Consider the following 57671-nt stretch of genomic DNA (forward strand, 5'->3'; position numbering starts at 1 on the left):
CCGTCCGCTGTGGAGTTTCATCGCAAACAGCAGAGCCGGTTCCGGGATTTGCCCGTCGAGGTCGTCGGCGACGTCGAGTGAATCGATCGTACTGTGTTCGTGGAGATAGTGGTACAACCACTCTGCGTCCGTCTGTCGACACCGCATCCACGAGTGCCTCGAACTTGACTCTGCTCTCTCCAACTGGTTTCGTGTACTGGATCATCCGAATGTCGTACTCGTTTGAGACATCCTGCTCGAACTGTTTCCCGTATCCAAGGTCGCGAAGGAGAGTGTCGTAATCGTTGAGTGCAGTGTCCGAGATCACGGTGTCAATATCGGTCGTGAACCGTGTTTGGAACGCGGAAACTGCCCAGCCGCCAACGAGAACATACGGTCGTTCGGCGTCCTGTACCGCACGGTGCGTGTCGATGAGTTCGGATTGTCGCTCGGGGAGGCTCATTCTATCGCCTCTGCTAGGTCGTGCCCATCGCGCTGTGGTGCGATGCATCGATGTCCCTGTCATACTCGTCGGCGATAATTTCCAAGGCGGGCTCGTACGCGGGGCGATTCTCCATCATCTGGTCGACGACATCGTCCAACGGGATGACGGGGTTGCCGTCGACCTACTCGGCATCGATACCGTTGGTCTGCGGGAACAACACGTAATGGACGTTCCCGCTGACGTCGCTGCCCCTTGTCTGTTGGAGGCCGGCATCTCACCGATTCCGTAGCACTTCCCAGTAGATTAGGCCACGACAAAAACCTTCGTCGGCCATCCAATTCGGCCACAGTACGGTGGTTTGCATCCCCCGAGTGTCCGCTCAACCCCGCCTGTTCGCTCCTCGGTTCCGACTGATGCCGGAACACTCGTCACTCACGGGAAAGCGGGGGTATGCGCTCGTATCTCTATCACGCCGTCGATTCGTGGGTCTGTCCCGTCCGCTCTTCGATAATCCGTTCTTGCATCTCCCCGATTTTGACGAAGTGACAGAGTGGGTTTCCCGGATAGACAACCGGATTTTCGAGCACCCCAACGAGTAACCCTGTAAACGGGGCTTCGACGACAATCGCATCGGATTTGAATGGATTCGTGATCCGGCAGATTGTCTCCCCTTCGTGGACGAGATCACCCCGATCGTGGCGCATCTCGACGATGCCGCCGGCGTCAGCCCGGAGCCACGTCTTCTCGCTCCACCCCTCGATGACGGTCCGCCACCCCGGCCAGCGGACGGTCTCTTGTTGATAGATCCCGTACTCGGCGAAGACGCTTCGCACGCCGTCGAGGGCCTGGTCGATGAGTTCCCGTTCGAAGCGGTGGGCCTCGCCCATCTCGAGGGTGATCGTGGGGATGCCGTCCTCGGTCGCCTCGCGCCGGAGCATCCCTGCGGAGCCCTCACCGGCCATAATGAGGCTCGTTCCGAACGCTCGAGCGAGCCTAGCAGCACCTTCATCGTCCATATCGGCACGGACGTGGAACATATTGGTCCGGCCGCGGGTCGAAGTATGGAAGTCGAGGCCGAAGTCACACGGGGCGATGAAATTGTGGTAGATGCTGTGGGCGATTCGGTTCGAACTCGTACTGTTTTGTTTCCCTGGGAACGCTCGATTGAGGTCGCGCTCGTAAATCGGTAAATAGCGTTCTTGCGCCGTGAACCCCTGAACATTCAGTACGGGAAGACAGACGATAGTCCCGCAGACGTCCGTGTGATTCCACTCCTGAGCGACCTCACGCACGACTTCGATCCCGTTCAGTTCGTCGCCGTGGATGGCTGCGGAGAGAAACGCTGTCGGGCCAGGACGTGGCCCGTTGATAATCGTCACGGGGATCCGAACTGGGTCACCGAGATACGTCTCGCTCACCGTGTAGCGCAACTGCTGGGTCTCCCCCGGCTCGACCCGCCCACCGTCGTACGTGAATGGTTCCGGCTGGTCGCTCATCGACCCAGAACTTGGACGGCTTACGAATTAAATGAGGCGAATGGGTGTAACTGTCTTGCACGCCCGCCGAACCGGTAATAGATGATACCGATGACCTAGACGGGAGGAAACTCCTATGACAAGCGCTTCTCCCGACCCATCACAGTCGGACGGGATGACGGGGACGACGCGGTCTGCGAGCGTCGATTGTGCTCAGACTGCAACGGGAGCGTGCCGTGTTGGTGTGTTGAGTCCACATAATAGCAAGGAGACCAAAGCGATCCTGAATGCTGTTCGCGTTTTAGGTCACGAACCGGTCTGGATTCGCGATGAGAACGTTAGTTCGTGGATCGAGAACGGCAGCGTCCAACTTTCGCCGCAGGTTGACGTGCTCGTCAACCGGTTGTTGCTCACAAAAAGCGACCAACAGCTCGAAGACCTCCAGCTGGCCGCACTCTATGCCGACACCACACCCGTTGTGAACCCACCGCAGGCAGTCGCAAACACGCTCCACAAGTATCGGGCGGGGACGAAACTCGCCGCTGCAGGGCTCCCGGTACCCGACGCCTACTTCGGCCGATCACCGCGAACGTTCGAGGAGTGGCCGGAGCATCTGCCCGACGAGGCCGCACACAAACACACGATCGGTACCAACGGACAGCGAATGTCCGTAGTCTCCCAGAACGAGCCTGTCGGTCCGACGATCGACGACGAGCAATCGTTCGTCCAAGAGTTCCTCGAGGAACGTGGCGTCCGTCCCTCCGATGTCCGGGTGTACGTCGTCGGTGACGATATCGTCGGTGCTATGCGACGCCACGCTCCGGACGGTGACTGGCGGACGAACGTGGCTCTGGGCGGTGAGGTCGAAGGCATAACGGATGAAATCGGGTCGGAACCCCGCCGACTCGCGCGTGAAGCGACACAGGTGCTCGGATTAGACATCGCCGGCGTCGACCTGATGTCAATCGATGGATCGTGGTATATTCTAGAAGTCAATGCCACGGCGGGTTTCAAAGGACTCTTTTCGGCAACTGGGGTCTCTGCGGCACCGCACATCGCCCGACTGGCGATCGAACGCCTCGGCGGGTCCGTCGAGGACTCCGCGATCAGCGACCTCGAATCAACCCTCGACGATTCTGTTCCGGACTGCAAGCCACCACTCGTCGAGGACCTGGGAGAAGAGGACGTACTCGGTTATACGACGCGTATCAGGATTCACGGCCGGGACGGAACAGAGAAAGTAGTCGCCAAGTCAGACACCGGTGCGAAGCGAACGAGCATCGATACCGACCTTGCCGGCCAAATCGGGGCCGGCCCGATGGTCGGAACGACACAGGTGCGTTCGGGGACCGTCAGTGGGACCGAAACACGCCCACTCGTCGACGTGGATCTGTGTCTGAACGGGAGTTGGCGGACCGTCACGGCCAGCATTATCGATCGGTCCGAGATGACCTATCCAGTCCTTCTCGGACGTGACGTACTCGAAGCCTACACGCTCGACATCAGCCAGACAGTCGAGGAATAACCCTATGCAGAGAAGCCGAACCGTCGATGGACTTCGGAGCGATGAACCGCCTCCGGAGCGAACTCTCGCTCCCAACCCGCCACTCCCGGTACAGCCGGGCGTATTTGCCCGTGCGGGACACAGTGACGTCCTTCAACTATGTCCGTAACGAGACGAGCCGTCCTGAAACAACTCGCCACAGCAAGCGATGCAGTCCAGCGAGAGACGACGACAAAGGCGGCGCTCGCAGCGACGCTCGATACCGACGAAGGGACGATTGAATCCCATCTAGATGGACTCACAGCGTGCGAACTGGTCCGAACGTACCCTGACGGTCGGGTCAGAATAACGATCACCGGCGAAGAGCTACTGGCTCTCGATACCGATGAGCTGGTGATCGTCGATTCGGAGTAAAGAGTTTTCAGCCGATTGAGAGGCCAGTATTTATCGGTTCCCCACATAACAGTCAGTATAAATGGAGGTACCCACTACCGATGTCTGATCGAAGTACAACCCAATCCGACGACGAGAGTGACGAGGTCCAGTACGATCCAAATTCCGGCCGGTATGATGTATACGAATGCTCCGACCCCGATTGTGATAACGTCGTTCTCGTTGTTGGACGCGACGACCCACCGATGTCCTGCCACGATCGACCAATGAAGCGGGTTACGGAGTTGGATATGAGCGTGAAACCCCCGGACGTGAGACAGGTTCTCCTCCAGGCGTTCGGTCTTCCAAAGGCCGGACTGGATATCTGTCTGTGCGTTATCGGTGAGGGACCCCTCTCGGCGAACGAAGTCGCCGAGCAGCTCGGGTATGACCGAAGTACGGTCACGCGGTATCTCAACAAACTCGTCGAACTGGGATTGCTCAGACGGTCCGAACTCAATCGCGAGGGTGGCGGCGTCGTCAATGTGTATCACTCGGTCGACCTCGAACGAATGCGCCGCGAGACGCTCATTGGGTTCTACGTCTGGGCTGGGGAGGCAGCCTCTCTCATTGAAGATGCGAACCTGACGAAACAAGACTACCTCAACGAGAATCCCGACCGAGAGCTGCCGGATGTCTTCTGGGAGTCATTCCTGGATGAGTAGCCCAGTAACAAGGCCAGTCGGTACCTCCCCGAGTTAACAGGTCGTCTGCCTCTACGCGAGCAATTCGCTCGCGAGCACGATCACTCCGACGATGGCGAAGATGACGCCCAGCGCCGGCTCCATAACTTCGCTAGGGACGTACTTTCCGACTCGGGTGCCGATCGTTCCGCCGATCAGGACCCCAGGAATCGACCAGGCCACGACGTACCAGACGGGCGTGGCGGCCAGCGCGTGGACGGCTGCGCCGGCAATCGCGGCCACCGCAAGGACGAACACGCTCGTCGCGATTGCCACCCGTGGGGGCAGGCGACACCGGACGATCAGCTGGGTTGTCGTGATTTCCGGGAGGCCGGCGCTGATCAGCCCTGTAATGAACCCGCCAGCGGTCGCCAGGCCGAGGCCGGGCGGACGCCAGCAGGTGTCGTAGGTGTACGTCTCGCCGTCAGTCGTCTCGATGGTCGTCGTTCCGCGTCCGGTGTTCTTCCGTTTCAAGAACTCACCTTCGCACTCGCCCGGGACGCACTCCTCGGGCGGATCGTAGTAGACGAGGAACGCGCCCAGGAGGAGGAGCCCGGCACCGAACGCTATCGTGAGGAGCGCCGTCGGCACGACGTGGGCGGCGAGCGCCCCGACCACGACGGCTGGGACCGCACCGAGTAAGAGCCACTTCGCCGTGGCGTAATCGACGACCCCTTGTCGGACGTAGTTCAGCAATCCGTTGCCCATCCCAAACACCTCCGTCAAGAGCCCCGCTCCGATTGCCTGCGAGGGGGACAGCCCGACGAGCAACATGAAGAGCGGACTGAAGAACAACGCACCGGAGACGCCCGAAGCGAGCGCGACCAGCGAGAAGAGGATCGAAGCCGGGAACACCCACCAGTGGGCGAGGAACTGGTCCACCGGAAAGCCAGCCGGAACTGGAAGCGATTGTAATGCGACCGTCCCAAGCTCGATGCCAGTCCCCAAGCCGAGCATCGGTAAGGTAAGCACTCCCGATAGTCCGATGACACCACTGAATGCGAGAACGGTAGACCGAGTCATACTCGAAGACTCCAGTGGGAACGTCGTTCCTTCAGAGACATAGTTGTCTCAGGTGGCTGGTGATTCTGGTTCCAGAGAAGTAGCCCACTGTCATTCTTATTGGGACCGCCGGGTTGTGCGCCCACGCCCGGAAGATATGGCGATTGCCGAGGTACTCGTCGGTGAACAGCGGGTGATACTCCTCTACGATGTCGTCTAACTCGAGTAACGGAAGTCGGGACATATGTCTCTGGATAGTATAATTGGTGGAATCGTGGGTCTTGCGAGTACGTTCGCGTAGGGTTGCGACTCGGTGTCCTCTTACGCGAGGATGCCAGCTCCGAGGAAAGCACCGAGAACGACGCCGTAGATGACGTGAACGGTGCCGAACATCATTATCATACTTCTATCGGGCTCCATACCGAGGACCATCCGCATCCAGAACATCATCCCCCCGATCATAAGGACGATGCCGTAGACGAGCCCGAGACCGATGGCGACGCCGATGGAGCCGAGACTAAGCCCGAGCAGCGGAACGCCGACCGCGAACACCGCGCCAGCGACGATGCCGTAGACGAAGTGCAACGCCATCCCCGGCATCGCGTAGTCCTCGGGTTCGCCGCCAGCGAACTTCGCGACGAGCGCTGCCGTCGGCGGCGGCCCGCCGTCGCCCATCATCATCGCGATAGTCATAACGATCGTTGCAACCACGCCGCCAGCGAGACCGGCAATAACTGATGCCATAAGTTCAGTTCTATCAGACGCAAGATGACTACTAAACCACGATGCGGCCGTTGAAGAGAGACGCACACCCGCGAAAGCGTCTGAAACTGTCGACACGGAGCGTCTGATAGATTCACATAGAAAGATAGAATGAAGCTGACAATATGTGTAATCGAGGACTGATCTGCCTGCACTCGCGTGGCCGGTCAGTGCCAGTATCTCGGTCAGAGTCGATTATTACAGCGGTAGCGAGTCGAAAGCCCACCGGCTTTAGCCGTGTGGAGGATGTCAGGGGCGAGCAATATGCGACGACCTACTGTTTCGAGAACTGCGCGTGCGGCCATCGATTGTGAGGGCACCTACGATTCCCGAGTGCGTCGGGCGACGCGGGACTTTTGCTATTCGACTGAGACATCTGACATATGGCGTCAGATTCCACAGAGCAGCACGAGTACGAAGTCGTCGTGGTCGGTGGCGGCCCCGCCGGAATGACAGCAGCCCTATACAGCACGCGACTCGGACACGATACGGCCGTCGTTTCCCGTGGTGGTGGACGGGCGGCGATGATGCAAGAGGTCCACAACCTCCTGGGTGTAAAAGAGGAGACGAGTGGTGCAGAGTTTCTCGGCATCGGGCAAGAGCAACTCGAAGCATACGGGTGTGATATCCACCGCGATATGGTCACGACCTGTGCGCGGCCCAACTCGGACGGCATCCGACTATCGGGTAACAGCGCGGAGTACGAAGCCGACCGTGTCGTTCTCGCGACCGGGTTCAACGACGTTCGGCCGGAGCCGCCACTTCCCCGGACCGGCCGGGGGCTCCACTACTGTCTGCACTGTGATGCCCATATGTTCGTCGACGAGCCGGTGTACGTGATGGGACACGCCGAGAGCGCCGCCCACGTCGCGGCCATCATGCTGAATTTCACCGACGAGGTCGACCTGCTCACCCGAGGTAACGACCCCGAGTGGAGCGAAAAGACTACCGAGATGCTCGAGAACCACCCGATCGACGTCGTACACGACGACGTCTCGGGGGTCCAGAACGGCGAGGACGGCTGGCTGAAAGCCCTCGAGTTTGCGGGCGGCACCGTTCGTGAGTACAAGGGCGGATTCGCGATGTACGGCGCCGAGTACAACAACGGGCTCGCTAGGGAGCTCGGGTGTGACATCAACGACGACGGCACGATCGAGGTGGACGACCACGGGCGGACGTCAGTCGACGACGTCTACGCCGTCGGCGATTGTACGCCGGGACACAATCAGATTCCAGTCGCACTCGGTCAGGGTGCAAAAGCCGGCATCGACGTTCATTTCCAGCTCCGAGACTTCCCACGGGACCCCGAGCTCCTCGAGGAGCAGGGGCCAGTGCGTTCTGAAGAGGTCCCGGGGATCCCCGACGAACTGCTTGAACAGGCCGTTGATTTCCACACGTACGGCGAGTGAGCTGCGTCCGTCGACCGCCTCCACCAATTGGTGCCCTAGTCGGTCGCAGTGAAAGCCGGCAGCTCTCCGATAGAACGCAGGGAGAACTCTTCCGGAGTCGTCATTTAGCTGGTCGTTGAACGCGGCCTGCGTGTGCGCGTTCGACTCTTGCGCCAACTCGACGCGCGCCAGAACATCCGATCCACCGACGGAACCGAGGGCAACCAGATGAATGCCGATTCGAGCTGGTCGAAGGACTATTCCGTCGGGGTCGACCCGTCGTCCCTCTATACATTTGAGCGATTACATAAAGTACCAATTGACGTGTGTGAGCGAGCCGCACGACCGCTCAAGCGTTAATCCTCTCTCGCCCGTTTTATTCACTAATGGGATTCACTCGACGACGCCTCTTGACGATAGTCGGTCTCAGTGCGCTCGCGGGGTGTACCAGCGGCGCAGACCCTAAATCAGAAGGAGCGCCGGCCACGACAGCAGAGTCGAGTGCTGCCGGATCAACGTTGGTCACCGATGGCGCCGTCCCGACTGCCAAAGAGACTCTGACACTGCCGATGGATCCCAGCGAACTCGAATCACTCGCGGTCTCGGGTGGTCCACCCAAAGACGGGATTCCATCTATCGACGATCCTTCGTTCGTCGGACCTGACGACGCCGATTTTCTCAGCCCCGGTGATCCCGTGTTCGGCGTCGCACTAAACGGTGACGTCAAGGCATACCCACAGAAGATTCTCGTTCAACACGAGATCGTCAACGACCGCCTCGGTGACCTCCCCGTCGCAGTGACGTACTGTCCACTCACCGGGACCGTCCAAGGGTTCGAGCGTGGGGAGACGACGTTCGGCGTCTCCGGCCGTCTGATCAACAACAATCTTGTTATGTACGATCGGGCCACTGAGGCCTGGTGGCCCCAGATCCTCGCTACGTCGATCCCCGGGCCGTGGAATTCGGCCCCTGGAACCAGATCGCTGCGGGAGTTCAGACTCGTATGGACGACTTGGGAGCAGTGGCAAGAACTCTATCCCGATACGCAGGTCCTCTCGACGGAGACAGGTTTCGCCAAAAACTACGGCAGAGACCCGTATGGGTCATATAATCCGACTAGAGGGTACTATTCCAACGAGAACACGCTCTTCGAAACGCTCGAAGAAGACGACCGGTTCAGCCGGAAACGCGTGTTTATGGGTGCCCGGACTGCAGACGGGGCCGTCGCGTTCGACAAATCGACGCTCCTCGAGGAACGGATTATGACGGGCGAACTGAGCGAGACGCCGGTCATCGCAGTCGCCGACCAGCGCCTGGATACCGGGTACGTCTACCTGAACCCCGACGAACGGACAGTTACCACTGACGGCAGTACGGTGTTGATTGGTGATTCCTCGTACGAACCGGACGCCCTGCCACTCGCTGGGATCCACACGTTCGATGCGATGTGGTTCGCCTGGCACGGATACTATCCCGACACCAATGTCTACGCGTAACAACTCCCCGCTCGGGTTGCTCTGGGCTGCCGCCTCACGAACTCTCGAGGCCGCGACAGAGGTATTTCGCCGCCCTGATGCGACGCTCGTCGTCGTCGGGACGGCAGTCGGATATCTCTTGATCTATCTCTACGCACTTGGGCACCTCGCACCGGGTATCGGCGGGTTTGACGTGACCGTCGTCTCTGGAGCTCTCAGGAAGTTCTTTCAGCCGGAGCTCGGTCCGTTTTCGTTCACTCCCGTCGCTCGCGTGTCGGTCGGCCCAGTGACCTACTTGTTTTCGCTCAATACGGTCTTAGGTCTCGGTATCGCAAGCTTGGTCGGTCTAAACCTCGGTCTTACGTATCTCGCGTGGCGTCAGCCCGCGGCCTGCGGAATTGGGTCCTCATCGTCCGGATTTCTCGCGAGTATTCCGGCGGTTCTGTCGGGAACCGCCTGCTGTGGACCTGTCGTCCTCATCGTCCTCGGAATCCAAGCCTCGGGCATCATCGTGACAGCATTCCAGTTCCTGTTGCCAATTGCCGTCGTGTTGTTGCTCGGGAGCCTCATTTTAGTCGGTCGACAGATCGACTCGGCAAGACTCTGAACAGCGTATTGTCCGCAATTCAGGAGCGTTATCGGGATCATCAGTCAACCTCCCGTCCTGACGTTCACAATATCCATAGACAATCCGAACGATGTTAGCTGTCTCGACCCCGTCAGACCGACTCTTCGGACTCGTCGTTACGGCAGTTCGTCGCCTGCCGCAACGCACCAAGATCAGGCTGTTCGGCAGGACTGCGAGCCGACCACGCGAACTGGATGACGCGATCGGCATCGACGACGAACGTAGCACGGCGCGGGACGTCGCGATGGTTCTCGAATTCCTCCGTTAGTGCTCCGTACGCTTGGCTCACCTGCTCATCGGTGTCCGATAGGAGAGGAAACTGGATGTTGTGTATGGCTGCGTACTCGCGGTCGGCGTAGGCAGCGTCTGATCCCACACCGAGGACAACGACACCGTCCAAGAGCGTGAGCCAGTCGGCGTCGCGTAAGGAACACCACTGGTCGGTACACGCCGGGTGGAAATCAAATGGATAAATAACGAGAACACCGTCCAGCCTCGGTCCGTGTACTCGGGAAGTCCGTGCGTTTCGATCGTCCCAGCGGCCGCTCCCGGGAGCGTGAAATCCGGTGCCCCCTGTCCTCTGCGCATCATATGAACTAGTATCGCGACAACAGACATCAAGAAGTGGAGAGTGTACAATGGAAGCACACAGAAGCGAACGGCGGCCTATTGTTCGAGTCGGACCCAGTCGTCGTCTTCGAACGGCGGTTCGTACTCGATATCGAGTCGGTCGTAGACGGTTCGGGGAATACTGATGTCCGCGAGATAAAGCTCCCCTGTGGGGGCATTGAGTCCCGTTTTCGGAAGGGCGAGGGTGACCGTCCGATCCGGCGCAACTGCCTCGCCCAGCGGTTTGCCGGCCGTGGCGTCGATACCGGACGGGACGTCGAGTGAGACAGTTGGACCAGATAGGTCATTCATCCGGTCGATATACGCATCCGCCGGCGGCCGGACGTCACTGCTGAGTCCGTAGCCGATCAGCGCGTCAACGATGGTCGTCTGTCGGTCGGCGTCAGCAAGTGATTCGACACCAGAGGTGACCGAGATACCCATCTGGTCGAGAATGTGGTACTGGTGAGCCGCCGCACCACTCAATTCCTCGGACGGTCTGTCCAAGATCACCCGAACGGGGATATCGCGATTGGCGAGGTGTCGTGCACAGGTGAGCCCACCACCGCCGTTCCCACCGTTCCCAGCGACGATTACCACGTCGACCTCTCGAACGTCACGTACGTGCCAGGCGAGTATACGACCCGCGTTCTCCATCATCTGGAGCAACTGTAACCCGACATCCTCGACGGTGACGCGGTCGACGTCTCGCATCTCGTCGGCGGTCACCGCGGTGACCGACTGCCCAGCCGCCGTGTGAAACGAATTCCGGGACATATCTCACCTATGGCGGAGCAGGGGCAAATATATCGCCAGTGGTGTCCGAAGCGTTCGAAACGCGTCTTGTCTCCGACGCGGCTGCTCACAGTTGTCAATGGCACGCCATTCCTCTTTTATAGCTGCACATTCAGAACGTGCTCTCCCGGGCGCAGTTCCAAGTATAGACGACCCGACCTTCGGCACGGAATTCCTCGGAGACGATGACGACAACGTAATCGTCGTCGAAACCACGTCTTCGCGGGCGTGTCCGGGACGGACCCTTAGCGATCACGATATCGTCTACCACCCTTCTGTGCTGTTGTGGAACGGGATTGCAGACCCGGCCAATGCTTATGCGCTTTTTCACCTGACTACTGAACGGGGCGTCTCGTCATACGCTCCCCCTCTCCCCTTGAATGATGAGCGACGATTCACGCCTCGGCGTGTGCCCGGACTGCGGTCACGATATCCGGTTAATAAAAGAGCTGATCGCATACGAGCGGTCGGACGATACTATCGGTGTCTTTGTCGAGTGTCCTCGTGTACACCGGTAATTGCTCCACGGTAGCGGAGCCATCTGTTCCGCGTTCTACTGGGACGAGTGTGAAAGCGAATCGAACACCAGCGCAGACGGTTATTACTCTCCAGGATGGATAACTAATGGATGAACGAAGTCGATTTTTTGGTCATCGGATCCGGTTCCGGCTTGGATGTCGCGAACGCCGCAGCCAACCGCGGCCAATCCGTTGCAGTCGTTGAAAAAGGCCCGCTCGGCGGGACGTGTCTCAACCGCGGGTGCATCCCGTCCAAGATGCTGCTCTACCACGCAGACGTATTCGAGACGGTCGAGAGTGCCGACGCATTCCATATTGACGCAGAAATAACTGATGTGAACTTCGCGGAGATGGTTCGCGAAGTCAACGAGGACGTGAGTGCCGACGCAGACTCTATCCGGAAAGGCCTCCGTTCCTCCCCACAACACGATCTCTACGAAGGTGAGGGACGATTCGTCGACGAACGAACGGTCGAAATTGTCAGTGGCGAGGACGAAGGGGCCCAAATTCGAGCCGAAACAGTGTTGATTGCTGCCGGGACGCGGCCGGCAATCCCCGGCATCGACGGAATCGACGACGTGGACTACCTCACCAGTACCGAAGCGTTGCAGTTGGAAACCCCACCGGACCACCTCGTAATCGTCGGAGGCGGCTACATCGCCGCCGAGCTCGGTCACTTTTTCGGGACGTTCGGGAGTGACGTGACGATTATCGGGCGACGACCGAATCTCCTCCCGGAAGCCGACGAGGAGGTCGCCGAGGCGTTCACTGACCGATACGCCGATCGATTCACCGTTCATACCGGATATGCGGCGACAGCTGCCTCGGAGAGCGGTGGTACTGTGACTGTCGAAGCCCACCCTTACGAGTACGGAGAAGACGGCGGGATACGCGAGGATGATTCGGTGACTGTGACGGGAGATACGCTACTCGTGGCCGCTGGCCGCACTCCGAACACCGATCTACTCAATCTCGATGCGACAGCAGTCCAAACAGACGAACGAGGCTTTATCGAGACCGACGAGTATCTTCGGACGTCCGCTGAGGGAGTCTGGGCACTTGGAGATATCGTCGGCGAGTATCTTCTGAAGCACAGTGCGAACCACGAGGCACAGGCCGTCGCTCGAAATCTCTTCGGCGACGACCTTCAGCCGGTCGACTACACTGCGATGCCCTTCGCTGTGTTCGCGTCACCAGAAGTCGCTGGGGTAGGTGCACACGAATCTGAGCTTCAGGAAGCCGGCACGGAGTATGCGACGCGGACCTATCGGTACGACCAAACAGCACGCGGAAGTGCTATGAAAGCCGACGGCTTCGTCAAAGTCATCATCGACTTGGAAGGAGAGATTCTGGGCTGTCATATCATCGGACCCGAAGCCTCCGACCTCATCCAAGAGGTTGTCGTCGCGATGAAAGCCGGGACGGGGGCAGTCACTGATATTCGTGAATCTATTCACATCCATCCTGCGCTCTCGGAGGTGATTCAGCGGGCGTTCTCGGGGCAGTTCTCCCGAGGCGGCCACTCGCACTGAGCCCACCGGGCTCCTTTATAGGCTGAACAGGCGCAATACCACGGCGTTGAGTGGTCTGCGCTAGTTGTGAATATCCAATAGGGGTGCCAGCAGACGGCGAGTGAAGCAGTGCAGTAATCCAGTTTCAAGGGCTTCCATATCCAGCAAGAACGGTGTTTGCTCGTATTCAGCAGTTACAGTGACCACTCCACGCCGTGGATACGCGCCGTCACTTGGGAGAGCATCAACGTTCGACAGCACTCTGAGTTTCAGAATACTGGCGTTTAAGTGACAGGCAACCCTATTAATGGATAGGAATCGGTCGGAACGGAGCGGATTCCGAACCGTCCTATGGAGGCGGCCTGTCCGCCCGCGTAACGAGGCAGTATCCGAAAGGGCAATCGGTGAACGCCACATCCTCGAAGGGTGTGCCAACGTGCCGACTGCCCAAAGCGAACCAGACGATACCCCTGACTCTGCTGACGCCTGCACAACGAGGCGGTCATCGAGTGCGATTCCGCACCGTTCTCGATAGCGGTCGCAGAGCCGAGGAGATCTTGCAGTTCATCGTCCTGATCAGCGTTGTCGGACGGTGCTTTGTAGGTCATATCCCCTCGATGCTCGCTGGGTCAACTCGACGAGTGCCCATTCGGGCTCTTCGTCGGCTTCCGAGGTCCCATCAGAGTTGACAATGCACTCGCCGTTTGCGAGGCAGTTAGCTCGCCCTTGGCCGGCTGCAGCGGCCGCTGCAGCTGGCTGAACTTGGTTTCGGGGGTGTTTGCACCAGTGTCGATCAGATCGAGTTCGTTGAGGTACGCCTCAGATTTCGTGCAGCGCGTCACTCGTCATCCGCGAAAAAGCGCTTTGTACGGGTCCACATCGTTTGTGTGGCTGATTCGCTCTCTTCGACGTCGTCACTGGCAGCGTCGCCGGTGTCGCCGATGTCTCCCTGATCACTGCGCTGCTCTTCGGATTCGCGCTCAGCAAGCGTTTCCTGAAGCTCACGAACTGTCGATTCCAACGTGTTGATGCGGTCGTTCTTCTGCGCAAGCAGCCCCTCAAGTTCGGTGACGCGCTTTTTGAGGAGTTGATTCTTCTCGCTCAGGTACGGCTGCGCTCGCTGTCCTCTCGATGGTGCACTGGCACTGTTATGGCCTTGGACGTCATCTTCCGTCTCTTGGCTCTGTGCGGCAGCGGGTTCATAGAACTCCGAGGTGCCGGCAATCGCCCGTTCGATGGTCTTCTCGCCGTAGGTCGAGCCCTCAGCGTAGTGGACGTCGTCCCATTTCTCGCGCATCAGCCCTGACTGCCGGAAGAAATGATCCATTTGTTTGGCATCGCCGCCGGTCCAGAAGGCAAGCAGAGCACAGAGCGCCATATCCGCCTCGGAGTGGCTCTCATAGCCCAGCGTATTCCCATTCCAGAGCCGCTCGAATTTCTCCCCGTTTCTCGCATTTTTCGCCTTCTCGAGGAGTTCCTGATCATCGAGCGCACTGTCTTGCGCTGACTCGCGGGCAGGGGCATCACCTCCAGTTTTGTGTGTTTGCTCAACGGGGTCTTCTTGGACGTACTCACGATGGAGTGCGTCGAGCGCATCCTGTCGCGTCGCGATCCTCGATGGTGTTTCGGTGACGTGCTCGCCGGTCACCGTGAAGAATCGCGCGGTATCGTACATCTCGATTGTCCCTTTCCGGTTTCGCCCATCAGGGAGTTCACCCCGTATGAGTACGTGAAACCCGGTTCCCGACGGCGAGCGTTCTGTGTAGGAGTCAAGCCGGTCGATGATATCTGCTGCTGTCTCCGCGACGGCGCCAGTGTCCCGATCGCGACAGTCATCCAGATCCACGCCGACGAAGGGATCATCCTCAGTGAAGACGAAGCCAATTCCATCAGCATCTCCTGACTCGGCGCCTGCAAGCGCGTCCTCGAAGGATGCCCACGTTTGCGCATCCGTTGCGGAGGCGAACTCGCCCCGCCCGGGCGTGATTGGAACTTTCGTCGGCTTTCCGTCGCGCTCCTGTTCGCGCCAGCAGATCCACTGGTCGTATTCGATGAGTGCCGTCGGAAGGACCGACGTCTCAAGTGTATATTGGGTAGTCATATTTCTAGAGTGTCCTCTTCAGCGACCTCGATCCCTTTCGGGGTCGAGGATAAACTCTCACCTGCTGTGGGCCATCGATTCAAAACCGCGGTTCCAACGGGGTACCCCCTGTCTATACTAGTTGGTTTTTGCCGTAACGGGGATGCCACTTCCGCGGAAGTCTGGATCGAGAACGTCCAAGGGGAGCGCACGGCAACGCTCCACCGCTTCATTCGCGTTACGGCAATCTCAGCGGATGGCGTAACACGACGCTGTCTGTCGATTTCGTAGATTTCGGAGCTAACGTTGCTGTCGATGCCGTAACACAGAGAGAATCCCCCGGTATACTGCCTGAGGTTGCTGTACACGCCAGAATGGCACGGATCCGTGAGCGCCACCATTACTCATCCACACTCCGGTGACTGTCGAGTGCGAGTCCCTCGTAGTATCGAACAGGGTCGCCATTGTCGCGACGGGTCGTTCGCTCGAATGTGATGTGATTACTGAGCCGGCGAGCAAACCAGGATTTGCTATCTGGATCGAGATCATTTTGTTCAGCCCAGTGGTCGTAGCGCTCGTAGACCGCTCTCGAAGTCACCGAGCTTTCAGCGTCCTCGATGAGGTAGAGGTCTACGAACCGCTCAACGACTGCATCCGGATCATCTGCGATCTCTTCGATCGGCACTAGATCTGATTGCTGGGTGACTTCACTCTGTGTGCCCGCAGAGTCCACATCTTCACCCGTTGTCTGTCTCGAATAGTGTTTCTACAGAGTGGGTTTCTCCGGCGTCGTAGACCACCGGTTCATCTCCGTTGGAGAGGATGACGATCGCGTAGGACTCGGGACCGTATTCAGGTGTCGGGAGTTCGACTTCAGGGACGAATGGTTTCTTAATACGCACCCAGTCGGACTCAAACACGTCTTTCGAGTCGTAGACATACTGCTCACCGTGTTCGTACACGACGTGCTCATCCGCTGCGTAATCGTAGCTATAGGTGGCTGGAACGCGGTCTTTCGATGCATCCGCAAGTGACGAGAGACGGACGTACTCAGACCCAGCGCTATCTGTGAGTACAAGCTCGCCATCTTCACGTTCCCAGACTGTGCGTCTTGTGTCAGTCTCACCGGCGGTGGGTCTGACAGCCGTTACGCCACCTTGTTCGGTCGCTCCACCGCCGACCGCGAGGTTCTCGTCGTGAGTATAGAACCGATTTTTGCCGCTAGAGAGTTGCTGAACCGGCGGCGACAGAATTCGCTCAACCCGTTCAGCCCAGTACGTTTCCGTCTTGCCGGGGCGGACCACGAACAGCGGAATGTGTTCACCGTCCTGGGCTTTTCTGAGGTTGGTGAGCACCTTCACTGGATTATCTGGCGTCGTAGTTTCGGCCTCAATAGCAAATGGTTCGTCAAGATCGGGATGTGTCGCCTTTGCGTCTGGCTGTTCGTTGCACAGAATCAGACAGTGGCCGAAATAGTGCAACGAGATAGGCAAGATCTACAGACATCAGGGCAGAGTCCCTCGGGATTTGATCTCGGAGTGGTTGACGTTCTAGCCCGTTTCGATATATTTTGAAACAGCGTCACGTGCTCACGCCCATAGTTATGTGAGGACTTCCGGTCATACTCCATTTTGGTTCCGAGAACGCCAGTTTCTAGGCTTCCATCTGGTGTCTCAACCTTTTCACCTTTGAACTTATAATCCTCGAGTATTGCCCGAGTGTGCGATCCGCCTCTGTAGGCATCCTTTCCAATCACGATTTTGTCATCTGATTTCTTTGTTGTCTTTAGCTCAGAGACGCTGGCCGTGATCTTCCTTGCCGCTTTTTTTTTTCGGTATTGTCAGATACACTGTATCTGATAACATCAAATGAATGCTACACGTACGCCAATGTGAAGTTTCCCCAGTATTAGGTTACTATAGAGTACTTGATACGATTTTTATTTCACGTTTCTCGAAAGCGAATCAGACGTAAATCGCCTCGGAGTCAAGCCCCGAGGCGTCCCGTTTCCACGACGCGCTTTGCAGATACCGAATGGGTATCCGCAGGGAGCGCTTCCCTCAACGAGCGAGCGGGTCCTTAGATCCTGAGCGAAGTAGGGGATGGTAGTTTACAACCATCCGCTGATACTGTCAGAGATGTCATCAACAGTGTCAGAAACACCATCAATAAGATCCTGGCCAGACTCAGCGAACCATTCGGAGGCGCCGTATTTGATGTCATTGCTGAGTCCTTGACCGCTAATACGGAGTGTGTCTTCTTCTAGTGCTGTTTGAGCGGCTTTACCTGGGTCTGAACTAGTGACAATTTCACGGAACTTCTGTTCAGTCGTGTAGATATTCGCATCGGTATCATCTCGCGGGAGAAGTGCATATTCTTCAATCTCTCCATCCGATCCAGTGGAGACGTACACAGCAAATTCGACATCCTCACGGTCACTTGATCCAGGCTGATGCATAAAGTAAAGATTCACTTGATCACCAAAGACAAGTCCGCGGATCGCCTCAGGTATTTGATCACGAACGAGTTCGATATTTGTCTCATAATTTTCCAAGAACTGTGGAAGCAGCAGCTGAGACCCACCTGATGTAATCGCAGTCTTGTGACCTTGCAGAATCTCTTGGAATCCAGAGATTGCTGCCACGTTTGATATCGCCACCTGCTTGACCGTCTTTGGCCCTTCGCCTGCTAACTGGTAATCATCTGGATCAATCGAACTCCAGTCCTGTATCGTATCCGTGTGTGATCGCAGCGCGTTGTACTCATCGGTGATTGCATTTAATACGCGCTGGCGGTTCGCTGTTGACGGCGACGAATAATAGGTGTCTGCAGCTGTGGCAACATTCAACGCACTCTCTGCTAGCTTTTGATTTTCTTCGGCCGCATCACTACTAGCCGACTTATTGCCGCCACGTGCTGAGGCGGGGCCATCGATAATCATCCCTTGATCATAGGTCCGAGCAATCTGTGATCTCGCCCGGGTATCTTCATACCATTTTAGAGTTAGTGCATCACCGACAATCCCTTTCGTGACGAGATCTGTTGTAAATAAGAATAAGTCACGTAGCTTGACATCAGCTAGGTTTTGCGGACCCCCGAGAGGAAGACTGTCTCGGAATTGCTCTAGAAGCATCTCGTCTGTTAACTGAAATCGATCAGCAAATCGAGTATATATCCCAATCCGGATGTTCGCGTGACGCCGGAGAAAGTCAGCTTCGTACCGCGTCAATTGTCTGTTTGATTGGGCAGTTGCCCGTGACGAAAACGTCAGTACACCCAGACCACCGACGCTCGTTTTGAGTAGTTGCCGCCGTGTTAGGGAATCACTCATATGTCAACTACCCAGCCTGTGAGTCCACTTGAATTATTCGTCACTAGACTAGAGTAGGGTCAGATCAACCAACAGACGAAACCGAACGGCAAGTGCTGTCCGATAGTTTTGACGAGCCGCGTTCCACGAACGATTCGCCACCAATCAGTCCACGATAGCGGTAAAAAGCCCCAGTCCAAGGAATATCAATATCCCGACCAGCACGAGCAGAATAGAAAGTGCGAGGAACAACCGGGTGCCCTGAATCAACATCAAAATTGGCGCTACGAGTCCTGCAAGTATCATCGTTAACTCAACACCGCCGTCTTCTATACCACCATCAGTCGTGTCAAGTATCATTATCGACAGGGTCCAAATTGACAAGAAGTTTATAAACCCATAGATGATGTTGAGACGGATGGTAAACAAGGGGCTCGGAAGACCCGGCATCAGAGGAGTTGTTTCTGGAGGGAGCGCCCCTTGGACAACTTGCAATGGTTTAGCTGGATAGGAGAGAAGGGCGCCCACAGTAGAAGACAATCCAGTGACCGCTTTCTCTTGGTGTGATTTTGGTGGCGGCTGCTGCACGACAGACATCTCAACTTCTTTCCCACCACCATTCGAACGGTCTGTGCCGAAATAATACACTGCCTTTGCTGTGATAGGGTACTCTCCAGCAGCTTCGGGATCGATAGATACTCTGACTCCCATCTCATCGCCAGGCGCGATGGTATCAGTCGTAACTAACTGATTCCCCCCTTCATCAACATCACTAACCCGTTACAGATACCCCACTAGGGGCCTGTATGATGAGCTGAACAGTCATTTGTTTCTTATTTGTCACAAAGTTTGTCGCACTGAACTGAAAATTTGCAGATTCCCCGTCTTCGACCGTTAACTGCTGTGAAGAGAGATATATCGATGCTTTCTCTGTCGAGATGTTGATAACCCGACTAGATTTTTCCCCCACCTGAGTTTCTACTTGGGTTTGGGAATCCAGGGTGTCTCCCAAGGATGTAGTTGCACCGACACCAGACGAGACTAAAACGGCCAAGAGGCCGATCAAAATACAAGAATATGCCACTTTCACCTCTGATACCATTATATCTCTATCTAGTCACATTCGTGAGGATGTCTTCAGCTTTTCTGACCAATGATTACGAAAATCTGATATCAGTTCTTTTACTGGAAGCACGAATTGAGCCGCCAGAACCGTCAATTGACTCGAAGAAACAGCCGACGAAATCGACGCTCGCTTGGACATCCTCGAAGCGGTCGAGGAAGGCTCAGTACGTCACACAGCCGGTTGGTTAGAACGTCTGCTTGTTGGGATGTGCACTCTAATGCAGACCGCTCACGCCGTCGACGCGCCGTTCATCACTGAACTATCGCAAGCCCGATCACATTACAGCAAATGATTTGGGATCGAGGCTAGCTACCGTCTCTCCGAGGCAAGACCTATCTCAAAAGCGACACAAGATCCGGCAAGACGGCTGTATTCGTAGTTCTCAGCTTGCTGGTTCAGAACGTCTGATCAGTATTTGCACTGGGGGTACGTAGCGACGCCCCGCCGAGGCGGGCATCGCCTCAGATGGTGGCCTTTCGAGGAGTTCATCGATATGTTACCGGGCAGTGTGGACGGCCCTCGCGGTACGTCAAGCCGTCCCCGCAAATAGACCATCTGACGATCGGTTCCACCAGTAATCACTGACCGAGTGAGTCCCTCTCGGAGTGGCAACGCTGTCGCGTCGACGGCTGACTGCCACCAACAGCGACACTTCTCCGCCGATTCGACCACGATTCCTTCGGTGAGGCTGTTAGTACAACCGATCTGACACCGAATTCAGATATCAGAAACAGTTAGCTGAGGGTGCTTTGTGAGGTACTGATATTCGTCTGTCCTGTGAGAACCCTACATCAGGTGTGAGGTTCCATTTATCACATCCTCAGTCTGCGACAGTAGAGAGAGCGTCAGACTTGCTTTAGGATGGAACGACATCTTTCCATCGTTCGGCTCAAACCGCGACGAGACTGGCCGTTAGCGGGATGCACGAAAGGCCCGCGTAGTGTCTCTGTCACCACGAACCGTATCAACTTCAACGAGCCCTAGCGAGGTGAAGATGCGACTCCAGTCCCGGTAGTATAGAGGGGTGTCGTCGTCGACATAATTCACGTCGGCGTCGGGTGACGAGGACTCGTGAATTGGTCCCTCAGTCTCCGTCGTGATGAGGATGTTGTCGGTGATTCGAGCCACTTCCTCGAAGACCCATTCGACATCGGGATGCAGGTGCTGGAGCGTTTCAACCGTATAGACCGCGTCGAACTCTCCGTCATCGAAGTCCTCAATAATATCCTCAATTGGACTGCAGTGAAATGTGCCGTCCGTAGCGAGTCGGGGGTAGTGCTCCTCCATCACGTCGAATGCCTCGGCATTGATGTCGACACCCGAGAGATTCTCGAAGCCGTGATCGGCGAGGTGTGCAAGATGCCGGCCCGAACCACATCCCAGCTCGAGGATGGCTGCGTCACGATCTAGGTAACCGCCAAGGAGATCGTGAATCAACGTACTCGTCTCATCCGGACCGTAATATGCGTAGTAGGAAGGGGAGTATTCTCCCGGCCGGTTTGTCCACGTGTCTCGGACGGTATCAGGGTCCACGTGTATTGACTCCGGTGAACGCATAAAACGTCGTGGGTAGCGTCGGATGCTCGCAATCGATTCGCCGACTGCGAGTGCGAATACGATGCGGACGGTCTCCTCGACCACCATCGCCTAGCCGGTGGGCGCTGGGATTGGCATAGACGTCCGGCTTCGTCGGACAAGGACGGCTCCGAGTTCGACGATGACCACACCGACGAAGAAGAGCACTTTCCCGAGGAGTTCTGAATCAAGAAGACTCGCTGGATCTGGACGGATGACGACGACGATTCCGACGAAGCCCAAGAGTACACCGACGGAGTCGCGGCCACCGAGCCGCTCGGCCGGAAGGAGCGGCTATGCGAGGGCCTCGGTGACGGTCTCCGATATCTGACGACCCCGCTACGGACCATCGTCGGATGTCCCAGCTCTCGTCGTGACTCCCACGGTAAGACACGACCCGATCTTACAGTTGTAGTAAGACGCGAAACCACGTCTTTGTAACCCGTCTAGACGGGAGAAAAAGACGGCCGTGCAACTAGCGAAACAGGCGTACACAAGCGCGTTGAGTGTGAATACAGCCTAATTTGCTTTCGGAGGTGGTTTTGCGCGTGGAACGGACGTGCTGACCGAGACGCACAGGAGTAACCTTACAGCCACTCTCTCGGACCGATCTTACGACGACTGTAAGATGTCTCAGGGTCATACTCGATCCCTACTCGAGTCCTGTGTACTACGTCCGAGGTAGAGCGCCTCTGAGCCACCCTCGTGCCGACGCGTTATTATCCGTGGGGTCGCCTCGACGAGCTGCTCGATCGCGTCGAAGACGTCCCCAGTCGTCTTACTGGTCAGTGTAATATCGACATCGTCGGTGGCGTTGAGAAGGCGCTGTACCTCCGGGCGCTCAAGGCGGTAACATCGCCCGGCCCGAATGTGTGTTTTCGTACTCCAATCGTCGACGTACTCCAATCGTCGATGTTCTGGAGCACGAGCTCCGCACGGCGCTGGCGCTTCGTCGGGCTGTTCTCGACGGCATCGATGCCGTCCGTGATGACGCGACTTACCTTGTCACCAGTCTTGACCTCGGTCAACTCAACGCCAGTCTCGTCTGCAAGCTCTCGAATCAAGGCGGTGTGTTTGCCTTGGAGTGTGCCGACCTTCCGATCAATGTACTCCCGTAGCTCGGATTTGAGGTCTGCATCGAGATCCGATAGCCGTGCGATGATGGCGTTGATCGACCCGTGATCCTTGAGGAACCCCTTCATCACGCTCGTAGGGCTTTCGTCGTGGCCCGCACCGATCAGTAATCGACGCATCGCCGGGATATGTGTAGTCGCATCAAGAATCGGAGCGTGCTCGATCACTAACTCCTCGAAATCAAGTCGGTCGCTGGTCGCTGGCTCCCCCGTCAGCAATTCCGTCAACTTACTCTGCCGCTCCCGAACGGTTTTGATCGTTCGACCGAGCGGGAACCCGTTAACAAACAGATCCGCGAGGGGATTCTCACCGCGAAGTTCGACAGTCGGGCGTTCGTCGAGGTCCGCTTCGAGCTCGCTGACCCGCCCCTGTAAGCGCTCCCGTTCTGTTTCAAGTTCGTCGATCTGTTCCTGTTGGCGGTCGACTGTTGCTTCCAGTTCGTCGACGCGATCGACTAGCTGTTCGAATCGCGTCGCGTCGATTTCGACCGTCTGGCCTGCGTGCTGTACGCCCGACATCTCAGTTCCGTCCGATTGGTGCGTGCTCATCGCGAGTGTCGTGGCTCAACGGCTCCAGCATCTTCTGGCTCGGGCAGCGTCGGCACTTGCCGTCCACCCGTGCGTGTGTTCGTTTTGAAGCACTCACCAGCGTCTCTCTCAGTGATGGTGTAGGTCGGATTTGCGACGCTGGGTGGCGCTGCAGAGACGAGTGAGAACTCGGTTGTGGCCTCGGGGCTCATACATTCGATACAGCAATACCGGTTATCGCAGGGCTTCCGGTGGCTGCTGGTCGCCGCATCGAGGTCCTTGAGCCACACACTCTGACGCCGGGGGTCGATGTCCTTAGAGCCAGCCGCAGGGATAGCGTGGACAATATCGGCGGTAGGTTGCTCGGGGAGGCCCCAATATCGCAGAGAGCAGGGCGAGCCGGGCAGTGTGTCATTGCCACTAGAACAGGAATACCTCAAAGAGGGTGTCTTCGAGGATGGGGAGACGGGGTTGAAAAACCGGGTGTGCCTCTGAGCTCCCCGCAGTGGCCGCAATACACGGAACATATGTAAACTTATTGTCAGCAGCTGGGATTTCTGTAATCGAAGCACGTCTCGCACACTCAGTTCAGTCATCACGCTCACCTCCAAGCCTCAGAAGGGGAACTTCGAGTCGTAGCGCTACGGTGTTGCCCGCATCCAGTCGGGTGACGAAAAAGAGGGTCACAGTTGACCAGCGGGCCGGCGAGTTCGGAGTCCAGTGAACCGGCCGTGATCAGTTGCGTACTCGTACGGGGTTTAGGGGACTCTCGCTTGACGTCGCGAGCAGCGAAACGATATCGTGGTTTCGGCGCGTCCGTGTCGCGTGCGCGCAGGTAGACGACGTTCTTTGAGCCGTCCCGTTCGACGTTTGGGCTTGTAACGATTACAGTATCGGTGGTGCTAGTTGGCTGTGCGGCTGGGTTCGTGACCGTCTGTTTTTTGACGATCCGCGATATTTTCGACATTGTCGTACTCGATGGACGACCCCACAAGCGTCGGCCGGTCCTACACCCCGGTTGGCGCGTTTTCGTGGGCGCGCCAAATCCGCTCGTAGCGTCGCATAACTCCTCATAATGTGGCCTGCAGTTTAGTTGTTTCGTAACATACAGTCTTGAAACAGAGATTCGTATTCCCCGTGTTACAAGCCCTCACCTGTGTGAGTATGGTGTAATGGCTGACGTCGATTACAAGCAGAGCGATGTCAAATACATCCGAGAAATGATTCTATCTCCAGATCCAGTTGTAACTGCTGTTGAACTCGCGGAGGAAGTCGGGGTTTCTCAGCAAGCAGCTCACTCTAAGCTCGAAGATTTGGAAGAGAGAGGTCTAGTAGAGAGCAAGGCTGTGGGTTCTCGAGCTGTCGTTTGGTGGCTCACAGTCGAGGGAAGGAGAGTTTACGCGGATTCTGAGTCCTGATCTGGCAACCACCATACGACCGCCCTTGATCCAACCTTTTTCCTTTCTATATCACCGCTTTCGTGCGCATTAGATAACCGCGAGTGTGCTGCTTGCTGGGATATTCCAAGTTCATCGCCCACCTCTACAGCGGTGAGCACAGGATCTGATGATTCTGAGAAAATATCGTATAGATCGATCTTGCTATCTCTCTTCTTGTTTCCTGCGATCATATCTCCAGATAAGTTGTTTTGAAACAAAATTCTTATGGTGCTCTGGTTGTTACGAAACAATAGAGAGTCCTAGCATTAGGTATCTTATAGAAGATGCCCACCTGGTGCAACAGGTGAGCTGGGATCCTCGTAGGTGGAATCCCAATGCAAACCGAGTACGCTGAACAGAAAGAACGTACCGATCACGAACGCATCACCGACATCCGCGACGTCAACGTCGGCGATGAGATTCTCGTCGGCGATCGCGTAAAACCGATCGTCGTCGACGACCGCGGCACCCGTCCAGTGAAGACATTCCAGGGAGAGCGCACGCAACACGCGGTTGAAGCGTCCGGTGAGTGGGCGGACGCCGTGTCGGTGCTGCTCGTGAATAGGATCGATATGGCCACTGGAGAGCGCCGCGGCGAGGTTTCGGTGGATCTAGGCGCGCCCGAGCCAGTCTGGAGGGTCTCGGAATGAGTAGCCGTTCCGACGCTGATCGGGCCGTCTACGAGTTCGAGGCCGACGTGACGACACTATGGCTCGTTGATCCGGTTCGGAACGCGCGCCGCGAGCGATTACTGGAGGGGCGACGATGAGCGCGCAGACACCTACGCGGATCTACGGTGGCAGTTGTGCTGGCTGCGGGCGATTGCTGGTGCGTGGACCGTCGGATCCCGAACTGTGTGTGCGGTGTCAGCGTGAGCTTGGAGAGGTGCAGCGATGAGCGAGTCTCCGAAGGCCCAGACTTTGATGCATCTCGCACAGGCTGCGACGCGAGCGGAGAATCCGGACGCGCAGGCGCATATCGAGGCCGCTCTGGCAGAGATCGAGGCTCTTCCGTGGCCCGAGCAGATCGAGTGCCCCAACTGTGGACGTCGAGGGTTGGTCGGGCAGATCGCTGTGCACGAGTGCGGCTAGCTGTAGTGTAGCTCGAATTTCAAGACTACCGAAAACCCTCTACATACTCTGGAGGGCGTCGTAGGTGCTTTATTGCCGGTACTCAGTCCACAATCTCACAACTGAATCACTCTAAGAATGGGATCGCGACTTGACTGGTCGGAGTTCTACCAATTCAGAGAGGTATTATGATTGTCGTGCTGAATGCAGAGCGCGTATCGGTTACAGTGATTCGGCCTGTCCCGACGTTGGTACCGTTCCTGAAATTCACGATGGCGTCCTACCGATAGTTCATCTGTACGGATTGCCCGTATTCACATACGTTCGAGGCGAAGTCGGCGTACTGTCGAGGGATAGGTTACCGTATGTATTTGCCGTAGACTGCCTAAAACGATGGTTACGGAGATGAAGACGCAATACTACACCGCAACGAGCATCGACGGCTATCTCGCTGACGAGGGTAACTCACTCGACTGGCTCTTCCAGTTCGGAGAAGTCGAAGGAATGGGGGATCTGTACACCCAGTTCATCAAGGGAGTCGGCGCTGTGGCTATGGGCTCGACGACGTACGAGTGGATCATTGAGCACGAGAACCTATCGGAAGAACCCGAAAAGTGGCCGTACGATGTTCCAGCGTGGGTGTTCAGTAGTCGGGAATTGCCGACGATCGATGGTGCTGACATCCGATTCGTGCAGGGCGAAGTCGAGCCGGTTCACGCAGAGATGGTCGAAACGGCGGGCGGCGAGAACGTCTGGCTCGTCGGGGGCGGTGAACTCGTCGGACAGTTCTACGATCGCGGTTTAGTTGACGAGATAATCCTCAGTATCGCTCCCGTCACGCTCGGATCGGGTGCGCCACTCCTGCCCCGCAACATCGCCAAATCGCCGCTGGAACTGGTCGGCGTGCAGAGATACGGCGACGTTTTTGCAGTGCTAACCTACGAGACGTAGTAGATCTTTTCCACATATTCGCGTGAAGGTTGCCGTTCGATACGCACAGCAACTAAACGGTCAACTTCGATTCCGAGGCTATGGAACAACTGCCATTCGCTTGCTACACACGGCCTCTACATTCAGCAGCCCATTTCTAACAGATTCTGAGCAGATGATAGCTCAATCATAGGGTATTCGTCTGCACTGAGTGAATCAGATTTTAGAGTGTGAGATCCCCCTGACACTCTGAACGTATGTATTAGAGACATCAGTATCGGTTACGGCTCGATTCAGGGGTCCGACGGGGAGTCACTAATCAACACACGGCTGTCATAGCTGACACGTGTTTGTTAGCGTCGGGCTGCGCTTCGTGGATGTACCCGAGGGCCTTGAGGAGTTGGTAGTCAGGCTCCGTAAACGGGAACGCAGGGACCGGAACCACCTCCTCTACTCCCTCACGGACAGCAGACGGCGGTGGCTCATAACCGTCTGACGCGGACGGACTAGGGCTCTACACCAGTGTGATCAGACACGCGATCATCCCCACGATCGCCGTCGTCCTGGCTGAGACGTTGACCTTGATCCGGCTGGTGGCTCCCGACGATACGGATGTCCTTCAGGCTGCAGCTACTCCTCAAGCCACCTCCGTAAGTAATTGATTCAGACCACTCCTGAACAGCCAAGCGTGCAGGCTTACTATCTACCGGGAGCCATAGCACAAGCGGTCTAGTTTACCTAACCAAGAGAGGTATCCCACCATTAACCTAATTCAGATAACACAAGGAGGGTGAAACAACATCATATTTTATCACTCAGTACGTTAGTTGGTGACTCAATGCGCCGACTTACGATTAGCCTCACAGACACCCAACACACGGATATCGAGCGTGCGGTAGAAGAGGAGCACGGTCCAAATAGTAAGTCGGAGTTCGTCAGAAACGCGATCGAGGACTATCTTCAAACGATGAGCGGTGGACAATCCTCACAGGAACGGTACGCGGAAGCTCAATCCCGAATTAGTCGTTTAGAGAAAAAGAATGTCGAGTTGCAGGATGAGCTCCACGAAGTTACTGACAGAATTGAGGAACTGAAGTCGCAGAACGAGTCATTGCGGGAATCACTGACTGAGAAACGGAAACAAAATAGCAAACTGGAGGAGGAACTAGAGATTGCCCACAGTCAGATACAATCCGTGAATAGAGAACAGATTACAGCGAAGGAATTAACGGAAATCATCAGCCGTCGAAAGAACCAGCACTAGAGGCCTCAGTAGGCGTCAAGTAGTCGCAGCACAACGTCTAGGTCGATATCGCCATTCCCTTCATATATTTGTTTGAATTCGTTGGGAGTGATACGCCCAGCGTCCAGAAGTGCCCAAGCCTCACCGCTCGTGATATCTTCCCCCCGTCGTAATTTCTCTATTGCAGCCTCAAGATCAACACTCTCCTTGATGTCGACCGTAATGTCTACTTCCACGTCGACCCATTCATCCTCGTACATCTGTGGAAATACTGATTCAACATTCCAAATTGCAGACGCGACTGGTCGCTTGGCATCTGCATCTTGCTCTTTGAGCCCGATGTATGCAAATTGGATCATGTCGACAATAGAGTAATACAGATCCACATCCCCGGAGGGACCATCTTCGCCAACGTTCAGATCTTCAAAAATCAGATTTCGATCCCGCGTCTGCATATGTCGGAGCAATGGGAAATCAAGGAGCGCATTGCGGACTCGCTTTCTAATTCGGTGACGTTTCTGTGTTTCAGTGTGTTCGTTGATGTCAGGTTGTTCTCCGAGAAGGTACTCTCGATCTTTTTTCGTCAACATCCCCCGATCCCGCTCAAGGTGGCGTTCTTTATCCATACCTCTTGCACACTTTCGTATTATAAATAAACCCTGTGCCAGTGTCTTAAATACCCGAATTTGGGGGATAGAGAGACCAAAGAAATACGAATCCGGTGCTTTTCTATCCTGATTGACTATGAAGTTATATTCGTATGCGGCTGATTTGGGTAGTGATATTTACAGTACCTGTATATATTTACGATTGTAGCGAACATACATTTAACAATTATACTATTGTGAACACTACCCGTGTTATGAATCGACGAACACTCCTCACGCGTGGGGCAGCAATCGGTACTGCTGGTGTCGTGTCTGGATGTCTGGGTACAGGGTCACAAAGCAACGCAGCACAAACAGGCTCAACGGCAACTTCTGGAAGCAACAGCGGAACTACTGGAGACAGTGGCGGTCAATCCAGTCTTGAATTCACGGTCGCAGGTACCCCAAACAAGAAAATCAACGACTGGGACTCCGTAGCACCCTTTTCAATGTGGGAGCTCAAACGGCGGTTAGAAGAGCGAAGTAGCTCTCTTGGTGTCTCTGTCGTTGGGGGCGGAGAGCTTTGCAGTGAATCAAACTGTGGTGCCAAAGTCTCCAGTGGGATTATCCCTGTCGGGTCGAACTCGATGGGGAACTCGACAAAATTCTTCCCGGAAAACGACATCTGGCTCCTTCCGTACACCTTCCCAAGTAAGGTCTCGCTCCCCTATACAATGTTTACCGAGGAAAGTTGGGAGCGCTACTGGGTTCCGTTCGCGAAAAAGTACGGTGTTGTCCCGATCGATATTGACCATCCTCCTCTCCATCGCCACCTCTACATCGGGAAAGGATACGACGCGTCGAAGCGGCTGAAAACGCCTAGTGATATTGAGGGGCTCAAACTCCGCCGAACGTATAGCCAGATCGCGTCGACAGCGCTCGATACATGGGGTGGGTCTCCTGTTACACTCCCGTGGGGTGATACGCTCCAGGGTATGAAATCCGGTGTCGTCGACGGAATGGAGACCTTCTCGTCAGTCGTTGTCGCGTTCAAAATGGCACCAGTTATTGATCAGGTGATCCTCAATAAGTGGTCCGCGTCGACAGCGCTCCTTTATGCTCGCGTGGACTGGCTGAAACAGCTCTCCACAGAGCAGCGAAGCACCCTCGCTTCTGTGACCAAATCGGTCTCTGAGGATGTGGTAAAGCTGTCCGATGAGGTCGCTAACAAGCGAGTGGGCGAGAGTTCGCCCCCACCAGAAGGCTCTGGCTTCGCAGAGAATGGGGTTCGAGTAAACACCTTGACCGACGCTGAACTGGAGCAATGGAAACAGCCTGTTTCAGCCAAGGAAAACAAGGATCTCTATAGCCGGACTATCGACAAAGTCTCGCTGTGGGACGAAGGATTCCACAACTATCTCTGGGACACCGCGCGGTCGAGTTCTGTTCCCGAGAAGCCAGCCGACTTCTCTATCGATGCGTGGTGGAACGATTACATCGACGAAATATAGGCCGAGGTTGCTTCATACAGATGTCCTACTTAAATTCGGATACCACTCTCTCGAAGACGACTAGTTTGCTCAACAAGCGATTTGAAGGATATGTCGGTGTGACAATGCTGATTGTCTATTCGGCAGTCATCCTTGTCAATATCCTCCTGCGGACATTCACGGAGCAAAGCCTCATTTGGAGCCAAGATGTCGTCCTTGGTCTTTTTATCTGGATGTCGTGGCTAGGCGTCGCGTATGTCATCCACCAAGGCAATCACATCAGATTCGGACTCGTTGTTGAGGACCTTTCGCCTCGTGCGACGTACGTCGTGTACTGGCTTGAATGGGTCTCCTGGCTCCTTCTCGCAGGGCTTGTTGTCGTTTTCTCTCTTGAGGTCACCCAGAACTATATGTCGGCCGGTGCGGTGATCTCTGGGACACCAATTCCACAGCATCTGCTGTATGCCTCTATCCCTGTTGGGTTTTCACTGATATTGCTCCGGGTCGTCCAGCAGATGGTGACTGTTACTCTTCGATATCGTGCTGGGGAAGAGATATCGATCGGCACCAACTTTGGAGGTGAAATGTAGATGCTCTCCAATATCGAAATCATCGTTCTGCTCACCCTCCTGAGTGTCATTCTCTTTGTGGTTGGCGTTCCTGTACTGCTCGTATTCAGTAACTGGGCGATCGGATTCAGTCTATTCGCATCACGGCTTCCCGTCCAAAATATCGCGATCGTCCCGTACGAGCAACTCAATAGCTTCCCGTTCGCCGCAATTCCGCTGTTCATCACGCTCGGCGCATTGATCAACGAATTTGGCATATCCAGGGACATAATCAATTTCACGCGGTCATTTGCTGGACGTCTCCCGGGAAGTACCGCAAACACCGCACTCTACACGTGTGCAGTGTTCTCTGCGATCACGGGATCCAACTCTGCGACCACGGCTTCTGTTGGGAAAGCTCTTCAACCAGAATTAGAAAAAGAAAATTACGATCCAGATTTCGCCGCCGCAACGATTGCCTCTGGCGGTACTCTGGGCATCATTATCCCACCGAGCGTGCTCTTTATTCTGTATGGCATTACGTTCAGTGTCTCCGTCACTGATCTCTTCCTTGCTGGGCTCGTCCCGGGGCTGTTTATGCTTGGGGGACTCTCAGTGGTCTCAAGCTATCTCTCGTATTCACGCGGCTACGGACGTGAGTCGGAAACAACCAGCTTAGTGAACGTTGTCCGGTCTGCTTGGGATGCTAACGTGGCTATCTTTGCCATCGTGATTCTCCTTGGTGGCATTTATGCTGGGTTCTTCACTCCAGCAGAATCAGCTAGCGTCGCTCTCGCGTACCTACTCGTTGCTGGTGCCGCTGGAAAGCAAATAAAAAGCGTAGGACAACTCTGGAATGTCCTCCTCAGTGCCGTCGTACTGACGGGAGTCATCATTCCTGTATTTATTACTTCAGCGATGGTCCAACAAGGCCTCTCGTATCTCGGTCTCCAGGATGTAATCGCCAATGCGGTGATCGGCCTACAGCATCCGATACTCATCGGCCTTGGGATGGTATTGATTATGCTCTTTACGGGTTCAGTACTTGCATCTGTCCCAAATATGATTATTACCGCTCCGCTTCTCGCTCCTGCTGCAGCACACCTTGGTCTTTCACCGATTATGTGGGGTGTAATATTTATGATAAGTGATGCTATCGGATTTATCACTCCTCCCTACGGACTCAATCTTTACATTATTAGTGGTATTACTGATCTCGATTATACGACAGTAGCGCGTGCAGCTCTGCCATATTTGGCGACACTGACCGCGGTTTGGATTTTCTTCTTCGCGTTCCCTGGCGCGAATCCGTTCCCCTGACATCCATAGATGCCCTCTAACTCTCATCCAGACTGGTGGCAAAAAAACGAGCAGCTGCGATCAGAATTGGGCCTCCCACCGTATGAACCGCCACGGTTCAGTGACGGAATCTACGTTCATAACGTGATTCCGGAACTCGAAGAGCAGTGCAACTGTGAGATCCGACTGATTGGCCGAGACACTCGCTATGGTGATGAGTGGCGCGTTGAAGCGGATGGTGAGTTGCTGTTTGAGATCGGGCGGTCCCGAACCAAATCTGGAAACACCGTTTATGAATGTTCCGCTGAAACTTTCCGTTCGATGGTAGCTGAATCGATGCCTGGTGTCTGACTAGAGTCCTTATCGATTCGTATGAATTCTTTATTTGTGTATACCCAAGGTGCCGACTAAATATACATATTCTGTATATCTAAACGGTTTCTGTAGAAAAAGTACTATATTAATCTAGCTATATCTTGTTTCTGTATGTCACGGCTTCAGTTACCACGTGCAGAAAACCAGTGCAAGCCTCTCAATGGCTGCAGCAACCGTATCTGGCACCGAGATCAGTTTGCTCCTTCCGTGACCCAGTCGAGTACAGTTTCTGAAAGCAATTGTCTGTAAAGTAAACAATGTCACAAAGTACCTCAGCGGATGATAAACCCGCCATCCTCGAACAAGAAACTCTCGTCGATACTGACGTCCACTTGGCGATCGCGCCAGACGAACTCCGGCCGTATATCGACGACCCGTATGCCAAGCGCTTAGAATCAACTCGAATTACAAGTCCACTTCCGCGTGACGGGTGGGACCGGACTCTGTTCGGCAAGATCGATCAAAAAGAAGAACTAGAGAATGTCTCTACAGCAGAACGGTTGCAAGAATCTCTCTGTGAGGAGTTCTATGTCGATTATCCAATAATAAACACCTTCGCTCTCATCACGAGACTGCCTGAATCTGACTTCGCTGTTGCCTTGATGGAGGCATACAACGACTTGTTATTGGATCAATTCCTAGATGAATACGACCATTTCTATGGGATGGCGACTCTGACGTCCCAGAAGCCACACCGAGCTGCAGAAGAAATCGAGCGGCTTGCAGATGAAGATCAAATTGTTGGTGCATATATCCATAGCACGGGTCCTAATCCGCCTCTGGGTGACTCCGCTTATGACGTTATTTATCGGGCTGCGGAGAAGAACGATCTCCCCATTGCGTATCACGCCAGTGTAAATGGGTTTATGTATGAGTTCCCGCGTCAGAATCAGTCTCTAGAGCGTTTCCTTTCTACGCACGTGCTGGCCCACGCGTGGAGCCAAATGCTGACTCTCACAAGTCTGCTGGTGAATGGAACACCGCAAAAATTCCCGGATTTGGACTTCCTCTTCCTAGAAGCAGGGCTTGGATGGGTTCCATATATGATGTATCGGCTTAATAAAGAGGTCTCCATCCGACGGAGCGAGGCCCCGCTCTTAGAGAAAAGCCCAGAAGAGTATATTCGTGATCAGTTTGCGTTTGCGAGTCAGCCGATCGGCGAGCCAAACAACCCCTCGGATATGTCTGATCTGATTGATATGATCGGAGCTGAATCACTGGTCTTTGCGAGTGACTATCCCCACTGGGACTTTGACCATCCGGAAGCACTAGACAAACACCTCCGACGGCATTTCGAGGCGGACGAGCGGAAACAGGTCCTTCATCAGAATGCTGCCGACCTACTGAACCTGAATATCTAATTGCTATGGGCGAACACGTAATCGGTACGACTGACGAGATCGAAGAAGGAGAGCGGGTTATCGTACAACTCGAAGGTCGAGAGGTTGCTGTCTTCAACCGGGAAGGATCATACTTCGCGTATCTCAATTGGTGTACCCATCAAGGAGGTCCGATCTGTGGTGGGCCACTGACAGGTACGAACGAGGCGTGCTTCGATAAGGACACCTTGGAAACGACATTCAACTGGACCCGAGAAGGGGAGATACTCAACTGTCCTTGGCACGGATGGGAATTTGATATTGAGTCGGGTGAGTGTCTTTCTCGTCAAGGGTCGGACCTCCTCTCGTTCCCTGTTACGGTAGATGATGACGAAATTATTGTTGAGCTGTAAGCTCTGTAATAATACTCCGAGTCATCATCTATGCTCGAAGCTCTGGACCCATTCTTTCACCGCTGAACTAAAGGAATGATGCACAGTTTGAGTTATTCGATACCAGAGCTGGTACGTGGGTTAGCGCTGCTCACAGCCTCAGCACTCGTCGCCAAACTTCTCACCGTCGTCGTTCCTCTTCCCGCACTGCTGGTGGCTGTATTCATTGGAATTCTTCTCACGAACCTCGTCGCGCTCGACCAACAGACACAGACCGGACTTCAGATCTATAAACCGTGTCTTAAAGCTGGAATTGTTTTGATGGGTGTTCAATTCACACTCTCAGATGTGGTTGCTGCTGGACCACGTATTGTCCTGCTTGTCCTTCTTGTTATTCTTCTTTCCCTCGGTGTCGTCGAACTGCTGTCTGCGCGTGGGTTTGGCTTACCAAGTAAATTCACCTCTCTCCTTGCTGCTGGTATCGCTATCTGCGGCACCTCAGCAATAGCCGCTGTCGCTGGTAGTATAGACCCTAAAGAAGATCATATAGCATACGCGATTGCTACTGTCCTAATTTTCGACACTGTAGCTATTCTAGTCTTTCCTCCGCTCGGCCGGTTCCTCAATCTTGCTCCAAATGTCTTCGGGGTGTGGGTTGGTTTGAGTATGTTCAGCACTGGCCCCGTCGCAGCGGCTGGGTTTGCGTATGCCGATAGCGCTGGTCAGTGGGCGACGCTCACCAAATTAACTCGAAATATGTTCATCGGGATTGTGACAACTGCATATGCATTCCGGTACATCGACTTCGGTGATGATATCGACATTCCATCCTTGCTTAGTGACGCCTGGAAGCAGTTCCCGAAGTTTGTACTCGGATTCCTCGGTATGATACTTCTGACAAATGTCGTACAACCACCAGCACCGCTCATCGATGTTCTGGCCCGCGCTTCTGAATGGCTCTTTCTGTTAGCGTTTGCCGGCTTTGGAATCCAAATCCATCCTCACAACCTTCGACAAACCGGCTTCGTCCCGCTGATCGTGGGCTTAATCAGTCTCCTTTTAATTTCTATTGCCTCACTTCTGCTTCTCAATACTGCCTTCTAAATTCCAGAACCAGACCATATTCACAGCCGCCTACATCATATGTATGGGCGGAACAGTCAAGCTAAGCAGAAATGGTGTAACCATATCTCCCAAAATGAATCCAACACCGAGGACTGGCAAGGCCCAGACGTAGCGCGCACGTAACCGGGGTAACTGGCCATTGTCGATTCGTAGGCCAATTCCGGAAGTTTCCAGAAACGATAGTCGTCCACAGACGAAAATCGCACGACAGGACCTACCTCGCACGAAAATCAGGAATCAGATAGGTCGATTTCCGGAAACAACCCACTCAATATTTTATAATTTGGCCGTAAACCAATCTGACAACAATAGATGATACGCGATGCTCGCGTCCTCCGCGCCGGATTCGTCCCCAGAGAAGTTGAGCATCGCGACGCCGAAGTCAACCACCTCTCAAGCGTCCTCAAACCCATCACGAACGGCGAACCCGCCGACACGGCCATCGTCACCGGACCCAGCGGCGCCGGCAAGACCTGTATCTCGAAGTTCGTCACCGAACGCCTTCGGGAGGAAGTCCTCGACGTCGAGACCACCTACGTGAACTGCTGGCGGAACTACACCCGATTCCGGACGCTCTATCAGATCCTTGATGACCTCGGCGCCACCATCGACATCCACCGACAGTCAACACCGCACGACGAACTCGTCGACCGCCTCCAGCAACACGACGGCCCCCGAACCGTCGTCATCCTCGACGAAGCCGACCAACTCGAAGATCCCAGCGTCATTTACGATCTGCACAGCCTCCCGCAGTTCGCGATCATCTGCATCGCGAACAAGGAAGAGGAACTGTTCAGCCGCGTCGACGAACGCCTCGTGAGCCGGCTGCGCTCCAGCGAACACGTCCGTATGGACAAATACCACGACGAGCAGCTGTTCGACATCCTGCGTGCTCGGGCGAAATGGGGCCTCGACGCGGACGTCATCACTGACGACCAACTCTATCGGATCGCCGATGCGGCCGCCGGCGACGCCCGCCTGGCAATCGGCATCCTCCGCACGGCCGCCGGCAAGGCCGACCGCGAGAACCACGAGCGGATTACCGACGGCAACCTTCGAGACGCCGCCGCGGACGCTCGCACCCAGATCAAGCAGAAGAGCCTCGATTCACTCACCCCACACCAGCGGGTCGTCTACGATATCGTTCGCGAAGACGGCCCACTCGGACCGAGCGCAATCCACGCACGCTATACCGAGGACGTCGATGACCCACGGACGAAACGGACCGTCCGAACGTATCTCTCGAAGATGGAACAGTACAACCTCCTTGAGGCGAAAGGGACAAGCCGGGATCGAGAGTATTCACTCGTCGATTCGGCAGCCGCGTCACCGATGCAGTGAATTGTTGGTCAACTTGCGCTTTCAGAAGAAAGTCGGCAAGCTGGCACATATTGTGCTGCAGCACCGCGATGATCAACTTGTACGCGTTAACGATATTTGTCGAGATACATCAAAGATATCGGTGAACGAGGCCGTGACCATACTGATTCACGGCCCGAAGTAAAGGCCGAGCAGAGATACGCCGGAGTATCAATTTTGCCGGCGGTGTGCTGCTGGCGAGAGATGTTTCCCAACCGGTATGCGTTTGGAGGCGTTCTCGTTCCGGGTTGCTGCTGCGTGTACGCGTTCAACATTCAGAGACTCGACCGACTTGTCTCTCATCAGGACTTCGCCGTCAACGACGACCGTCTCGATGTCGCCCGCAGTCACAGAGTTCACCAGCACCGATGGGACTGTCGTGGTCCACTCCGATAGGCCTCGGTGAGTCTGCACGGGCGCTCCCCGACCACGGTGGCGTCTATCGACTCTGGGACCCAGACGCAGTACCTCCGCTGGAGTACATCGGAGAAACAGTCAATTAACATCAGGTGTCGCTGACACCGAATTCTACTGTCGGGAACAACATTCCAGTATTCTGCTCATGGAGCACTTACACCCACTCTAGCGCCGCATTGTGCTGCGTGATATAGTCGGGATCGACGCTCCCGTCGACGCGGGGCACACGCTCGCCGGCTCGATCGAGAATCGTTCGCTGGAGATGTGCACTCTCAGTCTCGAATTCGGGATTTACGAGGAGGCGGTAGTCCTGATCGATGGTGAACAGCCCGCGGTCGAAGGCGGCGTGGTGCGTCTTGCTCAGCGGGAAGACGTTTTCTAGATCTGCGCGGTGCTTCGGGTAGTCGCTCCACGAGAGGACGTGCGCCACGTCGATCAGGCCGGGATGATCGACGCCGGAGATCGGGCACGTTCGGTCGTACTGCGAGAGCACGGTCGCACGAAACTCCGGGTCAACGACGCGAGCGTAGGTGGTGGTCTGATACCTCGCGGCGGTCATCTCGTCGTCGTCGATCTGCGGCGTCCAGTCGGAATCAGCCCAGTCCTCGACCGCGTCCTCGACAAACGCGCGCCCCTCGTCGGTCAGCGCGTACGCACCGTCGTGCTTCTCGATCAGGCCCATACTCTGGAGCCAGTTCACGCGCTGGCGGGCCATATCGGTCTGCCCGGGGCTCCAGCCCAGTTCGGGATGCGTCTGCAACTGCTGCTCGCTGATCTCGGCGAGCGTCATCGGACCCGCAGAGAGCGCATAAAGGAGGCTCCGCAGGCCGACGTTCCGGTCGCACATAATCCGGAGGAGTGTCGTGGTATCGTCCTGTCGAGTGTACTCGCCGCCGGCATCGCCGAGTTCCCAGTGGTCGTTGGCTTGGCGGAGGAACCCGACCTGCTGGAGATAGCTGACGCGCCGCATAATCGAATCGCGGCTGGAGACGTTCGCGAACGCGCCGCGGTGCCAGCCGATGAGTTCGTCCGTTGTGGGGTGGTGGGCGTCGACGAATTCGAGAATCGCATTGAGCGTTTCGACGTACCGCGTCCCGCCGCCGAACATCGGGACGATACTGCGGAGTCGATCCGTTGGCATACGAAGGCCTGACAGCGGGGCTGTATGATTCTTTCTCTGAGACAGAGCGGGCTGATAACAGATTTAGCCAGCAACTATCGGTTCGGTCACCGACTGGAGATTGTAGTGCAACCCCCATCTGCCACCACAGAAGTAATATTGAGAACACACGAATCCTCAAAATGAATGGTGGATTACCATTTCCACGACATAGTACAAAATTCGAGAGAGCTCAAAACGTTCGAAGACGGTGTTCTTGTTGGTCGAGGCTGGCGCGCTATGTGTACAACCTGTTCTACGGTCCACAAGACAGATGACTCGGAGTTCGACGTGCCGATAACGACATTCGACAACGGAGAAAAGCACATCCCGATTGACAAGGAGGTCTTTCGATTCGTCGCAGAGATGCGTGCGTGGAATTGCTGCCACGAAGGAATGGAGCCGTACGATGGGTTCCCAGAGGCCCCAGATACCCCATACGGAATCGAATTGGGATAGTCCCATAGGGGTGACAGCACTCTTCGCAGACCGAGGGCGGGGACTCCGACCATCTCACCGACAGTTGGGAGCGAAATTTCGGCGCGAAAGATTCTCGTGATCGTTCCCTTCGGCGTCGGCGTGGATCTCCGCGACACGCAGCGCATCGTCTGCTGAACCACCATCAGGAACGGGTGTTGACGTTGGCGTCGATATTGGCGTTGTCGCCGGCGTTGGTGTGGGAGTCCCGGTCCCGGCATTTCGGCAGGACCAGACATTACGGAAAATTCGAGGCGAAAGCCTCGTTTAGCGCCGGGAGGATGTCAATCGCGAGTACGCTCCGCCCACGAGGGAGATGCAACCGTCGTCGTACCGATTCGGTCAAACCGAACTGTTCTCGTAATCACGCGTGGGCCAGAGCGGTACGCGACTGTTTGTCTCGTTTCGATCCGCGTGACGTACCCCGCCTGATTAACGAGAAGCGTCATCGAGGCGTTAGATGCGATATGGGTGTCGTTTAGGCTCGCCTGCACACGGTAGAAGGTGGTACCGTTCCGGGAGAGGGTCTTGACGGTCGCGTTCCGGCGTGTGCTGTATTTATAGAGGAGTTGCCGGTGGAGGGACCTATTGAGCCGGACCGAAGAGTTGAGCAACTTCACCTGTCGAATGTCAGTTTTGTTTCTGGATTCAACCCGAACTGTCGTTTCGTTTCCGTGTCGCCACGCTGTGATTCGATCCGGTGCCTGTTGATATCGTGCTGGGGCACTGTCGGTGGCCGTCGACGAAGATACCGAGACTGACGTACTGTTCGAGGAGTTGAGCGAGTGGCATACGTTGCTATCTGTGCACACGGCCGGTGCGACGTGCTCGGCGATCGATACAGCTCAATCGAAGGAGGTGGCCGGGAAAACGATTGGCGTTCAACCGTCGAATCTAAGCTATGAGAATCCACCGACACTTCGAGTGGAGCTTCAGGCGAGACCGCCGAGGAGGTTTCCGACGGTGTAGGCGACAATTGCGGCGGCCATTCCGACGACGAACATCTCCGCCCCGTTCACGAACCAGCGCCGGCTGGTCACGAGACTTCGACTCGCCCCCACGGCGAAGAATGCGAACCCAGTGAAGGCGATCGAGAGGGGAAATGTCGGCCTCACTTCGAGGATGTACGGAAGCAGAGGCGCCCAGCCAGCAATGACGAACGCGAGAAACGTGACGAACGCCGTGCGTATAGGCGACTTGCCGTCGGCCAACTCTTCGGGTGGATCTCGCCCGTCCTTTCGAACGGATCGCTGGTAATCGAGTTCCGACTGACGACTGAGGTAGTTGCTCATTCCCATCGAGAATCCGTCGGCGAATAGATTCGCTGCACCGAGGATCAGCACGATCGAAGGGTTCAATGCCGCCCCGGCAACGCCCGAGACCACAGCGAAGGTCGTAACGATACCATCGTTGGCGCCATAGATCACTTCTGCGAGATACTGTCCGGAGGATTCGACATCGTCACCGAGGAACTGCTCGATCATTCTTACTCCTATTTTTCACGTCCTCGACTAACAAACCGTGGTCTCTCGCATTCGGAAGCGGGGATAACGATTTCATAGATACGCACCCATAAACAATTATGAGAGAACGTATTCTCGTCCCGTTTGATGGCTCACCTCTCTCGCAGCGCGCGCTCGAGCGAGCCATCACAAAGCACCCCGACGACCAGATTACCGTTCTCTATGTGATCGATCCGATGCTCGCCGTCTACGAAGCGGAGGCGAAGGGACTGCCCTCAGCGAGTACGTGGCACGACCGGATGAAAGAACGGGCCGACGAGATCTGTGCCGATGCGGCAGAGCAGGCTACCGACCACGATTGCGAGATTACGACGACGACCGAAGTCGGTCGTCCTGCCCGCACTATCCTAGAGTACGCAGACGAACACGACATCGAGCACATAATTATGGGAAGCCACGGCCGCGAGGGCGTCTCGCGACTGGTCCTCGGGAGCGTCGCAGAGAGCGTGATGCGACAAGCACCGATGCCAGTGACGATTGTCCGATAGATCTGTGCGCCTCATAACGTCGGTCTATTCAGGATGTGGCTGTCTTCCTCGGAGCTATCTCACCGCTATTCTATTGCGTGAGGGGGCAGGAAGCGGTCACGGCCGGGTGACAGGCTGAATGCACCACTGAATGGTCAACGACCCCACCCTACTTCGCTCACCCCACGAGGTGGAGGTGCTGGCGGCGGTGCTGGGGGTACCGATCGACGAGACGGGGCGTAAGCCACGCGACGTCGTCGGTGTCGGAAAGATCCCTGTGAGGGGGTGAAGCAGTGCTCACGCGTCTGGCCCTCCAGTGAAGAGTTCCGCGACGGTCTCGACCTTCTCGGGGACGTCTGTGAGTGATGCTTCCAGATCGGCTGCCTCGATCTCACGTGGGGCCTCGACGATCAGTGACAACTCGCCGCGATCGACGGCGACGAGGACCCGAGCGCCGAGACGTCGACGTCCAGGACGGCCGGGGGCAGATCAGATGGCTTAGTCTTCACTATCCGCGATACCTCCCTCGTAGCGATTGCGCGCAACGAGGTACAACACTCCCTACACGTGGAGGTCGGCGTCCGGTGCGGTCACCAACTCGAAGGAATCTCGCTGCCGCCACTGTGTGGCAAGCTCGTCGCTGATCCGACCGACGCCGTTACACACGTTGCACGTGTTGTCGCCGTGGAGACAGCGGCCGTGTGCGTGACAGCGATCGGCACAGCATTCGATCTGCTGCCCGTCGCCACTGCACCGAGGACAGGGCTGCCAGATGTCGCCGTACCACTAGCCGCGCTTTCGTAGGGAGGATGCGAATCTCCGTCTGCGGGGCTCTCGTGTCCTCCGTCAGTGGCGTACGGTTGCTGCCCGCATTCTCTCTCGTCTGTCTTTCCGCTCGGATAATTGTCTATCCTGTTTCCGGAGTTGATTTTTTGAGTGAATTCGGGGTTTAATCCATCGTGAGCAAGCCTATTCAATGGGGAGAGTGCCTCTGACAAGACGAGGTCGGTGAAGTCCTCGTCAAAGAGCTCCCTTTGACAGAATGTCTTCTTGGTGCTGTCTCCACACTGCACAGCTGTTCCGCTGGATTGGTCCGTCACGCTGACTCACCTACCCATCTCCCGAGCGTATGCTGTTGTTCGGGCTCTGAGATCGCGAACTGCAGTTTCTCGTCGGTGTCGATCTTGTGGACGTCGGCGAGATGCCACCCGAAGGCGTTCCCTGAGGGAAAGCGCTCGTTACAGCGCACACATCGCACTGGGTCGGATATCTCACCCACGACGGGTTCAGGGTCGCCGATCTCCTCACGCAGGACGTAGTTCCACCCAGCTCACTGTGTGCCGCCAGTGAGGGCGTTCCAGAGTCGGTCCCGCTGGACTTGCTCGATGATGTACGGGCCGCGCTTCCACTGGCCGGGTCGCTCCGAGTAGGTGATCGATTCCAGACGGCCGTGACGCCCCCGGAAGACGTACTCGTAATCCTCGAGTCACGCATCGTACAGTCGGAGGCCGACCTCCTCAGAAACGACTGCAAGAATCGCGTGAATTCGTTCGTCTGAGCGTTGCTCAGACATTGCCCGTTACCTCTCTTACATCGACTTCGCTAGTCGGTGTGTCAGCGCCGCTGGCAGAGGGTGACGTCAGAAGAGACGTCCTACAGGAAGGGGAGACGGGGTTGATGGGCCGGGTGTGCCTCTGAGTTCCCCGCGCTTGGATTGATACTCTGCTATATTGTAAGCTTTTTGCACTACTCTTCCCGGAGGTGTCGGTTCCGACTTTGACTTTGACTCTGGTGTTGGGTCACTGGCCCTGCCTGTTGCTCAGTCATCGCGCTCACCTCCAAGATCGAGCAGGCCATTATCGGGCGTGCGTGTATCACTGCCCTTGAGAACCCACTCGTTGGATTCTCCCCTAGGCGAGCACAATCGCGACAAGCCTCCGTTCATTATTGGCCTCCCGGTGGCCAGTGGTCGATGGTGTGGGTTGACCTGCAGATTTATCCGAATCGAAGTAGCAGGATTGACTACCGATGACGCGGGGCAGTGATTCCGATACCACTCCAGACGATGACAGCACCGACAGCCGGCTCTACGACATCGGGGAATTCGTCCTCGATGGGGCCGAACTGCTGTTCGGCTGGTTGTGACTGAGGCTGTTCCTGTGTGCCTTTCTGTTGGCGCCCGTGGTGTGGGCTTTGTCTGGGACGTGTAGAGCGGGCTTACAGCGTGCGTCTTCGCTCGCCGGCCAATGTTTGTCCTTTGACATCCTCCTCGCGTTCACGCGGAGGAATCCCGAGCGGTGGGAGTTTCAGGTTTGGAGTCCAATCACCGGACTACCAGCCCTTTCGGGCGCGGGTAGTCCCACAGTATCGGACTGGTGGACTGCTGGCAGTGCCAAGCCGCCGGTACCCCTATCCTCGACCGTGTAGGGCGTCCCGGTGTTGTTTTGGCCACGGGGACGCCGGCAGGCGTCAGCAGAGTCAGGGGTATCGTCTGGTTCGCTTTGGGCAGCCGGCACGTTTCCACACCCTTCGAGGATGTGGCGGTCACCGATTGCCTTTTCGGATACTGCCTCGTTACGCGGGCGGACAGGCCGCCTCCATAGGACGGTTCGGAATCCGCTCCGTTCCGACCGATTCCTATCCATTAATAGGGTTGCCTGTCACGTAAACGCCAGTATTCTGAAACTCAAAGTGCTGTCGAACGTTGATGCTCTCCCAAGTGACGGCGCGTATCCACGGCGTGAACGCCGTGGTATTGCGCCTGTTCAGCCTATAATGACTGCAAGGCGGAAATCCGCGAGTTCACTCCCGGAGACCAGCCACGGACTGACCGACTTTACGGACGTAGTCGCTCCGCTCCAGATCGAGTTCTTCGGCGAGATAATCGACGATCTCCTCCAGGTTCATATGTCGTCGACTCGCCCATAGAGTATACTCGTAGTGCAGAGTTAACGGTCAGTCGATTCAGCTCGCTGGTACGTATTGAGTCGACCGCTACGGTCGACGGTGATCTGTCCCTCCTGTTCGAGCTTCCGGAGTTTGTTGTAGATCTGGTGATCGGGGAAATCCAGCTCTTCTCGGAGATCGTCGATTGTTTTCGGGGCCTCCAGCGAGACGAGCAACGCGTTCTCGAGACAGTACGAGACGAGCCGGTCCGTGATTGGCGCAACAATATTGTGCCGCTCGTCGAGGACATCGAGCGTATCGAGCACAGCGAACGAGAAGAATTGGCCAGTACGATCTTCCTGGGTCTTGATCTCTTGGAAGATGCTCTCCCAGTCGAGGTCGGCTTGTCTGGCGATCAGTGCGGCATCTTCGAGATCGCCTTCGCGTTCCGTAATCGATTTGAACACGAAGCTGTCGGTCAGCGAGAGCAGATGTACGTGAAGATTGCCGTACTCGAATGATTGGTCGCACCGCTCGATCATCGCCGGCGTCAACTGGAGCTGGCCGGCGACCGCCTCCACGAAAATATCCCAGCGCGGAAACCCCTCCTTCTCCAGCACAATGCTGGGATCGAGCTGGTTGTATGCCGCTTCCAAGTCACTACGCTCCTCGTAGCCCAGGTCCTGGAGCGATTCGGCGAGTGCAAAGAACGTCTGTCCGTCCTCAACGACGATGTCGACGTCTTTCGTCGAATCTTTCAACCCACGCAGAATGAGGTTGCCGCCTCCGAGAAGATACACGTCGACAGGCGTCTCCAGGTGGTCGCCAAGCTCTTCGAGCCCCCGTTGAAGGCTATCTTCCGGATGTTGGCCGCGCGGATAGACCCCATAGTCGTTCGCGAGATCGATGAATTCCTCCCACGGGAGAAAGAGCTCATCGTGGTGGACCTCCCGCTGGTCGATGTATGCAAAGAGATCTGCCCATTTCTCGACGCACTCCCACCTGTTTGCGAGCCGCCACAGGTCGCTGGCGCCGAGGGTCGCGCGGTGCGTCAGATAGAACACGCCAGCCATCGCCATCTGTTTCTTGGTCTCAGCGACGGTCACCGTATGGATCAGAACCTCTTCGAGTCCCAGCGATCGATCACCTTGATAGACGTAGGTCTTCGCTGGGTGATAGTCAACACCGTAGCGAGTGAACGCCGAGAACGCAGTCGGTGTCCCATCGACGTTGTCCTTGCTCGTCGCGACCAGTCGGTCGCCGTTCGCGCGGTATTCGGTTTCGAACGGTGTCGTTCGGGTTCTAGCTTCGAGGAACGACCGAAGCGTGTCATCGGTGATAGCATACCCGTCGTCCGTGTGTGCGATCGCACCGGTCTCCTGGATCTCGTTCAAATGCTTGTAGAGCGTGGACTTGGCGAACCCCTGTGTTTGTAACTCCGAAATCGTCCTCGGACCGCCGAGCAGCGCACCCAAAATGTCCTCTTTCGTCCCTATCAGCACGTTCTCGAGTGCGTAGCGGTCGAGGAGCTGGGCAAGCAGTGATGCTTCGTATGTGGTGGCCAATTGGACGCCGTCAGTTCGGTCTACAAGATGAGCGTTTTCGAGGTCGCCAACGACCTCCGACGTCCAGCTCTGACTTTTATTGATTGCATCGGCTAATTCGCCAACCGAGTAGGACTGATCCCGCAAACAGTCGATAACCCGTAGCTCCGCTCCTCTCATAGATTCCAACTCTACCGATTTATTTATCAGTATATCGGTGAATGTGGAATACAGACTCTGGACGCTCAGTATGGGTCGTCAAATGGTGGGGCGGTTGGACAACCGTATTTCGGAGAGACAATTCGATCTGCGAGTCGAACTACTCGAGGGGTGACGTGAACAGACGCCGATACTCATCAAGCCACTCGATCTCGTGGTACGTTATGTTATTCTGAATGTCGTATTCAAGCGGGAGTGAATCCGAACGGTGGGTAGTGAACGTGAGGTTGCTTTCGACACAGGGGCCGTGCTCTGAGACGCACTCGAAGCCATCGTCAACGGGGTATACAACAGTGAACCAGCGAATCTGGAAACCAAAGTGGTCACACACATCTCTGACGACTGCAGCATCGCAATAGGGCGTGTGTACCCACAGTTCCCCGCCAGCGTACGCCTGATCTTTGACGCACCAGACTGCATCGAGAGAGCGGAGAAACTCCGCAGCGCGATTGTAGTGCGCTTCAGTCAGGCGGCCCCACCAGTGGTACACCTCGACATCGTCAACGAGGAACTGGAGGCAATCTCCACACACATCATACGCCCGCTCACCAAGGGAGATTTCGTGGAGTTTGTCGGACTGGGTGGTGTCACACGCATCACACGGCGGGGAAGCATCACTACACTGGCATCCGGAGGATGATCGCTGTTCGGTGTGGATGGAATACCCGCTGTTTGCACTCCCTGGCTTCTGAGATTCGTTTAAGACGGTATTCTCGGTCATTGGTATCTAACCGAGAACCGTCATTTTGAGGCCTCCAGATCGTCTATGGAGGATGTGTAGCCGAGGAAAGAACGCCGGTCGATCGGACTTCCTTGGCCCCCGTGGCCGGATACCGGTTGCCTCTGTGCGAGGTTCGGCACCTACTGTTCAGGCGCGGGAGGAGGTCAAGCGAGTGAACCCTTGTCAATCTCGCCTGCCCACTCTTATCGGAGCATATTGACCTCCGCGCTTGACGTCTCAGAAGTTGTCAGTTCGGAGGCTGCTGGAATCGTCCAATCGCCGAACTACCGCTTCCCATCTCCTACAACCTCTGGGAAGATCCAGATCCAGAACTCGTTGGGTACTACTCGCGCTGTTCGACCTCGAAGATCTCGTCTGCGGTGAGGCCGTGAGCTTCTTTGTGAACTCTCTCACCCGCTTCTTTGCTTGGCCCTTCGAACAGACAGAAAACAGCACCCTCGTCCTCGTCAACCCAGTAGTTCAGGTATTTCACACCGTGTTTCTCTTGAGTCTCGACGTCTTTCTTGTGTGCTTCTACGACATCTTCGACGCTTGCATCCACATCTCGGTGGACGTCCATATACAGTGGCATCCTCAAAAATCAAGACGGCTGTTTTCTTTGTTATAAACAGACGTACTCAGTAAGCCGCAATTATGCAGGCAGGGAGAGATCTACGTTCCCTAGTCTGCGGGCGTTAATCGCGACGATGATCGTCGACAGCGACATAAACACGGCGCCGATCGCCGGCGACAGGAGGATACCGATGGGTGCGAGAATCCCCGCGGCAAGCGGGAGCGCGAACACGTTGTAGCCGGTCGCCCAGACAAGATTTTCTTGCATCTTCCGGTAGCTCGCCTTCGACAGTCGGATGAGCCGCACCACGTCCACCGGGTTGTTGTCGACGAGGATGATATCGCCCGACTCGATGGCGACGTCGGTCCCCGAGCCAATGGCGATACCGACGTCAGCTCTCGTGAGCGCTGGCGCGTCGTTGACGCCGTCGCCGACCATCGCGACGAATTTCCCTTCGGACTGGAGTTGTTCGACCTTTGTGTCCTTCTCCTCGGGCAGCACCTCCGCGAAGTACTGGTCAATACCAAGTTCCTCGGACACAGCCCTCGCGACGTCCTCACTGTCGCCGGTGAGCATTGCCACCTCGATGCCCATCCCGTGCAGCGCCTCGATAGCCTGTCGGCTTTCTTCCCGAATAACGTCCGCCAGCCCGAACGCTGCGGCGATCTCGGATTCATCGTGGACTAGGTAGATAACCGTCTGTGCGTTCGAGCCGGTTTCCTCAGCGAAGGCAGCGATATCGTCGGGTCGTTCGATGCCGAGTTTCTCGATCAGGTTGGGGCCTCCCAGATGAACCGTCTCGCCGTCGACGGTGGCTCTGACACCGAGACCGCGTAGGTTCTCAAAGTTCGAGATGCTCGCTCGCTGTACCGCCCGTTCCTCGGCGGCCTCCCGGATGGCGCGAGCAATCATATGTTCGGAGTCGGCCTCGACACCAGCGGCGATTTCGAACACGCGCTCTTCACTCCAGTCGCCTGCCGTCTCGACGCCGACGACGCCCTGTTCGCCCTTCGTGAGCGTGCCCGTCTTGTCGAACATCACCGTATCGAGGTTCCGGGATTCCTCCATAGCTATGCGGTCGCGGATGAGCATCCCGTTCTGGGCAGCGGTCGAAGTGTTGATTGCGACAACGAGCGGGACGGCCAAGCCAAGTGCGTGGGGACACGCGATGACGAGAACCGTGACCACGCGTTCGAGAACACTAATGTTGACCCCGACTGCGACGATCCACGCGACGGCCGTAATGCCCGCAACGGCGAGTGCGACGTAGAACAGCCACCCTGCTGCGCGGTCCGCTAGGAGCTGCGTGCGGGATTTGGACTGCTGGGCTTCATCAACGAGCCGCATGATGCCCGCCAACGTCGTCTGCTCGCCCGTCTTCGTGATTCTGATGCGGAGGCTCCCGTCCTGGTTGACTGTCCCGGCGACCACTTCTGAGCCGGGTTCCTTGCTCACAGATCTGGACTCGCCGGTGATCATCGATTCGTCGACGGACGACTCGCCCTCGGCAACCTCGCCATCGGCGGGAACCGAAGCACCGGGACGAACGAGTACGACGTCGTCCTCGGAGAGTTCGGAGACTGGCACTACCTGGGTATCCCCACTCTCGGTGACACGCTCGGCGGTGTCGGGCATAAGCTTCGCCAGTTCGTCGAGCGCACCGGAGGCCTGTCGGACCGACCGCATCTCCATCCAGTGGCCCAGGAGCATAATGTCGATCAGCGTGACCAGTTCCCAGAAGAACGGCGTCGTCCCTTCCAGAAACAGGCTCGCGATCGAGTAGACGAACGCGACGGTGATCGCCAGCGAGATCAGCATCATCATCCCTGGCTCACGGTTCTCGAGTTCCGTCCGGGCCATCGATAGGAACGGCACGCCACCGTACGCGAAGATCACGACTGAGAGGACGGGTGTAATCCAGACGCTTCCAGGGAACGACGGCGCCGTGTAGCCGAAGACGTCCTGAATGAACTCGCTGAAGAAGATGACCGGCACCGAGAGCACGAGCGACACCCAGAACCGCCGCCGGAACATCTGCTCGTGGCCCCTGTGATCCGTGTGAGCGGCGTGATCTTTGTGCCCTCCCGTGTGGACGTCCGCGCCTTGGTCGTGTGCGTCGTGATCGTGTTCGCTCTCTCCAGTATGGGCGTGGCTGTGGCCGGATTCGGCTTCGGGATCGTGGGGTGCGTGTTCGTCGGTGCTTCCGTGCTCCGTGGTAGTCTCGCCCGTCCGGTCGTGGTTCGTGTGCTCGGAGGAGTGGGGAGGCTCCGTGATGGATGAGGAATCTGTCTCTCGCCTCCCTCCATCTGCTTCTAACTGGCAAATACGGCAGCAGTAGACGGCTCTCTCGGGATCAGTTTCCGACGAAGTGTCCCGTGTACGCTCGTGGTCTGGGTGGTTGATCATATATTGGGTGTTGGTGCCATTCCCCATTATTTTGTCCGGGACCTGATACTGCGCGGGACGATCATAGCAGCGGACTCGGAAGAGAACGACGGGGTGGTTGTCCGCGAACGTTCTGGGTGTTCTCAGGCGTGGGCTGGGTATCCAGCGTCTTCGACGGCTTGCATGAGGGCCGTGACGTCGGCGTCACCATCGCCGCTCGCCTGTTCGGCCTCTCGGTCGGCACTAGCGTCGGTCTCGCCACTCACCCCTCGAAGTGTCTCTTCGATGGTCTGTTCGCAGTGGCCGCAAGTCATTCCCCCGACGCTGATGATCGTGGACATACACGAGTACGTCCGCTCTCCCTCATATGCGGACTTCCCCTTCGAAACAGCGGATCACCGCCCTCTATAGTTTGGAAACAAAGGGGCTCGTCGTGAGACGCAATTGTTCGTCGCCACCTAGAAGTCGCCTCGAACCGTCGGCCGTCGCGCCCATCCGCGGGTTCCGTCAGCGACGTCCTCGCGGTCGCTGTGTCAGTTAGCATCGTCAGGCATCCTGTATTGGCCGAAATCATCGACGGTGCCGAGTGGGGGGGCACCACACATAATCCACGTCTGCTCCTCCGTGTCGGTGTCGTTCCGAACACTGCGGATGGCATCGGGCCCGATACGAACGACACCGCCTGACGAAACCTCGTGACGGTTGCCATCGATTTCCACAACCCCACCGTCGAGAGCAAGATACACTTCCTCTTGCTGTTCGTGGGTGTGTGGCGCCGTGGTCTCACCGGGCGCAAGGGTCACTGTATTAAGACGCATCTCGCTACAGCCAAGCGGTTCGGTGAGTTTTCGGTGACGGTTCCCCGACTCAGGAAACTGCTCCTGTTCAATCTCTTCCAATTCAACCACGGTGTAATCTGCCGTCATATCCAACAGTCCGACCGTCTGGAAAATAAATCAACGTGGGAACCTTTGGTGGAATCGATATGCACTCACTCTGTGTTAATCGACCTGTGTAGGTGTGGGAAGCCTTCTATGACCTCTTAAAAGGTAATAAATTCCCGCCGTCCTTGATCTCGTTCGCTCGCGTCTGCGTCATACTCAGCGTCCACGTACTGTTTGTACGTAGTGATTACTTCTTGATCACCAACGAGATGAGCCCCATCTTGGAGCGCAGCGTGCGCAACGTGAGTTGGTAGGAACTCGATGTCACTCACATCGGCGTATGCCTGTAGATCCGCGTCGATACGGTTGCATCGGCGGAACCGTTCAGCTTCGGACAGCTCATCTGGGAATCGAAGTGTGATCTCGATATCCGGTGACTCATACGCTGTTCCTCCCGCATATGACCCAAACAGCACTGCGAAGATTACCTCGGTTTGGGCAAGGTACACCTTGATCCCTTCGAGGTCGACTGTTTCGACAGTGGAGTCATCCGGTCTGGGTATAGTGGTACTTCACGTTCCTACGTAATATATTTCCGTAGTAGGTTCCCTGGCAATCGTTACGCTCCTCTCGCCGCTGCCGCCTTCCGGTGAGCAAAGCTCACCGACGTCTCCTTCGCTTCGCTCACGAGACCTCCGCGTCGCTCGCTTTTTGAACAGATACGCGGTCGCCCGCCGATTACGGGGGTAGACGTTCTCCCTGCCAGACAGTCGTGTACTGTTACTCGCGGCTCCCGATTGCATAGATTCGTCCATCGTCAATTCCAACGTAGCACATGCCGTGTGCCAGGGCGACTTCTGTGTCCATGACGTAGCCCGCCATCCCGATGTCTGGAACGGTGATATCGACCGTCCATGCAGGGCTGTCACTCGTCTCGTAGGCAACGACGGAGTCACTCCGTGGAACGACCACACCACCATCGCCGGCAGCAGGCGGTTGGTTGTCCCCGTTTTCGGCAGATCGCCACCGAATCGATCCATCAGAAATGTCGATCGCTACGAGGCCACCGTGATGGGTGTTCACGTACGCCGTCCCGGCGGTGACTGCTGGTGACGGGATCGCGTTGCCGTAGTCTTCGTCAACCACGGTCGTCCGCCACAGCACGGTTCCATCGGCGGTATCAGCTGCGACGAGTTCCTCGGCGATTCCCGGGACGTACAGACGGCCGTCGGCAACCGTCGGTGTGCCCTGAATGTCCGGACAACACTCCTCAGGGGTGGCGATCTGCCTGCTCCACCGTTGGTCCCCAGTCGTCGCAGCGAGTGCGGTGATTCGGCCGTCAGTTAATCCGACGTAGACGCCGTCGCGGTCCGCACAGGTCGGCGTGTAGCACTCCCCTTCGATGGCTGTACGCCACTGTTGGGTGCCATCCAGCGTGTAGGCGTACACTGCGTTATCTTCGTTTCGCGTCGCCAAGTAGCACGTGCCGTCCACAGCTGCTGGCGAACCAGTTACGTCCGGAATCGTCTCCGCCCACTGGGTTGATCCATCACCGCGTGCGAGGGAAGTCAACGTCGCCTCCTCGTAGTCCGGGCCACGAGTCACAGCAAGCAACGTCTCATCGACGAGCGCAAGGCCGACGGCACGGCCTGTTCCGAGATCCATCTGGATCTGCTGCTCGCCGGATTGGGTGTCGAACCCTGCAAGGTAGGCTTCCGAGTGCTCGGCGTCATCCGGTGATTCACTATAGGCGATGTAGACCCGATCCGGGCCGGCGAGCGGTGCCGTTGCGCTATGGGGGTCCTTCCCCGGACGCCGAAGCCACGCGACGTCGACGTCGCCGGATGGGATTGTGGAGGCCGCGTTGCTGGTTCGCCCGCCATCGTGGCCCTCCAGCAGCCAGTGACCGGCGGTCGTGTAGCTCGCGGTGTACGCGTCGTTCGTGAACTGCTTCGGGACCGACTCTCCATCAGAGAGTCCGGGAAGGTTTGGGGTGGTACAGCCTGCGAGTGCCAGGACACCTCCACCGGCTACCGTCTGTCGGAGGAGCTGTCGACGCGTCTGGGGAGCCATATCCCCAGTGGATAGCGCCGGGGCAAACGTCTTCTGGAGGGACAAACAGCTGTTAGCGTCAACTGGGACTCCCTGAAAGCCCCCGGCCGCTCGACGACCGCGACTCGCTGCGCGCCTCATCCCTGCGGTGCTTGGCTGGCGAGAGCCTTGATATTGCAACGAAGATGCGAGCTGTCGCCTATGGCGGCGTTGTAACCGATGGTGATCGACTGGCAGGCCAATCCAGCGACACAGACACAACACAGTGCGATAATGAGGGTCTAGCCGCCGACTTTCCCTGCTCGGAGTGTGTATGCGCTGATCGCCGAAGCTTCCCCAAGTAGCTCGGTACACATCTACACACCACCACGTCTGCGGTTGTTTATTGTCCCCTGAGAGGTGTGCGGGGTGCGTGTAGAGTGCCTCGCTGTCCAAGATAGTAACAAAGAATGTCTACGAAACCGGCTTCGACGAAGACGTATCGAACGACAATACGCCGTGTCCCAAATGCAGCGGCCAAGTGAGAACGAACAGCGTTGAAACAAGCTGTGAGGACTGCGGACTCGTTATTCACGAACAACGAATCGACCACGGTCCTGAATGGAGAACTCACGATCAGGACCAGCGAAAGCGGACGGGCGCTCCACTGACTGCGGCACGTCACGACCGAGGGTTGTCGACCGAGATCGGCCGCTGGAAAGATGCAAACGGGAACGAACTCTCCGGACGAAAGCGTCAGCGGCTATACCGAATGCGGCGTGAACAGACCCGTGGTCGGTTCCAGTCGAAAGCCGACCGAAATCTCGCACACGGGCTGGGCAAAGTCCGCCGGTTAGCGAGCGTCCTCGAGATCTCCGATTCGGTCCGTGACCAAGCGTGCCAGCCCTTCCGGAGTGCCCAGAACGAGGACCTGCTTCGTGGCAGATCTATCGAAGCCATCGCCGCGGCCAGCGTATACGGCGCCTGCCGGTGCAACGGCCGCTCGCAGTTGGTGGACGACGTCAGCGAGATGGCCCGCGTCGCTGAGTCACGGGTTACGAACGCGTACAAAACGCTGAACGAAGAGCTGGGACTCTTGGCCACACCTGTGACCCCGACGATATACATTCTGCGGCTCGCATCCGACCTCGACTGTCCGGAGCGGATCCGACGCCGGGCGCGAGCACTTGCCGAAGCGCTGAGGACGCGGGGGTGACGACAGCGTCCATCCCGCTGGCTTCGCTGCAGCCTGCCTCTACAAGTTCGGACAGGAGTCGGGTCGCTGGCTGACCCAGACTGATATCGCCAAGGTGGCCAACACGTCGACGGCGATCGTCAGGATCCACCGCAACACGCTCGAAGTACAAATCGCCTGAATCAGGATTCGACCGATCAGGGATGTCCGGATCAGCCGTGAAATCGGTACAGCGACGTGACGTATGGCAGTCGGTTGAGCATCCAGATTGTGACTGGGAGTCCCACGACCGTGAGTGCGAGGAACGACGCCACGTTCGCCCACAGCAGGCTGAGCCACCAGCCGATGAAGACGAAGTAAATCGCCCGGACGGCGAGCGACCGTTGCCCTCGCGTCGAGTCGGGTTCCGACAGGGACCGCGGCTCCGCGAGAGTGAGCACCGTTGGCACGAGGTTGATCAGTTTGATCCCGATCGGGAGCAGGACGACCGTGACGTTCAGCAGCCACGCAGTGTTGACGACGATCGGTGTCACCCACCAGCCGACGAACACGAACCATAGCGCACGAACCAGAACGGATCGTTGTGTCATCACGATCGATAGATGCTCGGGACGGTAATCTGTATCGCCGAGTCCGGGGATGTTACGCCAACCATTATGCGGGCGTTTACGATATTTGCCATCCAGCGGCCCCTGACAACGCTCCCGTACGGATGCACCAAAACATAATTTTTTGTAGGGAACTATTTGTTTCTGAATGGCGTAGCATCCAGTATGACCGAGACGTGGGACGACGTCAACGAGCAGGTCAAAGCGGACTGGAGAGACGACACCACGCCGTTTGAGCGAGTGTACGAAATCGTCGAACAGACCCACGACGGGCAGTCAGCCGCCGAGATCGCCGACCGCGCCCTCGTGAGCGAGCCGACGGCGCGTCGCCACTGCAAGACGCTCGTGAACACCGGGTTTGCAGAAACAGAACCAGACGGGCAAACAACGCTGTACAAGCGAAACAGCGACCGGATCTTGATGTCTCGAATTCGTGAGCTATGTGAGGAGGTTGATCGGCCGGAGTTGCTCGACAGCATCAAGGATATGAAGGCCGAAATCCGGCGCTACGAGGACCGTTACGACGTGGTGTCACCGGAGGAACTCGCCCAGCAACTTGACGCCGACGAGACGGACGGCTGGGACGATCTCACCGCCTGGCGGACGACGCGGCAGAATCTCGCCGTTGCCCAAGCCGCACTCGCCTACGACGAGGCCAGCCACCAGTTCGCTGTATGAGCGATGACGACCGTGCCGGCGAGTTCGGACCAATCTATCTGCCGGCACTCCTGCGGATTCGTGAGCTCTGGCTCGAACTCGAACCGCTTGTCGACGAAACAGCGTACGACGACGTCGTCGCGTCCACGGAAATACAGATCAGTCTCAGCGAGGGGCTCGGCTTGATATCCAGTGGAGCGAACTGGGGTGTATTCGTTCCATTACGTCGATAGCGACGACGTTAACTGGCGCTTCGGTCGCCACCCGAATACACACTCTCCTGAGGTTCATTTCCATCCTCTGACCGAGGTGTCACTCGTGACGCGTGCCGTCCATACGACGTGGCGAGCGGCATACGAGACCGGGGATCTAGACCGACTGAATAGTGATCAAATCCACCGTGAGGATGCCTACGGACCGCGACCATCCCGAGCGGTTGGATGAGTTGTCCCCCGAGGGGGCGCGGCAGTGTCTCATTCGGTTCCTCGGGCGGCAGGACCTCGCCGAGCACGAGGAGATCTACGACGAACTCGCGACCGAGTATACCCCCAAGCTGCGGATTTCCGTCGTACTGCAATAGTTTCGTGGCTTCTCTCAGAGTGAGACCGTTCCGATCCGAAGCGCAAGCGAGATCGACGTATCGGTTTTTCCCGTTCGCGCTGGAACATCGTCCACGCATATGGACGTAACCGAGGACACGGTTCGAGATGTCTGCACGGACGCGGTCTTCGAACGCGGCGAACGATACCGTGACGAGGGTCGTATCCACGAAATACACCGCGTCGACAGCACCGTCACCGCCGTCGTGAGCGGCAGCCGTCAATACGATGTTCGTGTTGACCTCACTACCGACGGGTTTGCCCCGTGGTGTGATTGTCCGTACGACGGGCCGGGAGCGTGCAAGCACGTCGTCGCCGTGTTGCTTCGGTGTGTTGACGACCGTCCCCCAGACGAAGGCGATCAACTCGACGCTGCACTCAACAGTGCCGGCGCCGGCGAACTCCGCGCATTCCTGCGTGAAGAACTCGCGATCGATACGAATCTCCGCGCCCGGTTTCTCGCCCGAGTCGGCGAGCCGACGAGACAGTCGGCTGATGAGCTTCGTACCTTGATCAACCGGCGGTTCGAAGAGACGAACCCTGAGTACGACGTCGTCTTTGAACCGGTCGACTTCACGCAGTGGTTCGATCTCGCGGACGAGTACCGCGAGCAGGATCGGTACGCGTCAGCGGCGACCGTCTACCGGGTACTCATCGAGTCTCTCGATGACAATATGGAGCGCGTCGACGGCGCGTACGACCACTTCTCGAGTGCGTTCAGTCGGGCACTCAACGGGTACGTCGACTGTGTCGCGGCCGCGGAGCGTGACGCTGATGCCGTCACTGACGCCGTCGCATTCCTCAACGAGCGGGCAATGTCGGGAACGCCGTTCCTCGCGGAACACTTCGAGAAGGCCGCGGTTGAACTCCGGGAAACGGCGGGCGAGCAGTCCTGCGAGTAGCTGTGTCAACTACGTTCGGACCGCTCGATGATATCCACAAGTTCGAAGATCGCGAGAATTAGTTTGCTACACGGTCAGCCACGTCAATCCGCTGTTCGCGAGCGGCTTCGACATCCGAGTAGAGCGCCAACGCGTGCTTGATTAGCCGGCAGTCTTCCAGATTCTCCTCCCAGCACGTGATCACGTCACGGCGTTCGTGAAGTTCCTCACTTGTGAGGTCGCCATCGGCGAGCGACTGTTCGAGTTCTTCCCACGTCTCGACGCGGTCCTCGATGGCGCCGACGACGCGGTGTGGATGGTTCCAGCGATGGGGCTGACCGGATCTACTGGCGTGGCTGCGGCTGATCGCCAGGTGTCGTCGGTACCGACGACTCAGGAACTCGACTATCAAAACTGTGGGCGAGCGACCGACCATCGGTTCAAGACCTGCGAGTCGGTCCCGGATGAGTCGTGGACAGGGCAACCGATCTGGGAGTGCCGAGTGTGTGATTCGGCTCGCTACGGACCCAGTCTCGAGTAGCGCCAGTGGTGGGCGTCGATTAACCAACACCCTGCGAGAAGTGTCGAGCCCGTTGGTTAAGGCCGTGATTTCCTGCAATCCCGACGCCAGTCTCGATGGGGAGTCTTTCCGCGCCGGCGAGCGGTAAGGCGCTTCCGATGGAGCAAGAGTCCAAGCAGGGCTAACCGGATGCACCGTGTGCTCAGCAAAGTCAACCGGCTCGACGTCGATTGGTTGGACAACGCAGATCGAGAGCGAGTCGTTTCAGCGTGTCTTTGAGCGGACGCGGCGGCGAAAGCTCGCGAACGTCGATCGTCTCGTGCGATCGGTTGGTGCAGCAGTCACAGACCAGTACGAGGATGTGCCGTCCCTATCCGAAACACGGCCCTGTACGGAGAGGTGGTTGTGCCGAAAATGTCCGAACGGTCCAGACACGGCCACACCCGGATCCGGGAAGCGAACACGTTCGGCTATGTTCCTTTGTCAGTTCCCAACGAACGATAGTCAAGTGACGATGTCCAGTTCACCCCGCGATCACGAACGACGACGCCGAACCGATCACGGACCGCGTTCACGACAACTCGTGGTCCGCGAACCTCGAAACGCCCGCACACGCAGACGACCGCGAACTCGTCGTCGAACAGGCGGTCGCCGCCGTCGACCACACAGCCCCGGAAATCACGTCGACCTCGTCACACACGGTGACCACGGACACCCGGAGACGTATCTCTACAACGCGCTGGCCGACGCGTTCGACCACGAACTTGACTGGGAGCACGTCGCGCAGTGCGGCTGTGGCGGACACGTCGTCCGCGTCGACGTTGAGTAACGTCTACCCACACCACGGATGAATCAACACGTGGTGCATACGATTGCGATATCCGAGAGCACCCACAACGAGTGGTACCGCTCCGTTCACTCGTCTCCATTTGGAGTCCCGACGACTTACCACCCTCGAGAACGAAGCCGTATACAGAAATACAGTATGGACTCACGAGAATCTGGTCCTCCTCACGGCGAAGAACCCCTTGGCACGCCGCCAGTCCCCTGTGCTGCTTGCGAGGCGGCACTGCAGTCGCCGGAACAGCAGTACCTCTCGTTTTTGCTGCTCGATCAATTTACGATTCCCGTCGCCGGGTGTGAGGAGCATCTGGAACAGTTCGCAACCACGTGTGGGTATACGACGGACGACAAGGCAGAGCTCATTGCCCATCGGCCTGCAGGGGGAATCGGCTGCCCGAGTTGCCATCTCGCGCCCTATACCCTACACCAACCCGTTATTCCGGTCGGTACTGGTGCGGTGAGTATCCTCGCTTGTCCAGAACACCAATCCGAGATTATCAATCGCTTCCAAGCCGGACTCGATACACAACAGCAACTTACGACCTCCCTCCAGAGCTCGCAGGGAGCGAATTTCTGAGACGACTACAAACAGATGCCACTCTCGTAGGTTGGAGCCAGAGAAAGGCGCAAGACAGCACGAGGTTGTGTGACAACTACTGTCCTGCACCGGCAGCATTTTGTGTACGGACGCCAGTCGGAGATAGATTTTTGGCTTGGGTAAAATCCGCGGGTCGCTGTTTAAGAAAGTCTTTTATGTCATTTGTGGCGTGGCCATCCGTGTTCGGTTAACACTCCCAGTAATATCCTATGGGGTTCGAGATTGCCTGAACCGGGCGTAGACGGCGGAATCGACCGATGCTCAGACCCTCCAGAACCGTCGGCTCGGGCTTAACCGAACACCGATGGTGGCGTGGCATATCGGGTGCCCGCGACGTAGAAGCCACCGA

General features: G+C 56.7%; 53 protein-coding genes and 6 pseudogenes (1 of these 59 only partly in view). 29 read left to right on the forward strand and 30 right to left on the reverse strand.

All coding sequences use genetic code 11. The features are described 5' to 3' along the window. Positions 1 to 455: 455 nt before the first annotated feature. Together RBH22_RS15125 and RBH22_RS15130 are read right to left on the reverse strand one after the other, a co-directional pair. Positions 456 to 659: pseudogene (locus RBH22_RS15125) on the reverse strand (helix-turn-helix domain-containing protein); the annotation flags it as partial. 232 nt (positions 660 to 891) lie between these two features. Beyond that, entirely contained in the window at positions 892 to 1920 is a 1029-nt protein-coding gene (locus RBH22_RS15130) for a succinylglutamate desuccinylase/aspartoacylase family protein (RefSeq protein ID WP_306678065.1), read from the reverse strand. A 223-nt stretch (positions 1921 to 2143) separates the two neighbouring features. Between RBH22_RS15130 and RBH22_RS15135 the strand changes: the two genes are divergently transcribed. The 3 genes from RBH22_RS15135 to RBH22_RS15145 all read left to right on the forward strand — a co-directional run bounded on the left by RBH22_RS15135 (position 2144) and on the right by RBH22_RS15145 (position 4500). Next, entirely contained in the window at positions 2144 to 3424 is a 1281-nt protein-coding gene (locus tag RBH22_RS15135) for a RimK/LysX family protein (protein ID WP_306678114.1), read from the forward strand. 138 nt (positions 3425 to 3562) lie between these two features. Further along, positions 3563 to 3817, forward strand: a complete 255-nt coding sequence (locus RBH22_RS15140; protein ID WP_306678066.1) for a hypothetical protein — start codon at positions 3563 to 3565, stop codon at positions 3815 to 3817. A gap of 269 nt (positions 3818 to 4086) precedes the next feature. After that, complete coding sequence (locus RBH22_RS15145; protein WP_306678067.1) at positions 4087 to 4500, forward strand: helix-turn-helix domain-containing protein; 414 nt, start codon at positions 4087 to 4089, stop codon at positions 4498 to 4500. 51 nt (positions 4501 to 4551) lie between these two features. On the opposite strand, the gene RBH22_RS15150 is transcribed toward RBH22_RS15145, so the two are convergent. Together RBH22_RS15150 and RBH22_RS15155 are read right to left on the reverse strand one after the other, a co-directional pair. Then, positions 4552 to 5541 carry a sulfite exporter TauE/SafE family protein gene (locus tag RBH22_RS15150; RefSeq protein ID WP_306678068.1) on the reverse strand — a complete coding sequence of 330 codons (990 nt, stop codon included), beginning with the start codon at positions 5539 to 5541 and terminating at the stop codon, positions 4552 to 4554. 300 nt (positions 5542 to 5841) lie between these two features. Continuing rightward, positions 5842 to 6264, reverse strand: coding sequence for a hypothetical protein (locus tag RBH22_RS15155; RefSeq protein WP_306678069.1), 423 nt, complete (start codon positions 6262 to 6264; stop codon positions 5842 to 5844). Between the two features lie 401 nt (positions 6265 to 6665). Between RBH22_RS15155 and RBH22_RS15160 the strand changes: the two genes are divergently transcribed. From RBH22_RS15160 to RBH22_RS15170, 3 genes are all read left to right on the forward strand, one after another. Continuing rightward, positions 6666 to 7691, forward strand: coding sequence for an NAD(P)/FAD-dependent oxidoreductase (locus tag RBH22_RS15160; RefSeq protein WP_306678070.1), 1026 nt, complete (start codon positions 6666 to 6668; stop codon positions 7689 to 7691). Between the two features lie 548 nt (positions 7692 to 8239). Further along, complete coding sequence (locus RBH22_RS15165) at positions 8240 to 9166, forward strand: DUF3179 domain-containing protein (protein WP_306678071.1); 927 nt, start codon at positions 8240 to 8242, stop codon at positions 9164 to 9166. After that, positions 9153 to 9752 (forward strand): hypothetical protein, encoded by a 600-nt coding sequence (locus RBH22_RS15170; RefSeq protein WP_306678072.1) that lies wholly within the window; start codon positions 9153 to 9155, stop codon positions 9750 to 9752. The genes RBH22_RS15165 and RBH22_RS15170 overlap by 14 nt, the downstream gene beginning before the upstream one ends. 112 nt (positions 9753 to 9864) lie before the next feature. Here RBH22_RS15170 and RBH22_RS15175 read toward each other — a convergent pair whose 3' ends face one another. After that, positions 9865 to 10461, reverse strand: coding sequence for a redoxin domain-containing protein (locus RBH22_RS15175; RefSeq protein WP_306678115.1), 597 nt, complete (start codon positions 10459 to 10461; stop codon positions 9865 to 9867). After that, positions 10440 to 11159 carry an NAD(P)H-hydrate epimerase gene (locus RBH22_RS15180; RefSeq protein WP_306678073.1) on the reverse strand — a complete coding sequence of 240 codons (720 nt, stop codon included), beginning with the start codon at positions 11157 to 11159 and terminating at the stop codon, positions 10440 to 10442. The genes RBH22_RS15175 and RBH22_RS15180 overlap by 22 nt, the downstream gene beginning before the upstream one ends. A gap of 646 nt (positions 11160 to 11805) precedes the next feature. Here RBH22_RS15180 and RBH22_RS15185 point away from each other — a divergent pair. Continuing rightward, positions 11806 to 13227 carry a dihydrolipoyl dehydrogenase gene (locus tag RBH22_RS15185; protein ID WP_306678074.1) on the forward strand — a complete coding sequence of 474 codons (1422 nt, stop codon included), beginning with the start codon at positions 11806 to 11808 and terminating at the stop codon, positions 13225 to 13227. 817 nt (positions 13228 to 14044) lie between these two features. On the opposite strand, the gene RBH22_RS15190 is transcribed toward RBH22_RS15185, so the two are convergent. The 7 genes from RBH22_RS15190 to RBH22_RS15220 all read right to left on the reverse strand — a co-directional run bounded on the left by RBH22_RS15190 (position 14045) and on the right by RBH22_RS15220 (position 22979). Then, positions 14045 to 15307, reverse strand: coding sequence for a hypothetical protein (locus tag RBH22_RS15190; RefSeq protein ID WP_306678075.1), 1263 nt, complete (start codon positions 15305 to 15307; stop codon positions 14045 to 14047). Positions 15308 to 15686: 379 nt separating this feature from the next. Further along, a complete protein-coding gene (locus RBH22_RS15195; RefSeq protein ID WP_306678076.1) occupies positions 15687 to 16019 on the reverse strand; it encodes a primase-like DNA-binding domain-containing protein in 333 nt (110 codons plus the stop codon). A gap of 4 nt (positions 16020 to 16023) precedes the next feature. Next, positions 16024 to 16647: a hypothetical protein gene (locus RBH22_RS15200; protein WP_306678077.1), complete on the reverse strand. Its 624-nt coding sequence runs from the start codon at positions 16645 to 16647 to the stop codon at positions 16024 to 16026. Between the two features lie 749 nt (positions 16648 to 17396). Next, on the reverse strand, positions 17397 to 18617 hold the full coding sequence (locus tag RBH22_RS15205; RefSeq protein WP_306678078.1) for a hypothetical protein: 1221 nt from the start codon (positions 18615 to 18617) through the stop codon (positions 17397 to 17399). Between the two features lie 144 nt (positions 18618 to 18761). Continuing rightward, positions 18762 to 19307: a hypothetical protein gene (locus tag RBH22_RS15210; protein ID WP_306678079.1), complete on the reverse strand. Its 546-nt coding sequence runs from the start codon at positions 19305 to 19307 to the stop codon at positions 18762 to 18764. 1327 nt (positions 19308 to 20634) lie between these two features. Continuing rightward, entirely contained in the window at positions 20635 to 21255 is a 621-nt protein-coding gene (locus tag RBH22_RS15215; RefSeq protein WP_306678116.1) for a class I SAM-dependent methyltransferase, read from the reverse strand. A gap of 827 nt (positions 21256 to 22082) precedes the next feature. Then, complete coding sequence (locus RBH22_RS15220) at positions 22083 to 22979, reverse strand: hypothetical protein (protein WP_306678080.1); 897 nt, start codon at positions 22977 to 22979, stop codon at positions 22083 to 22085. Positions 22980 to 24130: 1151 nt separating this feature from the next. On the opposite strand from RBH22_RS15220, the gene RBH22_RS15225 reads away from it, so the two are divergent. Further along, positions 24131 to 24376, forward strand: coding sequence for a MarR family transcriptional regulator (locus RBH22_RS15225; RefSeq protein WP_306678081.1), 246 nt, complete (start codon positions 24131 to 24133; stop codon positions 24374 to 24376). Here RBH22_RS15225 and RBH22_RS15230 read toward each other — a convergent pair. Further along, positions 24355 to 24588 (reverse strand): response regulator of citrate/malate metabolism, encoded by a 234-nt coding sequence (locus tag RBH22_RS15230; protein ID WP_306678082.1) that lies wholly within the window; start codon positions 24586 to 24588, stop codon positions 24355 to 24357. The genes RBH22_RS15225 and RBH22_RS15230 overlap by 22 nt on opposite strands. Before the next feature lie 144 nt (positions 24589 to 24732). Here RBH22_RS15230 and RBH22_RS15235 point away from each other — a divergent pair, with 144 nt between their 5' ends. The 5 genes from RBH22_RS15235 (at position 24733) to RBH22_RS15255 (ending at position 27661) form a co-directional block, all read left to right on the forward strand. Continuing rightward, a complete protein-coding gene (locus RBH22_RS15235; protein WP_306678083.1) occupies positions 24733 to 25047 on the forward strand; it encodes a hypothetical protein in 315 nt (104 codons plus the stop codon). Beyond that, positions 25044 to 25166, forward strand: a complete 123-nt coding sequence (locus RBH22_RS15240) for a hypothetical protein (protein WP_306678084.1) — start codon at positions 25044 to 25046, stop codon at positions 25164 to 25166. The genes RBH22_RS15235 and RBH22_RS15240 overlap by 4 nt, the downstream gene beginning before the upstream one ends. Positions 25167 to 25290: 124 nt before the next feature. Next, positions 25291 to 25488: a hypothetical protein gene (locus tag RBH22_RS15245; RefSeq protein ID WP_306678085.1), complete on the forward strand. Its 198-nt coding sequence runs from the start codon at positions 25291 to 25293 to the stop codon at positions 25486 to 25488. Between the two features lie 384 nt (positions 25489 to 25872). After that, positions 25873 to 26418 (forward strand): dihydrofolate reductase family protein, encoded by a 546-nt coding sequence (locus RBH22_RS15250; protein ID WP_306678086.1) that lies wholly within the window; start codon positions 25873 to 25875, stop codon positions 26416 to 26418. Between the two features lie 817 nt (positions 26419 to 27235). Beyond that, on the forward strand, positions 27236 to 27661 hold the full coding sequence (locus RBH22_RS15255; RefSeq protein ID WP_306678087.1) for a hypothetical protein: 426 nt from the start codon (positions 27236 to 27238) through the stop codon (positions 27659 to 27661). A gap of 5 nt (positions 27662 to 27666) precedes the next feature. Here RBH22_RS15255 and RBH22_RS15260 read toward each other — a convergent pair whose 3' ends face one another. Next, a complete protein-coding gene (locus RBH22_RS15260; RefSeq protein ID WP_256290920.1) occupies positions 27667 to 28266 on the reverse strand; it encodes a hypothetical protein in 600 nt (199 codons plus the stop codon). Between the two features lie 236 nt (positions 28267 to 28502). Between RBH22_RS15260 and dctP the strand changes: the two genes are divergently transcribed. The 7 genes from dctP to RBH22_RS15295 all read left to right on the forward strand — a co-directional run bounded on the left by dctP (position 28503) and on the right by RBH22_RS15295 (position 36116). Further along, positions 28503 to 29738 (forward strand): TRAP transporter substrate-binding protein DctP, encoded by a 1236-nt coding sequence (gene dctP, locus RBH22_RS15265; RefSeq protein WP_306678088.1) that lies wholly within the window; start codon positions 28503 to 28505, stop codon positions 29736 to 29738. A gap of 20 nt (positions 29739 to 29758) precedes the next feature. Continuing rightward, positions 29759 to 30307 carry a TRAP transporter small permease gene (locus tag RBH22_RS15270; RefSeq protein WP_306678089.1) on the forward strand — a complete coding sequence of 183 codons (549 nt, stop codon included), beginning with the start codon at positions 29759 to 29761 and terminating at the stop codon, positions 30305 to 30307. Beyond that, positions 30308 to 31585 carry a TRAP transporter large permease gene (locus RBH22_RS15275; protein ID WP_306678090.1) on the forward strand — a complete coding sequence of 426 codons (1278 nt, stop codon included), beginning with the start codon at positions 30308 to 30310 and terminating at the stop codon, positions 31583 to 31585. A gap of 611 nt (positions 31586 to 32196) precedes the next feature. Further along, positions 32197 to 33300 (forward strand): amidohydrolase family protein, encoded by a 1104-nt coding sequence (locus tag RBH22_RS15280; protein ID WP_306678091.1) that lies wholly within the window; start codon positions 32197 to 32199, stop codon positions 33298 to 33300. 5 nt (positions 33301 to 33305) lie between these two features. Then, positions 33306 to 33671 carry a Rieske (2Fe-2S) protein gene (locus tag RBH22_RS15285; RefSeq protein WP_306678092.1) on the forward strand — a complete coding sequence of 122 codons (366 nt, stop codon included), beginning with the start codon at positions 33306 to 33308 and terminating at the stop codon, positions 33669 to 33671. A 78-nt stretch (positions 33672 to 33749) separates the two neighbouring features. Next, positions 33750 to 34754 carry a putative sulfate exporter family transporter gene (locus RBH22_RS15290; protein WP_306678093.1) on the forward strand — a complete coding sequence of 335 codons (1005 nt, stop codon included), beginning with the start codon at positions 33750 to 33752 and terminating at the stop codon, positions 34752 to 34754. Positions 34755 to 35087: 333 nt separating this feature from the next. Further along, complete coding sequence (locus tag RBH22_RS15295; RefSeq protein WP_306678094.1) at positions 35088 to 36116, forward strand: Cdc6/Cdc18 family protein; 1029 nt, start codon at positions 35088 to 35090, stop codon at positions 36114 to 36116. Positions 36117 to 36705: 589 nt separating this feature from the next. Here the strand turns inward: RBH22_RS15295 and RBH22_RS15300 are convergent. Continuing rightward, positions 36706 to 37692, reverse strand: a complete 987-nt coding sequence (locus tag RBH22_RS15300) for an HNH endonuclease (protein ID WP_306678095.1) — start codon at positions 37690 to 37692, stop codon at positions 36706 to 36708. 1427 nt (positions 37693 to 39119) lie between these two features. Beyond that, a complete protein-coding gene (locus tag RBH22_RS15305; protein ID WP_306678096.1) occupies positions 39120 to 39671 on the reverse strand; it encodes a VIT1/CCC1 transporter family protein in 552 nt (183 codons plus the stop codon). A 98-nt stretch (positions 39672 to 39769) separates the two neighbouring features. On the opposite strand from RBH22_RS15305, the gene RBH22_RS15310 reads away from it, so the two are divergent. Further along, complete coding sequence (locus RBH22_RS15310; RefSeq protein ID WP_306678097.1) at positions 39770 to 40198, forward strand: universal stress protein; 429 nt, start codon at positions 39770 to 39772, stop codon at positions 40196 to 40198. Positions 40199 to 40328: 130 nt separating this feature from the next. After that, positions 40329 to 40466: a hypothetical protein gene (locus tag RBH22_RS15315; protein WP_306678098.1), complete on the forward strand. Its 138-nt coding sequence runs from the start codon at positions 40329 to 40331 to the stop codon at positions 40464 to 40466. An 8-nt stretch (positions 40467 to 40474) separates the two neighbouring features. On the opposite strand, the gene RBH22_RS15320 is transcribed toward RBH22_RS15315, so the two are convergent. From RBH22_RS15320 to RBH22_RS15365, 10 genes are all read right to left on the reverse strand, one after another. Beyond that, positions 40475 to 40597, reverse strand: coding sequence for a hypothetical protein (locus RBH22_RS15320; RefSeq protein ID WP_306678099.1), 123 nt, complete (start codon positions 40595 to 40597; stop codon positions 40475 to 40477). 676 nt (positions 40598 to 41273) lie between these two features. Then, positions 41274 to 41426 (reverse strand): hypothetical protein, encoded by a 153-nt coding sequence (locus RBH22_RS15325; protein ID WP_306678100.1) that lies wholly within the window; start codon positions 41424 to 41426, stop codon positions 41274 to 41276. Positions 41427 to 43125: 1699 nt separating this feature from the next. Continuing rightward, complete coding sequence (locus RBH22_RS15330) at positions 43126 to 44628, reverse strand: ArsR family transcriptional regulator (RefSeq protein ID WP_306678101.1); 1503 nt, start codon at positions 44626 to 44628, stop codon at positions 43126 to 43128. Positions 44629 to 44926: 298 nt separating this feature from the next. Continuing rightward, a complete protein-coding gene (locus tag RBH22_RS15335; protein WP_306678102.1) occupies positions 44927 to 45547 on the reverse strand; it encodes a hypothetical protein in 621 nt (206 codons plus the stop codon). Between the two features lie 343 nt (positions 45548 to 45890). Then, positions 45891 to 46127 carry a DUF4242 domain-containing protein gene (locus tag RBH22_RS15340; RefSeq protein WP_256290871.1) on the reverse strand — a complete coding sequence of 79 codons (237 nt, stop codon included), beginning with the start codon at positions 46125 to 46127 and terminating at the stop codon, positions 45891 to 45893. A gap of 72 nt (positions 46128 to 46199) precedes the next feature. Further along, positions 46200 to 48527 (reverse strand): copper-translocating P-type ATPase, encoded by a 2328-nt coding sequence (locus tag RBH22_RS15345; protein WP_306678103.1) that lies wholly within the window; start codon positions 48525 to 48527, stop codon positions 46200 to 46202. 122 nt (positions 48528 to 48649) lie between these two features. Further along, on the reverse strand, positions 48650 to 48847 hold the full coding sequence (locus RBH22_RS15350) for a heavy metal-associated domain-containing protein (RefSeq protein WP_306678104.1): 198 nt from the start codon (positions 48845 to 48847) through the stop codon (positions 48650 to 48652). 192 nt (positions 48848 to 49039) lie between these two features. Continuing rightward, entirely contained in the window at positions 49040 to 49432 is a 393-nt protein-coding gene (locus RBH22_RS15355; protein WP_306678105.1) for a cupin domain-containing protein, read from the reverse strand. A 116-nt stretch (positions 49433 to 49548) separates the two neighbouring features. After that, positions 49549 to 49899, reverse strand: a complete 351-nt coding sequence (locus RBH22_RS15360; RefSeq protein ID WP_306678106.1) for a nucleotidyltransferase domain-containing protein — start codon at positions 49897 to 49899, stop codon at positions 49549 to 49551. A 271-nt stretch (positions 49900 to 50170) separates the two neighbouring features. After that, positions 50171 to 51463, reverse strand: coding sequence for a PQQ-binding-like beta-propeller repeat protein (locus RBH22_RS15365; RefSeq protein WP_306678107.1), 1293 nt, complete (start codon positions 51461 to 51463; stop codon positions 50171 to 50173). Between the two features lie 415 nt (positions 51464 to 51878). Between RBH22_RS15365 and RBH22_RS15370 the strand changes: the two are divergent. Next, a pseudogene (locus RBH22_RS15370) lies at positions 51879 to 52797 on the forward strand (transcription initiation factor IIB family protein). Positions 52798 to 52828: 31 nt separating this feature from the next. On the opposite strand, the gene RBH22_RS15375 reads toward RBH22_RS15370, so the two are convergent. Then, complete coding sequence (locus RBH22_RS15375; protein ID WP_306678108.1) at positions 52829 to 53206, reverse strand: YccF domain-containing protein; 378 nt, start codon at positions 53204 to 53206, stop codon at positions 52829 to 52831. A gap of 183 nt (positions 53207 to 53389) precedes the next feature. On the opposite strand from RBH22_RS15375, the gene RBH22_RS15380 reads away from it, so the two are divergent. The 4 genes and pseudogenes from RBH22_RS15380 to RBH22_RS15395 all read left to right on the forward strand — a co-directional run bounded on the left by RBH22_RS15380 (position 53390) and on the right by RBH22_RS15395 (position 55382). Next, on the forward strand, positions 53390 to 53902 hold the full coding sequence (locus RBH22_RS15380; protein WP_306678109.1) for a winged helix-turn-helix domain-containing protein: 513 nt from the start codon (positions 53390 to 53392) through the stop codon (positions 53900 to 53902). Beyond that, positions 53899 to 54285, forward strand: a pseudogene (locus RBH22_RS15385) (hypothetical protein). Before RBH22_RS15380 ends, RBH22_RS15385 begins: the two are co-directional and overlap by 4 nt. A 2-nt stretch (positions 54286 to 54287) precedes the next feature. Beyond that, positions 54288 to 54461 carry a hypothetical protein gene (locus RBH22_RS15390; RefSeq protein ID WP_306678110.1) on the forward strand — a complete coding sequence of 58 codons (174 nt, stop codon included), beginning with the start codon at positions 54288 to 54290 and terminating at the stop codon, positions 54459 to 54461. Positions 54462 to 54560: 99 nt separating this feature from the next. After that, a complete protein-coding gene (locus RBH22_RS15395; RefSeq protein WP_306678111.1) occupies positions 54561 to 55382 on the forward strand; it encodes an SWIM zinc finger family protein in 822 nt (273 codons plus the stop codon). Positions 55383 to 55440: 58 nt separating this feature from the next. Here the strand turns inward: RBH22_RS15395 and RBH22_RS15400 are convergent. Beyond that, a pseudogene (locus RBH22_RS15400) lies at positions 55441 to 55644 on the reverse strand (hypothetical protein); the annotation flags it as partial. On the opposite strand from RBH22_RS15400, the pseudogene RBH22_RS15405 reads away from it, so the two are divergent. Then, positions 55636 to 55902: pseudogene (locus RBH22_RS15405) on the forward strand (hypothetical protein); the annotation flags it as partial. The pseudogenes RBH22_RS15400 and RBH22_RS15405 overlap by 9 nt on opposite strands. A 493-nt stretch (positions 55903 to 56395) precedes the next feature. Further along, positions 56396 to 56710 (forward strand): annotated as a pseudogene (locus tag RBH22_RS15410) (CGCGG family rSAM-modified RiPP protein). Between the two features lie 902 nt (positions 56711 to 57612). On the opposite strand, the gene RBH22_RS15415 reads toward RBH22_RS15410, so the two are convergent. Further along, on the reverse strand, positions 57613 to 57671 hold the 3' portion of the coding sequence (locus tag RBH22_RS15415) for a hypothetical protein (RefSeq protein ID WP_306678112.1). Its footprint extends 292 nt past the window's final position; only the last 59 of its 351 coding nucleotides appear in the window; the start codon falls outside the window, past its right edge; it ends in the stop codon at positions 57613 to 57615.

Source organism: Halobellus sp. H-GB7 (assembly GCF_030848585.1).
Taxonomy (GTDB): domain Archaea; phylum Halobacteriota; class Halobacteria; order Halobacteriales; family Haloferacaceae; genus Haloquadratum; species Haloquadratum inordinatus.

Excerpts from the sequence above, each read along its gene's own strand:
- RBH22_RS15130 (WP_306678065.1), bottom strand. The coding sequence starts at position 1,920 with ATGAGCGACCAGCCGGAACCATTCACGTACGACGGTGGGCGGGTCGAG.
- RBH22_RS15140 (WP_306678066.1), top strand. The coding sequence starts at position 3,563 with ATGTCCGTAACGAGACGAGCCGTCCTGAAACAACTCGCCACAGCAAGC.
- RBH22_RS15145 (WP_306678067.1), top strand. The coding sequence starts at position 4,087 with ATGAGCGTGAAACCCCCGGACGTGAGACAGGTTCTCCTCCAGGCGTTC.
- RBH22_RS15150 (WP_306678068.1), bottom strand. The coding sequence starts at position 5,541 with ATGACTCGGTCTACCGTTCTCGCATTCAGTGGTGTCATCGGACTATCG.
- RBH22_RS15155 (WP_306678069.1), bottom strand. The coding sequence starts at position 6,264 with ATGGCATCAGTTATTGCCGGTCTCGCTGGCGGCGTGGTTGCAACGATC.
- RBH22_RS15160 (WP_306678070.1), top strand. The coding sequence starts at position 6,666 with ATGGCGTCAGATTCCACAGAGCAGCACGAGTACGAAGTCGTCGTGGTC.
- RBH22_RS15165 (WP_306678071.1), top strand. The coding sequence starts at position 8,240 with ATGGATCCCAGCGAACTCGAATCACTCGCGGTCTCGGGTGGTCCACCC.
- RBH22_RS15170 (WP_306678072.1), top strand. The coding sequence starts at position 9,153 with ATGTCTACGCGTAACAACTCCCCGCTCGGGTTGCTCTGGGCTGCCGCC.
- RBH22_RS15180 (WP_306678073.1), bottom strand. The coding sequence starts at position 11,159 with ATGTCCCGGAATTCGTTTCACACGGCGGCTGGGCAGTCGGTCACCGCG.
- RBH22_RS15185 (WP_306678074.1), top strand. The coding sequence starts at position 11,806 with ATGAACGAAGTCGATTTTTTGGTCATCGGATCCGGTTCCGGCTTGGAT.
- RBH22_RS15190 (WP_306678075.1), bottom strand. The coding sequence starts at position 15,307 with ATGACTACCCAATATACACTTGAGACGTCGGTCCTTCCGACGGCACTC.
- RBH22_RS15205 (WP_306678078.1), bottom strand. The coding sequence starts at position 18,617 with ATGAGTGATTCCCTAACACGGCGGCAACTACTCAAAACGAGCGTCGGT.
- RBH22_RS15210 (WP_306678079.1), bottom strand. The coding sequence starts at position 19,307 with ATGGGAGTCAGAGTATCTATCGATCCCGAAGCTGCTGGAGAGTACCCT.
- RBH22_RS15220 (WP_306678080.1), bottom strand. The coding sequence starts at position 22,979 with ATGAGCACGCACCAATCGGACGGAACTGAGATGTCGGGCGTACAGCAC.
- RBH22_RS15225 (WP_306678081.1), top strand. The coding sequence starts at position 24,131 with ATGGCTGACGTCGATTACAAGCAGAGCGATGTCAAATACATCCGAGAA.
- RBH22_RS15230 (WP_306678082.1), bottom strand. The coding sequence starts at position 24,588 with ATGATCGCAGGAAACAAGAAGAGAGATAGCAAGATCGATCTATACGAT.
- RBH22_RS15235 (WP_306678083.1), top strand. The coding sequence starts at position 24,733 with ATGCAAACCGAGTACGCTGAACAGAAAGAACGTACCGATCACGAACGC.
- RBH22_RS15240 (WP_306678084.1), top strand. The coding sequence starts at position 25,044 with ATGAGTAGCCGTTCCGACGCTGATCGGGCCGTCTACGAGTTCGAGGCC.
- RBH22_RS15245 (WP_306678085.1), top strand. The coding sequence starts at position 25,291 with ATGAGCGAGTCTCCGAAGGCCCAGACTTTGATGCATCTCGCACAGGCT.
- RBH22_RS15250 (WP_306678086.1), top strand. The coding sequence starts at position 25,873 with ATGAAGACGCAATACTACACCGCAACGAGCATCGACGGCTATCTCGCT.
- RBH22_RS15255 (WP_306678087.1), top strand. The coding sequence starts at position 27,236 with ATGCGCCGACTTACGATTAGCCTCACAGACACCCAACACACGGATATC.
- RBH22_RS15260 (WP_256290920.1), bottom strand. The coding sequence starts at position 28,266 with ATGGATAAAGAACGCCACCTTGAGCGGGATCGGGGGATGTTGACGAAA.
- dctP (WP_306678088.1), top strand. The coding sequence starts at position 28,503 with ATGAATCGACGAACACTCCTCACGCGTGGGGCAGCAATCGGTACTGCT.
- RBH22_RS15270 (WP_306678089.1), top strand. The coding sequence starts at position 29,759 with ATGTCCTACTTAAATTCGGATACCACTCTCTCGAAGACGACTAGTTTG.
- RBH22_RS15275 (WP_306678090.1), top strand. The coding sequence starts at position 30,308 with ATGCTCTCCAATATCGAAATCATCGTTCTGCTCACCCTCCTGAGTGTC.
- RBH22_RS15280 (WP_306678091.1), top strand. The coding sequence starts at position 32,197 with ATGTCACAAAGTACCTCAGCGGATGATAAACCCGCCATCCTCGAACAA.
- RBH22_RS15285 (WP_306678092.1), top strand. The coding sequence starts at position 33,306 with ATGGGCGAACACGTAATCGGTACGACTGACGAGATCGAAGAAGGAGAG.
- RBH22_RS15290 (WP_306678093.1), top strand. The coding sequence starts at position 33,750 with ATGCACAGTTTGAGTTATTCGATACCAGAGCTGGTACGTGGGTTAGCG.
- RBH22_RS15295 (WP_306678094.1), top strand. The coding sequence starts at position 35,088 with ATGATACGCGATGCTCGCGTCCTCCGCGCCGGATTCGTCCCCAGAGAA.
- RBH22_RS15300 (WP_306678095.1), bottom strand. The coding sequence starts at position 37,692 with ATGCCAACGGATCGACTCCGCAGTATCGTCCCGATGTTCGGCGGCGGG.
- RBH22_RS15305 (WP_306678096.1), bottom strand. The coding sequence starts at position 39,671 with ATGATCGAGCAGTTCCTCGGTGACGATGTCGAATCCTCCGGACAGTAT.
- RBH22_RS15310 (WP_306678097.1), top strand. The coding sequence starts at position 39,770 with ATGAGAGAACGTATTCTCGTCCCGTTTGATGGCTCACCTCTCTCGCAG.
- RBH22_RS15315 (WP_306678098.1), top strand. The coding sequence starts at position 40,329 with ATGGTCAACGACCCCACCCTACTTCGCTCACCCCACGAGGTGGAGGTG.
- RBH22_RS15335 (WP_306678102.1), bottom strand. The coding sequence starts at position 45,547 with ATGACCGAGAATACCGTCTTAAACGAATCTCAGAAGCCAGGGAGTGCA.
- RBH22_RS15340 (WP_256290871.1), bottom strand. The coding sequence starts at position 46,127 with ATGGACGTCCACCGAGATGTGGATGCAAGCGTCGAAGATGTCGTAGAA.
- RBH22_RS15345 (WP_306678103.1), bottom strand. The coding sequence starts at position 48,527 with ATGATCAACCACCCAGACCACGAGCGTACACGGGACACTTCGTCGGAA.
- RBH22_RS15350 (WP_306678104.1), bottom strand. The coding sequence starts at position 48,847 with ATGTCCACGATCATCAGCGTCGGGGGAATGACTTGCGGCCACTGCGAA.
- RBH22_RS15355 (WP_306678105.1), bottom strand. The coding sequence starts at position 49,432 with ATGACGGCAGATTACACCGTGGTTGAATTGGAAGAGATTGAACAGGAG.
- RBH22_RS15365 (WP_306678107.1), bottom strand. The coding sequence starts at position 51,463 with ATGGCTCCCCAGACGCGTCGACAGCTCCTCCGACAGACGGTAGCCGGT.
- RBH22_RS15375 (WP_306678108.1), bottom strand. The coding sequence starts at position 53,206 with ATGACACAACGATCCGTTCTGGTTCGTGCGCTATGGTTCGTGTTCGTC.
- RBH22_RS15380 (WP_306678109.1), top strand. The coding sequence starts at position 53,390 with ATGACCGAGACGTGGGACGACGTCAACGAGCAGGTCAAAGCGGACTGG.
- RBH22_RS15390 (WP_306678110.1), top strand. The coding sequence starts at position 54,288 with ATGCCTACGGACCGCGACCATCCCGAGCGGTTGGATGAGTTGTCCCCC.
- RBH22_RS15395 (WP_306678111.1), top strand. The coding sequence starts at position 54,561 with ATGGACGTAACCGAGGACACGGTTCGAGATGTCTGCACGGACGCGGTC.